Source organism: Virgibacillus sp. JSM 102003, assembly GCF_041949995.1.
In the GTDB taxonomy this organism is placed as follows: Bacteria; Bacillota; Bacilli; order Bacillales; family Amphibacillaceae; genus Lentibacillus.
The window spans coordinates 1-56435 of sequence record NZ_JBHFQH010000015.1; the positions used below are offsets into that span (position 1 = coordinate 1).

At 37.1% G+C, this 56435-nt stretch carries 73 protein-coding genes and 2 pseudogenes (1 of these 75 running past the window's edge); 14 read left to right on the forward strand and 61 right to left on the reverse strand.

From position 1 onward, the window contains the following. Window positions 1-573 precede the first annotated feature (573 nt). Entirely contained in the window at window positions 574-1392 is an 819-nt protein-coding gene (locus ACE1TG_RS15430; RefSeq protein ID WP_375053310.1) for a YitT family protein, read from the reverse strand. 188 nt (window positions 1393-1580) lie between these two features. On the opposite strand from ACE1TG_RS15430, the gene ACE1TG_RS15435 reads away from it, so the two are divergent. Then, entirely contained in the window at window positions 1581-2528 is a 948-nt protein-coding gene (locus ACE1TG_RS15435; protein WP_375053311.1) for a GGDEF domain-containing protein, read from the forward strand. Between the two features lie 242 nt (window positions 2529-2770). On the opposite strand, the gene ACE1TG_RS15440 is transcribed toward ACE1TG_RS15435, so the two are convergent. Beyond that, window positions 2771-3607, reverse strand: coding sequence for a protein-glutamine gamma-glutamyltransferase (locus ACE1TG_RS15440; protein WP_375053312.1), 837 nt, complete (start codon window positions 3605-3607; stop codon window positions 2771-2773). A 178-nt stretch (window positions 3608-3785) separates the two neighbouring features. Between ACE1TG_RS15440 and ACE1TG_RS15445 the strand changes: the two genes are divergently transcribed. Next, the gene (locus tag ACE1TG_RS15445; protein ID WP_375053313.1) at window positions 3786-5342 is read left to right on the forward strand and encodes an ABC-F family ATP-binding cassette domain-containing protein; all 1557 of its coding nucleotides are present in this window, start codon (window positions 3786-3788) and stop codon (window positions 5340-5342) included. A gap of 602 nt (window positions 5343-5944) precedes the next feature. Here ACE1TG_RS15445 and ACE1TG_RS15450 read toward each other — a convergent pair. The 22 genes and pseudogenes from ACE1TG_RS15450 to ACE1TG_RS15560 all read right to left on the reverse strand — a co-directional run bounded on the left by ACE1TG_RS15450 (window position 5945) and on the right by ACE1TG_RS15560 (window position 19018). Beyond that, the gene (locus ACE1TG_RS15450) at window positions 5945-6721 is read right to left on the reverse strand and encodes a DUF899 domain-containing protein (protein WP_375053314.1); all 777 of its coding nucleotides are present in this window, start codon (window positions 6719-6721) and stop codon (window positions 5945-5947) included. A gap of 147 nt (window positions 6722-6868) precedes the next feature. Continuing rightward, window positions 6869-7360 (reverse strand): GyrI-like domain-containing protein, encoded by a 492-nt coding sequence (locus ACE1TG_RS15455; RefSeq protein WP_375053315.1) that lies wholly within the window; start codon window positions 7358-7360, stop codon window positions 6869-6871. Between the two features lie 178 nt (window positions 7361-7538). Further along, the gene (locus tag ACE1TG_RS15460) at window positions 7539-8018 is read right to left on the reverse strand and encodes a GyrI-like domain-containing protein (RefSeq protein ID WP_375053316.1); all 480 of its coding nucleotides are present in this window, start codon (window positions 8016-8018) and stop codon (window positions 7539-7541) included. Window positions 8019-8180: 162 nt separating this feature from the next. Next, window positions 8181-8444 (reverse strand): hypothetical protein, encoded by a 264-nt coding sequence (locus ACE1TG_RS15465; protein WP_375053317.1) that lies wholly within the window; start codon window positions 8442-8444, stop codon window positions 8181-8183. A gap of 51 nt (window positions 8445-8495) precedes the next feature. Continuing rightward, complete coding sequence (locus tag ACE1TG_RS15470; RefSeq protein ID WP_375053318.1) at window positions 8496-9059, reverse strand: maltose acetyltransferase domain-containing protein; 564 nt, start codon at window positions 9057-9059, stop codon at window positions 8496-8498. Window positions 9060-9079: 20 nt separating this feature from the next. Further along, window positions 9080-9691 (reverse strand): DUF3267 domain-containing protein, encoded by a 612-nt coding sequence (locus ACE1TG_RS15475; protein ID WP_375053319.1) that lies wholly within the window; start codon window positions 9689-9691, stop codon window positions 9080-9082. A gap of 13 nt (window positions 9692-9704) precedes the next feature. Further along, on the reverse strand, window positions 9705-10244 hold the full coding sequence (locus ACE1TG_RS15480) for a GNAT family N-acetyltransferase (protein WP_375053320.1): 540 nt from the start codon (window positions 10242-10244) through the stop codon (window positions 9705-9707). A gap of 21 nt (window positions 10245-10265) precedes the next feature. Continuing rightward, window positions 10266-10784, reverse strand: coding sequence for a hypothetical protein (locus ACE1TG_RS15485; RefSeq protein WP_375053321.1), 519 nt, complete (start codon window positions 10782-10784; stop codon window positions 10266-10268). Between the two features lie 66 nt (window positions 10785-10850). Further along, a complete protein-coding gene (locus ACE1TG_RS15490; RefSeq protein ID WP_375053322.1) occupies window positions 10851-11231 on the reverse strand; it encodes a VOC family protein in 381 nt (126 codons plus the stop codon). Between the two features lie 39 nt (window positions 11232-11270). Then, on the reverse strand, window positions 11271-11393 hold the full coding sequence (locus tag ACE1TG_RS15495) for a DUF3149 domain-containing protein (protein ID WP_375053323.1): 123 nt from the start codon (window positions 11391-11393) through the stop codon (window positions 11271-11273). A gap of 140 nt (window positions 11394-11533) precedes the next feature. Then, window positions 11534-12265, reverse strand: a complete 732-nt coding sequence (locus ACE1TG_RS15500) for a nucleotidyltransferase domain-containing protein (RefSeq protein ID WP_375053324.1) — start codon at window positions 12263-12265, stop codon at window positions 11534-11536. Between the two features lie 60 nt (window positions 12266-12325). Next, entirely contained in the window at window positions 12326-12631 is a 306-nt protein-coding gene (locus ACE1TG_RS15505; RefSeq protein WP_375053325.1) for a hypothetical protein, read from the reverse strand. A gap of 251 nt (window positions 12632-12882) precedes the next feature. Continuing rightward, window positions 12883-13530 (reverse strand): Type 1 glutamine amidotransferase-like domain-containing protein, encoded by a 648-nt coding sequence (locus tag ACE1TG_RS15510; RefSeq protein WP_375053326.1) that lies wholly within the window; start codon window positions 13528-13530, stop codon window positions 12883-12885. Window positions 13531-13578: 48 nt separating this feature from the next. Beyond that, window positions 13579-13965 (reverse strand): VOC family protein, encoded by a 387-nt coding sequence (locus ACE1TG_RS15515; protein WP_375053327.1) that lies wholly within the window; start codon window positions 13963-13965, stop codon window positions 13579-13581. Continuing rightward, complete coding sequence (locus ACE1TG_RS15520; protein WP_375053328.1) at window positions 13958-14362, reverse strand: flavoprotein; 405 nt, start codon at window positions 14360-14362, stop codon at window positions 13958-13960. The genes ACE1TG_RS15515 and ACE1TG_RS15520 overlap by 8 nt, the downstream gene beginning before the upstream one ends. 18 nt (window positions 14363-14380) lie before the next feature. Continuing rightward, window positions 14381-14938: an AAA family ATPase gene (locus tag ACE1TG_RS15525; protein WP_375053330.1), complete on the reverse strand. Its 558-nt coding sequence runs from the start codon at window positions 14936-14938 to the stop codon at window positions 14381-14383. 21 nt (window positions 14939-14959) lie between these two features. Beyond that, window positions 14960-15454, reverse strand: a complete 495-nt coding sequence (locus ACE1TG_RS15530; RefSeq protein WP_375053332.1) for a GNAT family N-acetyltransferase — start codon at window positions 15452-15454, stop codon at window positions 14960-14962. Window positions 15455-15471: 17 nt separating this feature from the next. Next, window positions 15472-15882 carry an HIT family protein gene (locus ACE1TG_RS15535; RefSeq protein ID WP_375053334.1) on the reverse strand — a complete coding sequence of 137 codons (411 nt, stop codon included), beginning with the start codon at window positions 15880-15882 and terminating at the stop codon, window positions 15472-15474. A 35-nt stretch (window positions 15883-15917) separates the two neighbouring features. Then, window positions 15918-16265, reverse strand: coding sequence for a VOC family protein (locus ACE1TG_RS15540; RefSeq protein WP_375053335.1), 348 nt, complete (start codon window positions 16263-16265; stop codon window positions 15918-15920). 13 nt (window positions 16266-16278) lie between these two features. Beyond that, complete coding sequence (locus tag ACE1TG_RS15545) at window positions 16279-16737, reverse strand: helix-hairpin-helix domain-containing protein (protein ID WP_375053336.1); 459 nt, start codon at window positions 16735-16737, stop codon at window positions 16279-16281. A gap of 608 nt (window positions 16738-17345) precedes the next feature. Continuing rightward, on the reverse strand, window positions 17346-17903 hold the full coding sequence (locus tag ACE1TG_RS15555) for an isochorismatase family protein (RefSeq protein ID WP_375053339.1): 558 nt from the start codon (window positions 17901-17903) through the stop codon (window positions 17346-17348). A 202-nt stretch (window positions 17904-18105) separates the two neighbouring features. Then, a pseudogene (locus ACE1TG_RS15560) lies at window positions 18106-19018 on the reverse strand (aldo/keto reductase). Between the two features lie 198 nt (window positions 19019-19216). Here ACE1TG_RS15560 and ACE1TG_RS15565 point away from each other — a divergent pair. Beyond that, window positions 19217-20002 (forward strand): helix-turn-helix transcriptional regulator, encoded by a 786-nt coding sequence (locus ACE1TG_RS15565; RefSeq protein WP_375053340.1) that lies wholly within the window; start codon window positions 19217-19219, stop codon window positions 20000-20002. Window positions 20003-20340: 338 nt separating this feature from the next. Here the strand turns inward: ACE1TG_RS15565 and ACE1TG_RS15570 are convergent, their stop codons facing one another. Together ACE1TG_RS15570 and ACE1TG_RS15575 are read right to left on the reverse strand one after the other, a co-directional pair. Continuing rightward, entirely contained in the window at window positions 20341-20694 is a 354-nt protein-coding gene (locus tag ACE1TG_RS15570; RefSeq protein WP_375053341.1) for a VOC family protein, read from the reverse strand. 31 nt (window positions 20695-20725) lie between these two features. Beyond that, entirely contained in the window at window positions 20726-21487 is a 762-nt protein-coding gene (locus ACE1TG_RS15575) for a DUF6597 domain-containing transcriptional factor (protein ID WP_375053342.1), read from the reverse strand. Between the two features lie 429 nt (window positions 21488-21916). Here ACE1TG_RS15575 and ACE1TG_RS15580 point away from each other — a divergent pair. After that, window positions 21917-22034 (forward strand): annotated as a pseudogene (locus ACE1TG_RS15580) (PEP-utilizing enzyme); the annotation flags it as partial. A 278-nt stretch (window positions 22035-22312) separates the two neighbouring features. Here ACE1TG_RS15580 and ACE1TG_RS15585 read toward each other — a convergent pair. The 6 genes from ACE1TG_RS15585 to ACE1TG_RS15610 all read right to left on the reverse strand — a co-directional run bounded on the left by ACE1TG_RS15585 (window position 22313) and on the right by ACE1TG_RS15610 (window position 28425). Further along, complete coding sequence (locus tag ACE1TG_RS15585; RefSeq protein WP_375053343.1) at window positions 22313-23347, reverse strand: serine hydrolase domain-containing protein; 1035 nt, start codon at window positions 23345-23347, stop codon at window positions 22313-22315. Window positions 23348-23785: 438 nt separating this feature from the next. After that, complete coding sequence (locus ACE1TG_RS15590) at window positions 23786-24151, reverse strand: RDD family protein (protein WP_375053344.1); 366 nt, start codon at window positions 24149-24151, stop codon at window positions 23786-23788. A gap of 46 nt (window positions 24152-24197) precedes the next feature. After that, window positions 24198-24599: a hypothetical protein gene (locus tag ACE1TG_RS15595; protein ID WP_375053345.1), complete on the reverse strand. Its 402-nt coding sequence runs from the start codon at window positions 24597-24599 to the stop codon at window positions 24198-24200. Between the two features lie 77 nt (window positions 24600-24676). Then, the gene (locus ACE1TG_RS15600; protein WP_375053346.1) at window positions 24677-25174 is read right to left on the reverse strand and encodes a metallophosphoesterase family protein; all 498 of its coding nucleotides are present in this window, start codon (window positions 25172-25174) and stop codon (window positions 24677-24679) included. A gap of 23 nt (window positions 25175-25197) precedes the next feature. Continuing rightward, the gene (locus ACE1TG_RS15605; RefSeq protein ID WP_375053347.1) at window positions 25198-26604 is read right to left on the reverse strand and encodes a hypothetical protein; all 1407 of its coding nucleotides are present in this window, start codon (window positions 26602-26604) and stop codon (window positions 25198-25200) included. Between the two features lie 375 nt (window positions 26605-26979). Further along, a complete protein-coding gene (locus ACE1TG_RS15610) occupies window positions 26980-28425 on the reverse strand; it encodes a DEAD/DEAH box helicase (protein ID WP_375053348.1) in 1446 nt (481 codons plus the stop codon). Between the two features lie 163 nt (window positions 28426-28588). On the opposite strand from ACE1TG_RS15610, the gene ACE1TG_RS15615 reads away from it, so the two are divergent. After that, complete coding sequence (locus ACE1TG_RS15615; protein WP_375053349.1) at window positions 28589-29026, forward strand: S1 domain-containing RNA-binding protein; 438 nt, start codon at window positions 28589-28591, stop codon at window positions 29024-29026. Window positions 29027-29100: 74 nt separating this feature from the next. On the opposite strand, the gene ACE1TG_RS15620 is transcribed toward ACE1TG_RS15615, so the two are convergent. Together ACE1TG_RS15620 and ACE1TG_RS15625 are read right to left on the reverse strand one after the other, a co-directional pair. Beyond that, on the reverse strand, window positions 29101-29913 hold the full coding sequence (locus tag ACE1TG_RS15620) for an LCP family protein (protein WP_375053350.1): 813 nt from the start codon (window positions 29911-29913) through the stop codon (window positions 29101-29103). Then, window positions 29903-30430 carry a sigma-70 family RNA polymerase sigma factor gene (locus tag ACE1TG_RS15625; RefSeq protein ID WP_375053351.1) on the reverse strand — a complete coding sequence of 176 codons (528 nt, stop codon included), beginning with the start codon at window positions 30428-30430 and terminating at the stop codon, window positions 29903-29905. Before ACE1TG_RS15625 ends, ACE1TG_RS15620 begins: the two co-directional genes overlap by 11 nt. A 140-nt stretch (window positions 30431-30570) precedes the next feature. Here ACE1TG_RS15625 and ACE1TG_RS15630 point away from each other — a divergent pair, with 140 nt between their 5' ends. Next, on the forward strand, window positions 30571-30732 hold the full coding sequence (locus ACE1TG_RS15630; protein ID WP_375053352.1) for a hypothetical protein: 162 nt from the start codon (window positions 30571-30573) through the stop codon (window positions 30730-30732). A 174-nt stretch (window positions 30733-30906) separates the two neighbouring features. Continuing rightward, a complete protein-coding gene (locus ACE1TG_RS15635) occupies window positions 30907-31092 on the forward strand; it encodes an aspartyl-phosphate phosphatase Spo0E family protein (RefSeq protein ID WP_375053353.1) in 186 nt (61 codons plus the stop codon). A 65-nt stretch (window positions 31093-31157) separates the two neighbouring features. Here the strand turns inward: ACE1TG_RS15635 and ACE1TG_RS15640 are convergent, their stop codons facing one another. The 3 genes from ACE1TG_RS15640 to ACE1TG_RS15650 form a co-directional block, all read right to left on the reverse strand. Further along, window positions 31158-31712, reverse strand: a complete 555-nt coding sequence (locus ACE1TG_RS15640) for a DUF3231 family protein (protein WP_375053354.1) — start codon at window positions 31710-31712, stop codon at window positions 31158-31160. A gap of 69 nt (window positions 31713-31781) precedes the next feature. Further along, window positions 31782-32045, reverse strand: coding sequence for a hypothetical protein (locus tag ACE1TG_RS15645; RefSeq protein WP_375053355.1), 264 nt, complete (start codon window positions 32043-32045; stop codon window positions 31782-31784). Window positions 32046-32467: 422 nt separating this feature from the next. Further along, window positions 32468-33025, reverse strand: a complete 558-nt coding sequence (locus ACE1TG_RS15650) for a beta-class carbonic anhydrase (protein ID WP_375053356.1) — start codon at window positions 33023-33025, stop codon at window positions 32468-32470. A gap of 192 nt (window positions 33026-33217) precedes the next feature. On the opposite strand from ACE1TG_RS15650, the gene ACE1TG_RS15655 reads away from it, so the two are divergent. Next, the gene (locus ACE1TG_RS15655; protein ID WP_375053357.1) at window positions 33218-33403 is read left to right on the forward strand and encodes an aspartyl-phosphate phosphatase Spo0E family protein; all 186 of its coding nucleotides are present in this window, start codon (window positions 33218-33220) and stop codon (window positions 33401-33403) included. A gap of 2 nt (window positions 33404-33405) precedes the next feature. Here ACE1TG_RS15655 and ACE1TG_RS15660 read toward each other — a convergent pair whose 3' ends face one another. The 8 genes from ACE1TG_RS15660 to ACE1TG_RS15695 all read right to left on the reverse strand — a co-directional run bounded on the left by ACE1TG_RS15660 (window position 33406) and on the right by ACE1TG_RS15695 (window position 41188). Then, window positions 33406-34266 carry a DMT family transporter gene (locus ACE1TG_RS15660; RefSeq protein WP_375053358.1) on the reverse strand — a complete coding sequence of 287 codons (861 nt, stop codon included), beginning with the start codon at window positions 34264-34266 and terminating at the stop codon, window positions 33406-33408. Window positions 34267-34535: 269 nt separating this feature from the next. After that, a complete protein-coding gene (locus ACE1TG_RS15665) occupies window positions 34536-35702 on the reverse strand; it encodes a lactate 2-monooxygenase (RefSeq protein WP_375053359.1) in 1167 nt (388 codons plus the stop codon). A gap of 573 nt (window positions 35703-36275) precedes the next feature. After that, the gene (locus ACE1TG_RS15670) at window positions 36276-37634 is read right to left on the reverse strand and encodes an FAD-binding oxidoreductase (RefSeq protein ID WP_375053360.1); all 1359 of its coding nucleotides are present in this window, start codon (window positions 37632-37634) and stop codon (window positions 36276-36278) included. A gap of 28 nt (window positions 37635-37662) precedes the next feature. Beyond that, complete coding sequence (locus ACE1TG_RS15675; RefSeq protein WP_375053361.1) at window positions 37663-38049, reverse strand: VOC family protein; 387 nt, start codon at window positions 38047-38049, stop codon at window positions 37663-37665. A 61-nt stretch (window positions 38050-38110) separates the two neighbouring features. Beyond that, on the reverse strand, window positions 38111-38911 hold the full coding sequence (locus tag ACE1TG_RS15680; RefSeq protein WP_375053362.1) for an aminoglycoside phosphotransferase family protein: 801 nt from the start codon (window positions 38909-38911) through the stop codon (window positions 38111-38113). A gap of 174 nt (window positions 38912-39085) precedes the next feature. Continuing rightward, entirely contained in the window at window positions 39086-39991 is a 906-nt protein-coding gene (locus ACE1TG_RS15685; protein ID WP_375053363.1) for a DUF4349 domain-containing protein, read from the reverse strand. 88 nt (window positions 39992-40079) lie between these two features. Beyond that, complete coding sequence (locus tag ACE1TG_RS15690; RefSeq protein WP_375053364.1) at window positions 40080-40688, reverse strand: hypothetical protein; 609 nt, start codon at window positions 40686-40688, stop codon at window positions 40080-40082. Window positions 40689-40822: 134 nt separating this feature from the next. Next, a complete protein-coding gene (locus ACE1TG_RS15695; protein ID WP_375053365.1) occupies window positions 40823-41188 on the reverse strand; it encodes a cytochrome-c oxidase in 366 nt (121 codons plus the stop codon). Window positions 41189-41311: 123 nt separating this feature from the next. On the opposite strand from ACE1TG_RS15695, the gene ACE1TG_RS15700 reads away from it, so the two are divergent. The 3 genes from ACE1TG_RS15700 (at window position 41312) to ACE1TG_RS15710 (ending at window position 44066) form a co-directional block, all read left to right on the forward strand. Then, window positions 41312-41809 (forward strand): GNAT family N-acetyltransferase, encoded by a 498-nt coding sequence (locus ACE1TG_RS15700; protein ID WP_375053366.1) that lies wholly within the window; start codon window positions 41312-41314, stop codon window positions 41807-41809. A gap of 404 nt (window positions 41810-42213) precedes the next feature. Then, complete coding sequence (locus tag ACE1TG_RS15705; RefSeq protein ID WP_375053367.1) at window positions 42214-42798, forward strand: TetR/AcrR family transcriptional regulator; 585 nt, start codon at window positions 42214-42216, stop codon at window positions 42796-42798. Between the two features lie 11 nt (window positions 42799-42809). After that, window positions 42810-44066: an MFS transporter gene (locus tag ACE1TG_RS15710; protein ID WP_375053368.1), complete on the forward strand. Its 1257-nt coding sequence runs from the start codon at window positions 42810-42812 to the stop codon at window positions 44064-44066. A gap of 32 nt (window positions 44067-44098) precedes the next feature. Here the strand turns inward: ACE1TG_RS15710 and ACE1TG_RS15715 are convergent, their stop codons facing one another. The 7 genes from ACE1TG_RS15715 to ACE1TG_RS15745 form a co-directional block, all read right to left on the reverse strand. Then, window positions 44099-44689: a histidine phosphatase family protein gene (locus ACE1TG_RS15715; protein ID WP_375053447.1), complete on the reverse strand. Its 591-nt coding sequence runs from the start codon at window positions 44687-44689 to the stop codon at window positions 44099-44101. A gap of 21 nt (window positions 44690-44710) precedes the next feature. After that, complete coding sequence (locus ACE1TG_RS15720; protein ID WP_375053369.1) at window positions 44711-45250, reverse strand: GNAT family N-acetyltransferase; 540 nt, start codon at window positions 45248-45250, stop codon at window positions 44711-44713. A gap of 4 nt (window positions 45251-45254) precedes the next feature. Then, window positions 45255-46061 carry a GNAT family N-acetyltransferase gene (locus ACE1TG_RS15725; protein ID WP_375053370.1) on the reverse strand — a complete coding sequence of 269 codons (807 nt, stop codon included), beginning with the start codon at window positions 46059-46061 and terminating at the stop codon, window positions 45255-45257. Window positions 46062-46086: 25 nt separating this feature from the next. After that, window positions 46087-46947 carry a hypothetical protein gene (locus ACE1TG_RS15730; RefSeq protein ID WP_375053371.1) on the reverse strand — a complete coding sequence of 287 codons (861 nt, stop codon included), beginning with the start codon at window positions 46945-46947 and terminating at the stop codon, window positions 46087-46089. 93 nt (window positions 46948-47040) lie between these two features. Continuing rightward, a complete protein-coding gene (locus ACE1TG_RS15735) occupies window positions 47041-47217 on the reverse strand; it encodes a hypothetical protein (protein ID WP_375053372.1) in 177 nt (58 codons plus the stop codon). A 50-nt stretch (window positions 47218-47267) separates the two neighbouring features. Next, window positions 47268-47465, reverse strand: coding sequence for a DUF2197 domain-containing protein (locus tag ACE1TG_RS15740; RefSeq protein ID WP_375053373.1), 198 nt, complete (start codon window positions 47463-47465; stop codon window positions 47268-47270). Between the two features lie 100 nt (window positions 47466-47565). Further along, window positions 47566-48105 (reverse strand): hypothetical protein, encoded by a 540-nt coding sequence (locus ACE1TG_RS15745; RefSeq protein ID WP_375053374.1) that lies wholly within the window; start codon window positions 48103-48105, stop codon window positions 47566-47568. A gap of 194 nt (window positions 48106-48299) precedes the next feature. Here ACE1TG_RS15745 and ACE1TG_RS15750 point away from each other — a divergent pair, with 194 nt between their 5' ends. Beyond that, the gene (locus tag ACE1TG_RS15750) at window positions 48300-48845 is read left to right on the forward strand and encodes a sigma-70 family RNA polymerase sigma factor (protein WP_375053375.1); all 546 of its coding nucleotides are present in this window, start codon (window positions 48300-48302) and stop codon (window positions 48843-48845) included. Continuing rightward, window positions 48842-49510: a hypothetical protein gene (locus tag ACE1TG_RS15755; protein ID WP_375053376.1), complete on the forward strand. Its 669-nt coding sequence runs from the start codon at window positions 48842-48844 to the stop codon at window positions 49508-49510. Before ACE1TG_RS15750 ends, ACE1TG_RS15755 begins: the two co-directional genes overlap by 4 nt. Window positions 49511-49562: 52 nt before the next feature. Here the strand turns inward: ACE1TG_RS15755 and ACE1TG_RS15760 are convergent, their stop codons facing one another. From ACE1TG_RS15760 to ACE1TG_RS15770, 3 genes are all read right to left on the reverse strand, one after another. Further along, a complete protein-coding gene (locus ACE1TG_RS15760) occupies window positions 49563-50012 on the reverse strand; it encodes a hypothetical protein (RefSeq protein WP_375053377.1) in 450 nt (149 codons plus the stop codon). A 38-nt stretch (window positions 50013-50050) separates the two neighbouring features. Then, window positions 50051-50494, reverse strand: coding sequence for a DUF2243 domain-containing protein (locus tag ACE1TG_RS15765; RefSeq protein WP_375053378.1), 444 nt, complete (start codon window positions 50492-50494; stop codon window positions 50051-50053). A 167-nt stretch (window positions 50495-50661) separates the two neighbouring features. Further along, on the reverse strand, window positions 50662-52146 hold the full coding sequence (locus ACE1TG_RS15770; protein WP_375053379.1) for a flotillin family protein: 1485 nt from the start codon (window positions 52144-52146) through the stop codon (window positions 50662-50664). Window positions 52147-52716: 570 nt separating this feature from the next. Here ACE1TG_RS15770 and ACE1TG_RS15775 point away from each other — a divergent pair. Then, on the forward strand, window positions 52717-53151 hold the full coding sequence (locus ACE1TG_RS15775; protein WP_375053380.1) for a DUF5392 family protein: 435 nt from the start codon (window positions 52717-52719) through the stop codon (window positions 53149-53151). A 450-nt stretch (window positions 53152-53601) separates the two neighbouring features. Here ACE1TG_RS15775 and ACE1TG_RS15780 read toward each other — a convergent pair whose 3' ends face one another. The 6 genes from ACE1TG_RS15780 to ACE1TG_RS15805 all read right to left on the reverse strand — a co-directional run. Continuing rightward, complete coding sequence (locus ACE1TG_RS15780) at window positions 53602-54126, reverse strand: GrpB family protein (protein WP_375053381.1); 525 nt, start codon at window positions 54124-54126, stop codon at window positions 53602-53604. Beyond that, entirely contained in the window at window positions 54126-54455 is a 330-nt protein-coding gene (gene csaA / locus ACE1TG_RS15785) for a chaperone CsaA (protein ID WP_375053382.1), read from the reverse strand. Before csaA ends, ACE1TG_RS15780 begins: the two co-directional genes overlap by 1 nt. 277 nt (window positions 54456-54732) lie before the next feature. Then, window positions 54733-55251 (reverse strand): shikimate kinase, encoded by a 519-nt coding sequence (locus ACE1TG_RS15790; RefSeq protein ID WP_375053383.1) that lies wholly within the window; start codon window positions 55249-55251, stop codon window positions 54733-54735. 18 nt (window positions 55252-55269) lie between these two features. Continuing rightward, the gene (locus ACE1TG_RS15795) at window positions 55270-55779 is read right to left on the reverse strand and encodes a GNAT family N-acetyltransferase (protein ID WP_375053384.1); all 510 of its coding nucleotides are present in this window, start codon (window positions 55777-55779) and stop codon (window positions 55270-55272) included. A 24-nt stretch (window positions 55780-55803) separates the two neighbouring features. Then, entirely contained in the window at window positions 55804-55965 is a 162-nt protein-coding gene (locus ACE1TG_RS15800) for a hypothetical protein (RefSeq protein WP_375053385.1), read from the reverse strand. 57 nt (window positions 55966-56022) lie between these two features. Next, on the reverse strand, window positions 56023-56435 hold the 3' portion of the coding sequence (locus ACE1TG_RS15805; protein WP_375053386.1) for a hypothetical protein. The gene runs 1 nt beyond the window's last position; only the last 413 of its 414 coding nucleotides appear in the window; its start codon straddles the right edge of the window (only 2 of its three bases are visible, at window positions 56434-56435); the stop codon is at window positions 56023-56025.

Here is a 56435-nt window from a genome sequence, read left to right on the forward strand (position 1 = left end):
CCACAAAAGAGCTAACAGGGTCTCCCGAGTTGCCGCACAATCTACTGTTAACATGCCTGGCTCACTGACCCCGGGGAAGTTCCACCTAGCTCGCCATTTTCACGCTACATGGAATGTTGTTTTCCAGTTTCCGCACACCGTCAACCTTCCCGATGTATCCCATTTCGAGGCTCTATCACTTTCAGGCCTATTAACCTCCCTGTCTACGCTTAGCACCATGCATCTCTGCAGGTAGCCCAAGACTCGGTATTGACGACTTGGCTGAAGTCTTACCAAGCAGGAGTATCACCTGCCAAATTGTACGCCCTTGCTCGGACGCTCACGGAACGAGGATCCGCTTCACCCCTTTTTAAGCCACTTTTCTTCCATTTAGCGGAACGAGGATTCATGTCGATGGAGCTCCATCACTTCACGTATACTTTCTCAAAGTCTCTGTGTACATTTTAACACAAAATATTCAGAATTCCCCCATTCAATATTAAAAGTTGTTCATTATCCAACTTCTACTAAAAAATGACTACCAATACTAATTTGATAGTCATTTACATATACTTTTGGGTTTTTTTCTGAACTTTACGATTTCCTGAAGTTTCCTAACACTTCAGCAGTTTCACTGATACTAACAAACGCTTTTGGGTCAACTTTTTTAATTAGTGACTTTACTAATGCCAGTTCATAACGGGTAATAACTGTATAGAGTACTTTATTTTCATTATTAGAATAGGCACCATACCCGTTCATAATGGTAATACCCCGGATCAAATTTGCGATAAGCTCATTCTTAAGCGCATCTCCCTGATTGGTTACTACCATCAGATTTAACTTTATATGGCGAGTGTGAATGCGGTCGATAACGATTCCGGTAATATATATGGACGCCATTGTATATAATGCCAGATCCCAGGAAAAGAAAAACCCGGAGATAAACACAACAATACTATTTAAACCGAAAATTAACCCGCCCAAAGGAATATCGTGTTTTTGGGTGACAACTAGTCCAATGATATCAGCTCCTCCAGTTGATCCATAAAATCTTACAATGAAGCCAATACCTACACCTACAATGACACCACCAAAGACTGCAGAGAGTAATGCATCATCCGTTACCTTTACGACAGGGATATACTGCATCGAAACTGAAGTGATAAAAACAGAAAATACACTGTTCAGAATAAATTGCTTCCCTAATCTCATCCAGCCGATAATGAATACCGGAATGTTCAAAATGACAAGCCAAATACCAGAATTTATCGGAGACAGCAGTCCAAAGATCATTGCAAGACCTGTAACGCCACCTGATAGTACTTCATGAGGAAGCAGAAACATATTAAATGAAAAACCTAATATAATGGAAAATACAAAAAGCACGGCAAATTTATATAGTTGATACATTAGCAAGACACTCCAATCAGTACGAAAAATAAACACTTAATGAAGTTTAGTGGCCAGGGAAATAAAAGTCAACATCGTTTTCAAAATACTTTTCCAAGCTGTTCTGTCTCCATATGATTGAAGTATTATGCAATTTAGTATAGTATAATTAAATTACATACTTTTCCAGAAAAGGTAGTGAATAATATATGAATTATAGTGCGTTAAAAGCTGAATACTATCCTCTTTTAGTAGAGGTTATATCAGCAATACTCAAGGAACACCACGATGAAATGAAATCTATTGATGAATTTAACTTGTTTTTTCATAACTCCCCAAACTACCTGAATGAATTAGCTGATACATTTACCAGACATTGTGAGGCATTCTTTTTACCAGAAGATGAATATCAAAGCTTCATAAAGACGTCTAATAAAGAAGCTTTCGACTTAGGAATAACATTTGCAGAAACCAATTATTTTACTGTCGAGCTAATTTTACAACTGACACATAGCACTCGTATGTGTTCTATTCGTAACATGCTCGATGCTCTAAGTAAATATAGGATACAGCCAAGTACATCTATAATTATTGAACGGTTCTTTGAATTAACAAACACCAGACAAAATTCCTTCTCTGAAGGCTATGTACATAAACAAAATGAAATGCTTAAAAAGCAAAGTATTACAGATCCGCTTACAGGACTTTACAACCGCAGATATTTTTACAACTATATCATAAAGGAAATGACAAAAGCCTACCGAACCTGCCACCCTATTACATTAATGCTGATTGACTTAAACAACCTTAAAAAAATAAATGATGATTATGGACATCAAGAAGGAGACAGATTGTTGGAACACTTTTCTCAAAGCGTTACGAAAGTCAGATCTAATTTTGATAGCGTATTTCGTTTCGGTGGGGATGAATTTGTTATCATCTTCCCTAATTGCAGTGAGGAAAATGCTGAGGAAATTGGAGCGAGATTAAATAATGAAATAAGTAATTTCAATTCCAATGTGTCACTTTCATATGGAACGATAAACTTACCCTTAGTTGAACAACCTGAAAAGCTGAACATAGATCATTACTTAAAAATTGCCGATGATAGAATGTACAAGTATAAATCACAACATAAAAATTCCATAGCAAATTAATAAGGCAGAGCTGCTGAAGCTCTGCTTTATAATTGCACAGGAAGTTATAAATTTTAAGTGCTGTGGGTAACTGGACTTCCGAATCAGCGACGTCCAGCTCCAGCGCCTAGCGCCTAGTGGACTTCCCTCCCTGTGTCTACGATAAGTCAACATCGAATCGCTTACGCTCTTCGTGTATCCTTTATCTCACACGGGTCAGTCCAGTCCATACGGCGCTGAACAGGCGCTTGGGCTTTTGTTCGTTAGAATCTGCTCAACATATACCTGTAACGGTCAAATGGAATGGAACTTTCATTGTGCTGCATAATAACAGATTGAGGTTTACGAACTGAGTGATATCGTGATTGTAGTGCATATTTTGCCAAATCTTTAAAAGAAGGCCTTATGATTAAATTTGTTAAATAGGCCGATTGTTTAGCCCTTGGTTTTCTTCGACTGTTCAATTTCCGAATCATTTTTCTTTCTGTCAGGATTCCTGGTCCATGTCCAAAATAAAGTCCATTCCCAAGAACAACAGCATTTTCTCCTCTTGAATAAGAGGCTCTTGGATCAAAATCGGGATTGATAAAATAAACTACATCTCCAGGTATGAATTTTTCGGAATAGTAGTTTGTTAACCCAAGATCTGTATCAGAATGCCAGCTGTATATATAGATGTCTGGGAATAATTTATTAAAAGATAATTCGCCGATAACATTTAAGACCGCATGATAATAAATGATGAGCATTGCCCCTGCACATTCAAACGCATATAGAGAACTATTTCTGTAAATATCTCTAATTGCTTCAGATGGTTCTACTCCTTGCCTAAGCTGAAATCCTCCTACTGGTGTTAAATGCCAGTATTGAGGGTTACAGCGTGAGTCTTCAAATACTGCGAATCGTGCCTTGCTTTGATTCATTGCCCTTGCACCCAGCATAATGTTCTTTCGCAATTTGAGTTCAAATGCCAGTTCATCTCGGGATTGATACGAATAAACAACCGAGGATTCATTCATCATATGAATAATCATTTTTTCATCATTACCAATATGCCACATATCGCTTTGCAAAAAAGGTTTCCCTGCTATTTGAATCATACAACACACCCCCAACATTTACTTATAGCCTATTCAAACGTATAGAAATATTGATAAAGAAATGTATGGGTTAATTTTTTGACCATTCATTTCAGGAAATCCGCTATAACCCTATCACTTTTTGCCAAAGACCTTTATAATGAATAATCGGAACTTATAGAAGGAAAAGGTGTTTTACATGAGCTTACTCACAGTTAAAGATTTGACTCACGGTTTCGGAGACCGAGCTATATTTGAAGATGTTTCATTTCGTTTGTTAAAAGGAGAACATATCGGGCTCATTGGTGCCAATGGTGAAGGTAAGTCCTCCTTTATGAATATAATTACAGGTAAATTGGAGCCTGATGCGGGAACAATTACCTGGTCCAAGCACGCTCGAATTGGCTATTTAGACCAGAACGCAGATTTAAGTAAAGGAATGACAATGCGTGATGTGCTCAGGACAGCTTTTCAATATCTTTTTGATATGGAAGCAGAGATGAACGAACTTTTTGCCAAAATGGGCGAAGTTGGGCCTGATGAGCTAGAAGAGTTGCTTGAAGAAACAGGTCGACTTCAGGATTCTCTAACAAGCAACGATTTCTACATCATTGATGCCAAAGTTGAAGAGGTCGCGAATGGTCTTGGGTTAGACGAAATTGGTTTAGAACGCGATGTTGATGAATTGAGTGGCGGTCAGCGGACAAAGGTCTTGCTTGCCAAGCTGCTTTTAGAAAAACCAGATATATTATTGCTTGATGAGCCTACAAACTTTCTCGATGTTGAGCATATCGAATGGCTAAGGAAATATTTACTGGAATATGACCATGCTTTTATTCTGATTTCACATGACGTACCATTTTTAAATAGTGTCGTTAACTTGATCTATCACATGGAAAATCAGCAGCTAACGCGTTATCCGGGAGATTATAATGAATTTCTTCGTGTATATGAAATGAAAAAACAGCAGCTCGAATCTGCTTATAATAAGCAGCAAAAGGAAATTTCCAGTTTGAAAACTTTCGTAGCGAAAAACAAAGCAAATGCAGCAACAAGTAAACTGGCAACATCACGGCAAAAGAAACTCGATAAGATGGATGTTATTGAGTTGGATTCTGAAAAACCAAAACCTAAGTTCCATTTTAAAGAAGCACGGACAGCTGGAAGATACTTGTTCGAAACGAAGGATCTCGTTATAGGATATGATGAACCTCTTTCAAGACCTCTTGACTTAGTAATGGAACGTGGTCAGAAATTAGCATTGTCAGGAGCAAATGGAATCGGTAAAACAACCCTATTACGAAGTATTTTGGGTGAAATCACACCTGTTTCCGGCTCTGTCCAATTAGGAGACCATCTTCATATCGGCTATTTCGAACAGGAATTAAAAGAGACCACCGATAAAACGTGTATCGATGAAATATGGGATGAATTCCCTCATTTCACACAGCATGAAGTGCGCAGTTCTCTAGCCAGATGCGGACTTACCAAAAAGCATATCGAAAGTAAAGTGCGTGTATTAAGCGGAGGCGAAAAGGCAAAAGTTCGTCTATGTAAGTTAATTAATAAAGAAACCAACCTGCTTATACTCGACGAGCCCACAAATCACTTGGACGTTGACGCAAAGGCAGAGCTAAAACGCGCATTGAAAGATTATAAAGGCAGTGTACTACTGATCTCACACGAACCGGAATTTTACCAAGACATCGTTACTGACGTTTGGAATTGTGAAGACTGGACAACTAAAGTGTTCTAGATTAGAGAGCTTGGGGTATCGCTATGCCATAGTTTGTATGAAAACTACCTCTCTAACTTAATTTTAGTGGACACAGGGGACGCTATTTCTATCTAAAAGTAATCTTCTCGAAGTTATCCGGACACAGAAGCGCTTATTTCAAATAAAAAATGGTTATTTGACTGTATTTATGTGAATTAAGGTCCCTGGTGTCCGCAAACACCACTATTTTCGTGGATTTCTGCCAAATAAGGTCCCTGGTGTCCGCACAACCTCAAGTTTTCTATATGAAAAATGATTTTCATGATAGATGGGGGGTGCGCACTCAGCAGCCATGGTGGTTTTTTAACTGCATAAAAGAGGGACTACCAGCAAATTAGGGGTAGTCCTTTTTCATTAATTGCAGTTCAATGCTTCTATTAAACGTAAAAATAGAAGTTCCATAAAATTGGATGTTCTCTAATTTTTAATAAACGCGCCCCGATAATTGAATAAAAGAAAATTAAGGAGGTTGCTTATGACTTCAATCGTGTTATATAGCTTATTGTGCCTGAAACAACCATCTGGAGGACTTTTTTGTCACGCAATATTTTAATTTTCATTTATCCCAAAGGAATCCCCTATCACGGCTTGTCTTGGCAGCAGTGTCGATCGGTGGCGGTGGAACTGGTCTTGAGGTCGTCGGAGTGTCCGGCCTCAAGCCGAGACCATTGTGCGGTCGGGCGGCCGTCCAGCTGAAACTGACCACCTTTAGAGCCCCAATGCTGAGGCCAACCCTCGGGCGAATCTTCCCAGAACTCTTGCCGGCCGTAGACAGTCAGATCCAACAATCCGTACGACGGTGCCATCAATTCGTTGCCGCGGCCGGTAGTCCAGTAGGTCTCGTAAACCTTATCACCGTCCCGAAGATAACTGACCAGGATGCCGAAGTGCCGGTCTGCGATTAATTGGTCCACGGCGTTCTGGGGCACCGAATACCAGGGAATCGTCCAGCCCATGAAGTCGCGATACCGCGAGCTCTCCTCGTACGGCCCCTGACAGAAAGTCGCGTAGCTCACGTCTCGTGAATTCAGATAGGACAGCTCATTGATGTGGGTCGTGGAGAAGGTGCAGCCCTCGCACTGCTCCGCAGCGGGTCTGCCGGTGTGCCACATGTGGTAGTACACAACCAGCTGGCTGCGGCCCTCGAACGTCTCCAACAGCGTGACCGGGCCATCCGGGCCGATCAGCGGGATGGTCGAGTCCACCTCGACCATCGGCAGCCGTCGTCGGGCCGCTGCAATTGCGTCACCTTCTCGGGTGTGTGCCTTCTCCCGGATTCGTAATTCATCCAGTTTAGCCTGCCAGGTGGCCCGGTCGACCACCGTTGGCAGTGCAGAGGTATTGTCATTATGATTCATGCAAATATCTCCTTTCGCTATTGTTTCCCAACACACTTGATAGTTTATCAAACATAAATAAAAAGGACTTCTTCCCGATTGCTAATTCAACATAATGATCCTATTGTTGAACATAAATTAAACTTTGATCTTGCACCTGCCATGCAGTTAGTTGATTTTTTTAACAATTGGAATATAAATATCAAAATGTGGATCATTCGGATCACGATCAACTGGATAATGTTCATGTTTAATTGGCATATAAGGATCATAGTAATCAACATCAGCTTCTCTATATGCTGTATAGTCACTATTAAATAACCATTTATGCAAATCTGTATAAGTCTTAGATATTTCTTCCCCTTTGTTATGCGTCGTCTTCACGTAGGTACATTCAGGAACCTTGATTTCAATCATTCCATCAGGTATTTCCTGCTCCTCACTCACTTCATATGCCGCGTAATGCCGAAAACCATTTTCAATCACATGATAAGACAGACCTAACTGGACATTTGGATTAACCTTACCATCCACCTCACCTGCCCGGTCTTCCATTTGTTGAATAACATTTTTTAAATTAGGTACAATTTCAGAGAATGTACCCTCCCATTTTAATCCTACTGCCCGATACGCCGGGATTTTTGCAATTTCATAATTCATCTTATCGCTCCGCTTCGAATCAAATTAAGTTATAAGATTATATATTAATTTTCACTGCCAACAACATATACCCACCTGGATCTTTATAAGTTCCTATGCCATTACAAAAATTCTATCTGCACCTTCCGTTTACCGCTGTTCTCATAAGGTACCTAATAAAAACTCTAGGTAAAGCCTGTTAACCAATAGGATCACATAGATCCACATTATCCTCATTTTCAGTCCATTTAGAATAAATTTCTAATGTCCACTTATCAGGCACTCTTTTATATCCATTCTCCTCAATCCATTGGTGCAAATGAGTATATACTTGGAAAATTTCTGAAGCATGACCTTTAAAATGCAGGACTGCATATTTCTGTTCAGGAACAACTAGACTAACCATCCCGTCAGGAATAGCCTCAAAGTCATGTACCTCATAACAAACCCAGTACCCGTCGTCCTCTTCTGAAGTTTCGGAAGCTTTAAATGCACCAATAAGTTTAACTGGGTCAACTAGTTGCTTTATCTCATCTTTACGTCGATCTAATGACATAGATGCTTTAGGAATCTCTTGACCATAACCTGTCATATCCTCACAAACCACACGAAAGCCGACTAATTTCTTTTCACTTATTTCTCTCTTGCCAGTAAATGTGATGGGGTTAACTTTTTCCATCGCTTTACTCTCCTTTCTTTTCATAAATTGTTGATTTTTATTATATTCTTTTAAATATCTATTCTATATAAGAATATTTTTCCCTGCTTTTTATAATAATCGGTTATGACAATATCCTTTCAACCCTCACCTATTGTGCTATTCTTTTTATCTATTAAAAAACTAAAACAGTAATAAGAACGGTGCAATTAAAAATATTGCTACCAAGATTATTTTACTTAAATTCGATTCTCTTCTGGTAACCCCTGCCTTATCTTCTAAAAACCTCAGATAGATTAATACGAAGATTAAGCCAAACAAAACCAGTCCTTGTCCTAATGAGTCATGAAATTCCGATAAATACCGCAGCATAGCCAGTCCTAAAAGGAGCATTCCCAAGTTACCTATAGCCATTTGAAAATAAAGTCGCTTTTTTTCCAGATTCATTGTATTTACCACCTTTAATTGCTTTTAATAACTGCAATTAGATTAGTTACTTTAATTTTCATTTTCCTTTATTGCCTTCGCAGGATTTCCACCAACCACAACATTATCTGGAACATCTTTTGTAACTACTGCTCCTGAAGCGACAACAACATTATCGCCTATTTTAACTCCAGGGTTTATAATAGCTCCTCCGCCAATCCAGACATTGTGACCGATTTTTACTGGTATGCCATATTCTACACCTGATATTCTTTCATTGGCATTTAACGGATGGGTTGCTGTATAAATATGTACACCTGGCGCAATAAAGCAGTTGTCACCTATTCGAATTTCGCAGACATCCAAAAATACACAGTCAAAGTTAGCATAAAAATTCTCGCCAACATGAATATTGTAACCATAATCACAACGAAACGTTGGCTCTATAAATAAGCTGTTTCCGGTTGAACCGAATAGTTCTTTTATTAATTCGGTCCGTTTGTTTTCCTCCGTTTCATTTGATTCATTATATAATCTTACTAACCTTCTGGCCTTCAATTTTTCTCTTACCAATTCAGAATCATCAGGTTTGTAAAGTCCGCCACCCAACATCTTCTCTTTTTCTGTTTTATTCATAAATATACTCCTTCTATAAATTACGTCGTCCTTTTCCAATAAGTCTTTGTTCCGTTATTTGTTAAAATTGTCCTTCCTGGTACTTGTGTAACTAAAAGAACGACATTAAGTAGATCCACTGAAGATGCCATAGCATTTAGCAATATGAGAACCTTCAATGTAGTTGTAAAGATTCCAATTAGACCTAAAACAATTGGCAATATAATTGAAATAATAACGAATGGGGCAATAGTGACTACTATATACCTTGACTTTGAGATTTTTTCTTCCGTTAGTACATAACCGCCAAATAGAGTAAGTCCAATAAACGTATTCTTGGATTTAATAAAGTTGGGTATGAACATCAAATGAAGCATTTCATGTAAGATGATAAGTGAAAATATCCAGATAATTACACCTAAATTTATTGTTACTGATATGGAATCCGATGATATTCCAAATTCGTTGAAGGAAATAGTTGAAAAAATATGTATTATACCAAGACTAATTATGGTATTAAAAAGCATGAATGGAATAGACAATACTATAGTAGTCCAAACACTCTCAGGTTCTTTCATTGGAATCCAGTTGTTATTGACTAGGTTTAGATGTAATTGCTTATCTGTCTTTGGTATTTTATTTCGTATTTTCATAAAGTCAACCCCTCTAACAGTGCTCAATTTCCATCAGCCAGCAATCCTGATATACTCCCTCATGAAGCTCACGTTTAGGGAGAACTTTAACCTTTTTAAAGCCACATTTTTCATAACATTTTATAGCTCTAGCATTTCTTGTTTGGGGGTCCATAACTACTCGGTCTGCCTTTTTATTCTGGATTAAATAGCTAATCATTGACGATACAAGTAACGTTCCAATTCCTTTATTCCAATACGCTGCTTCGCCTATAAATTGGTCTGTTCCGTAAATGTTTTCCTCTTCATTATGATAGCCGTAGACCTTTTTCGTTTCACCATCCAGTTGATAAAATTGAATATATCCTATTCCAGTTCCTTCAAACTCTACAATACATTTAGTTACATCATCTTCTGAGGTATAAAACTCTTTCATAACTTTGTCTAAATCAAAAGGGTTGTCCCGTCCCTCATAGAACTCAAGAACTTGTGGATCGGAAAGCCATTTTGCTAATATATGTTTATCCTTTTCTTCTATTTCACGAACTATTAAATTATTATTCTGAAATAACATGTAAACACCGCCCTTAAACCTTTAACTTTCTCTGGCAACTACTTGTTCATCAGATATAGCTTTAAATTCATATGGAACACCATCTGTTTCCTGTTTCCTGATGAAGAAAAAGCGTTCTCCCTTTGATTTTATAAGTGAAACATTTTCGGGCATGCCGTTATCAACGGATAAAGTAATCTTATCAATTTCCCTGTTCGATATCATTCCGTAATAATAACGTTGCAGTGCGCCACCACCTTTTGACACACCAGAGACTCCCCAAACAATACCAGTTCTATTTTCGAGGTTAGGATTAAAAGCTACATTACCGACTGCACCCTCATTTCCAAAGTTATCTTCTAGATTCCATTGACCAAGCCAGTTTTGCTTTAATAAACCAACATACATTTGTTCATCATCTCTGAAAAAAGTAACCCATTCCCCGCCAATATTTTCTACAAACAGGACATCAATAGGCTTAGACCATTCATCCGTATTTTTCAACACATCTTGTGCTTCTGGGGATTGTTGAAAATTATAATAAATAATGGAAAATGCCACTACAATTAATGTTCCAAATAAAATCTTTTTGATAAAAAATCCCTCCCATTACCCATTAGTAACTATTTATTGGCAAACGCCTAATGGATTGCCATCTAAGTCATAAAAAGTAAAATATTTCGTGTTTCCTTCTCCGCCAATGGCATTAACGCTGACATTCTTTTCACACAACAATCGATAGGTTTCTTCAATATCTCCAGTAGAAATGAAATTATAATATTTACCTACACCAAACTTATTATCAGGAAAGTTCATTGGCTGATGATCTAATGTTCTTACAAGACATATTACTGTTTGAGACGCTTCCGCAAGCTTCATAACAGCTGCTTCTTCTTCAATGTAGTTAAGCGTAAGGCCTAGTTTTTCTTCATACCATTTAGCTGATAATTTCGGGTCTTTAACCGGAATGAATACTCCTTCCATGCCCCCCAATAGTGGTTTAGTCATACAATTAGCTCCTTTATATTCAAATTATTTTTAGCAAGTTTACTTTTCTTTTTCGGATAATAGCTTATCCAGTTTTTCTTCTACACTATCTAATCGCTTATTTCGTTTAAAAAACATAATAAATAATGAAACAATGCCTAGAACGATAGCAATAACAAACAATAGCAAAAGTAACTGAAAGATAATATCTCCTGTATTTAACCCGCCAATAATAAATCCCTCCTATATCCATATAAACGAACGTGTGGATCACGCTTGATAGTACTGATAAAACCATATCTGTATCTAACAGTAAAAATAATTTATGAACAAGAGTCATTCTTTCCTAATGAAAAGCCATCAAACAGACGTCCGCCATAAGGTAATAGCACAAAATCAGCCAACTGGATTATTTGCTTTTTATTACCATTCTTATAAAAATCATCAAATGCTCGAACAAAATGTTCTGCAAACTCCACATCATATTTTCTTAAGGAACGTACAATCCATTTGGACGCACCAACCCACCTGTGATTTGTCCTAAGCACAAATTCACTTAGCAATTCTGCAAGCGTATTGGCTATAAATATTCCTTCTGCTCTACTATCGCAACCGATGAAATCATCAAGTGCATCAGTTATAAAGTATCGTTTTGCCATTATTGTTTCTATTGACCATTGTTCGGGACCTTTAGCTAATAAATCTTCTGCCTCGTTTTTTATGACCTCGATTATACCATTATCTTTTAAAACGATACCTTCTGATACCATTCTGGGCATTGAAGGTCTTGCTCTTTCATAGTCACTTTTAAAAAACGCTTTATAAGAGATCAGGTTATGAGCAAATATTTCTATTTTCCAGCCTAGATCAATTAGCGATTCTCTATATGATGAACTGAAGTTCTTATCAAATATTACAATGTCAAGATCTGATGTTTCTGTTGCTTCACCACGAACCACACTGCCAGCCAATAAAGCGGCATCACAATGTGGGAATTGGCTATTTATAAACTTTTGTGCCGCTTTGATTGGAGGTAGTTTTTTATGTTCTTTCATTGTCCACACCTCTTACATATACTCTAATTCGAAAGTAACGATTTCCTAATTACGGCTAATTTAGTGAACGCCAATTGTAACGTCGTAATAGAATCCAAACCTATTTTTCTTCATACAAACACCAGGCACCGATTTTTCGGAACCGTTGCTCACTTCAGGATTATGGATAACGAAACAATCACCATATGTTTTATCTTGAGATTCAGGTTCATTTTGTATATCAGCAGTAATAGCACTAATTGGAAAACCATTAAAAAAGATAGTACGTCGAATGACTAACTGATTGGAAAAAGACATTGAATAATATAGAACAATAAATAAGATTATTAAGGAAAAAATGATGGTTAATTTTAACTTTTTGCCCAAGGGATAACCTTCCTTTACTGTTGCCTTGTGTTCAAGCTATTTTTCTTGCTGTTTAGCGTACTATAAAATATAAGTGCAGTGGATAACTGGACTCCCGCATCAGCCACGTCCAGCTCCAGCGCCTAGCGCCTAGTGGACTTCCCTCCCCGTGCCTACGATAAGTCAACATCGAATCGCTTACGCTCTTCGTGTATCCTTTATCTCCCACGGGTCAGTCCAGTCCATACGGCGCTGAACAGGCGCTTGCGCTTTTATTCCTTAAAAATATAGTAATTATCTCCTTCTGTTTCTGAGAGGATTTCATTTTTAAAATAAAGTCCTTCATCGTCATCAATACCATAACCAATCCGAACATTTACTTTTGCTAACGCCGCCTTTAGATTTTCTTCTTCTATCCATTTAGAGAAATGGACACTTATTACACAATCGCTTAAAAGTCCCAATCCGTTGAGGAAGAGATGCTCATTCTTGGAGTTATCAATAGGTGATATGACACAATTCGAAGGACTAATTAAAGCTCCTGCTGAGAACCCTGCAACAGGGGCCCCATTTTCATACAGTTCTTTAACGCACTTGCCTATTGGCGTATCAACTATATAGTTACGATAAAGCTCCGTTTCTCCACCAGAAATAATTACTCCTGCGCAAGAACTTAACTCCTGTAGAGCAGCATGATCGAGAGTTGGCGTGAGCGGTAAATAGAAGAATCTTTCTACATTATTTTCTTCCAGTTTACTAGTGTATAGTTTCATATACTCTTCCCAGCCATCCCTCTCAATGAATAGGATAGCAACCTTACCTTTACCTTTACTGTTAAGCGAGAGATCAGCAAACTTTTCACCAAACTTTTTACTGAACGGTGGACTCCCACCAAATAAAAACAGATGTCTATTCTTCAATATTTCACTCCTTAAAGCAGAATTAAAAGTCACCTAGATTTTCCAGTATTAGCAAGTACAAGCCATCAGTACATTACCGTCAGGATCTGCAAAGTTAAACCAGGCAAAATCTTCTCCAATCCTTTCTATTTCCCTTACAATTTCCACATTATTATTTTTCATAAAATGGTATGCTTCATCAATGTTTTCAACAAGAAGGTTGCAAATTGGATTTGGGCTTGGTTTATGTGTGAAATTTTCATCAAATTTATGGTCATCCAATGTTAATCCAGTTGCACCATCGATCGGAATGTTATAAACGGGGGATTCTACACTATTCCGATCGTAATCAAATCCAATAATATTACTGTACCACTCTACTGATTTTTGTAGGTCTTCAACATGAACAAATACTGTTCCAATCTGATTCTTTATAGGTTTAGATAAGTTATCCATCAATATTCTCCTTAATAACCCCGGCTTCTATATAGCTTCTAACCAGCTTCCAATTATTGTCCTCATCTCTCTTGAATGTTTCAAAAAATAAATTTACAGTTTCCAGACTTTTTCCTTCAATTACTAATGTTGCCGACATTATCGCCATCGTTTCATCATCACGTAAAGGCAGAATTGAAATCTCGTTTAGTTCCCATTCGGCATCGTTTTCCTTTACGAAATTAAAGCCCTGTTTCCACCCGTTTATTGCTTCTTCATAACCGAAATCAACTACTTCACCGCCTGATATTTCTCTGGCTTTATAATCAGTTGAAATTATGTATGTAAGGTCTTCTAAAGATGACCTTTTCCAAATATCTAAAAAGGTATCAAAAAACTCGCGAAATTGATTATCCATTAAATAGCCTCCTAAAGCCTATAATTGAAACGCTTTTTTTATCATTTGAGCTACCTCTTCAGCACTCAAATTTGTGTTATTAATTCTTATATAATTCTCCTTCTCGACTTCCCCTTCGTATGAATTTAATCGAAGCGTGTCCAAAGTGCTTAGTAAATTTTGTTCCGATTGTTCGACGTTTCTTTTCGTTGGTTTTTGTTCCAGCCTATTGGGTGTTTTATTTCGCTTAAGTCTTTCTTCTACATCGGCTTCTAATTCAACAAAATAATTTTCGCCACCTTCAGAACTAAAGATATTAGCCATCTTATCGACAGCATCCCAATCTTCCTTTTCATTAAAAGCCCATACAAAAGTAAATATCATGCCGTACTTATCACTTTTTGAAAATGACTTGAATATTTCTTCTCGGAATAAGTTTGATAGTCTCCACATTTCCGGTGTAAATCCATAAAATGGTTCAAGAAGATCAATCGTCATATGATTATGAAATAATTTTAACTCCGTTATTTTTGCCAGTTCTTGTCCAACAGTCATTTTACCAACTGCTTGCGCTCCAAAGATTAGAACAAATTTCATAAGGTACTCCCCCTCTTACTATTAGATTGACCAGTAAATTTCTTTATCTTCTGTTCTGATTTGTTCAAATCCTGTCTTTTCCAGAACGCGGATAGATGAAATGTTGCTTTCTGAGCAACTGGCTGTGATTTTGTTTACATTCTGTTGCTGCAATCCCCAGTTCACCATAGCTATTGTCATTTCTGTCGCATATCCTTTACCTTGATAACTGGGAACAATGCTATATCCTAAGTCCATCTCTCCTTCTTCATTTGGTCCACCTTTAAATCCCATGTCACCCATAATCGTATTGTCTTTCTTATGAATGATAATACCTTCCCATTTATTTTCTTCTGGGTGCTGTGTAAACCGATCTATTTTATAGGATAGCAATTGTTTATAATCCTCCATTGGATATTCATCAGCCGCTTTATAGCCTGTTATTTCTTTCAATTGATGTTGACCATTTAAAGTAGCCTTCATCATTTCAACTGTAAATGTAATTAGGGTTAGTCTGTCAGTATTTACGTACGGCAATTATTCACATTCCTTTTCTATTTTTTTATAATTTCCCTCTTATTTTCAGGCTGCTTTAACCAGTAACGGACACCTTTTCCAGCATGTGGTTCATTATTATACCTTGGTATCACGTGAAAATGACTATGAAATATAAACTGACCTGATACTTCGCCGACATTCCATCCGAGGGTATATCCATCAGGAGAATATTCTGATTCAAGATATTTCGTTGCAGCTTGTAAGAGTTCATATGTATCGTTCCATTCTGCTCTTGTTAATTCTAACGCATTTGCATGGTGCTTTTTTGGGACAATAAGACCGCATCCTTCTAATACATTTTGTTCCTTATTGTGCTGTAAAAAATAGCAGGTCTCATTTTCAAATACTATATTCTGCTCTGCATCATCCATTGGATTGCAAAACGGACAATTTTCATCGTAAGCCATAGCTGCCTCCCTAATTATTAATATCTGAATAACTATCAGTCTTGAACAAAACCCAATTCGTTACCATATAAGTCAGTAATTGTGAATTTTCTGCTGCCATAAGGTGTTGAAAACAGTTCTTCAATGACATTCACGTTATCCTTTAGTTCTATCCATAATGCTTCAACATCGTCTGTATTAAAATTGAGCCTGCCAAGCGATGGGTAGTCTTCATGTTCCATTATAGCAAAGGTAGCTCCATTACCCGCTTCAAAATGCGCGTAATTAGGTTTTTCAGGTGGCCAGGTTGCAGCTATTTTAAACCCAAGTGTAGACTCATACCAATCAATTGCTTCGTCTAAATTTTTAACATTGACTCTGACATGTGCCAGTTTTGTTTTCATTAATTTCCCTCCCCTATTCGTACCATGCTTTCTTTGGTCTATCTTCTGGATATCCAAGCTTTTCACGGTAATCTTTTCTATCATTTGTAAAATTAAACCATTTTTTACTACTTCTTGGATCATTCGCAAAGTTTACAACACAGCGAATTTGATCTTCGACACAAGGGTCCGTCCATACACCTAATCGTTTTTCCAATTCATCAACTAGCTCAGCACCACTTTTATCTTTTAATTCGTTTAAGGAATAAATGTCTAAGCGGTGTACTAGTTTATCGGCTAATTCATAGCCAATAGAAGGCACTACTTGAAATTCAGCCAATGCTTTAACAATCCGTGCCCTCTTTTCTGAGACACCTAAAATCCGAGCTAATTCTTCTACACTATGCGTATGTACTTCACTAATTTTTATTTTTTCTTTTCTAAGTTGGTTTTTTTCAGTTTGCGAAAGTTCCAATTTTGGGTTAGAGCTCAATTAATTTTCCCCTTTCTAAAAGATTCATCAAAATTAGATTTCGACAAAACCATGTAATACCCTTCCTTACTGAATAAAATTTCTAGGAAATCATTAAATAAACTTGCCATTCATTGAGTTTTATGGCGGTAGAAAAGTATTTTGCTTCTTATCTGCTAAAATCGACCTCTGCCGATATCGGGTTCAGTAACAGGAGAGGAATCAATAAATAACACACTAAAAAGGAGTACAAATCGCATAGCGTTCTCCTTTTTAGTGATATGACAACGTTTATCTGTTCTTAGAGTAAGTTAATTTAAGAATGATAATTTGAAAGTGGGGATTCTATGTCTATACCAAAGCATTCGCTTTCGGCTGGTGCAGTAGTTTTAAATAATGAAGGGGAAATATTGCTTATTAAGGGTCCGCGTAGAGGCTGGGAATTTCCAGGTGGGGTAATAAGTAAAAGTAGAGATGTTAGAGAATTTAGTATGCATAGCTTAAAGAGGTTATATAAGAGATTTAACATTTAGGATTTTAAAAATATAATAGGTGCTTTACTTCAAATAGCAATATCCCAATTTCTTAACAGACTTTAAGAAATTGGGATATTGCTTTAGTAATGATTTTTACCTATATATATTATGCGTTGGATAGAACAAATCTTCTTCTGCATTTCTTACAATTGAAAAGTTTTCGACATTGTCATGTCTATGAAGTGTTTCGTTATGATGCTTAATAATTTGTTCTGCACTTAATACAGCGCTGCCTATTGTTGAATGTCCATTTTCGACTAATGTGACATCCAATCCATTAATAGTGGCTGTTCTAACTGCACTATCTATACAATATTGAGTTGCGCAACCCATTACAATAATATGTTCAATCGCTTGAGATTTTAAGTAATTTAGAAGTCCTGTTCCATGAAACGAATTCATTGCAGTTTTATCAAAGAACGTTGTATCCTTAGGGACCGCAATTTTTTCATGAACTTGAAACCCTTTACCTTTGCCTTCTGCGACCGACAAGTCCCTTACAAAGACAATAGGAACATTAAATTCACTTGCTTTTTCTATCACTAAATTGATGTTTGTGATAAGTTGTTCTTTTTTAAAAACAGCAACTTGTTCTTGATTTCCTTCAATTAATTCTTGTTGGGCATCAATGATTAACAAAATTTGTTTCAAATTATTTTCCCCTCTCGTTTTTGGGGAAGTAATTTATTTAATTAGACGAATTCCCCATATTGTATTTAACGTCGATATCACTATCAAACTATAATATTAACGTAATGAACGAACTACCTATATTAGAGTATTGTCATTTTGGCACTCGATAGCAATAAATTAAGACTGAAAGTTCCGCTTTTATTTATGCAACGCTAGTCACTTAGAATCTACTCCCAGAAACTATCCCTTTCGGTGATATACGTTCAATTTCTGTCAGGTCTTCATTTGAAAGGGTAACTTGCAGGGCACCCGATTTGGTCTCCTTGTGCTAACACCCATGCCAGTGCGAGTTGGGCAGTAGTACAGCCTTTTTGCATAGCCATTTTTTCAATGAGTGAGACGATTTCCAGATTGTTAGTGAAATTTTCACCTTGGAATCGAGAATATTGACGACGATAGTCATCCTTTGGTAGATCTTCAAATTTTTTTATTTGACCAGTCAGAAAACCTCTTCCCAAGGGACTGTATGGCACCAAGCCAATCCCCAGTTCTTGAAGAAGTGGCAAGACTTCATCTTCCACTTCCCTACTCCACAAAGAAAATTCAGTTTCCACTGCGGTTATCGGATGTACTGCATGTGCACGACGAATAATTTCGGCTGGAGCTTCAGAGAGGCCGATATAACGAATTTTTCCTTGTTTCACTAGTTCAGCCAGCGTTCCGACGGTCTCCTCAATGGGAGTATTCGGATCGTAACGATGCTGATAGTATAGATCAATGTAGTCAATTCCGAGACTATACAAGCTGGCATCGACGGACTTTTTAATATAAGCAGAATCTCCTTTATAACCTTGGGTATGTGTCACCCCAAATTTGGTTGAAATTATAGCTTCGTCCCGTCTGCCTTTTAATGCCTTGCCTAAGAGTTTTTCATTATCTCCAAACCTTTTTTGAGAATATGCCTCTGTTCCAGACCCTGTCCCGTAAAGGTCCGCAGTGTCAAACAGGGTGACACCATAATCCAAAGCTCCTCGAATAGTATCGATAGAGGCTTTAGTATCCGGCATTGTCATCGTACCAAGGCCGATAGCAGAAACTTTTAACCCGTCATTACCTAGACTTCGTTTTGAAATTTGATTGCTACTCATTAGAATAACCTCCTTTGATTTATGAGTATGTTCATATTAACAGGCAGACACGGCTGTATCCATTTCACGTCAATACTAGTAATGCTATTAACAGGGTTAAAATCAGTTGATCGAAAATGTTAGTGCCTCCCAATAAAATGAACGTTATACTAGTAATAAACAATAGTGAAAGGATAGATTCTTATGCAAACAAGTATAAATTCCAAGATGTTTGGCCAATTTTTAAAATCTAGGCGAGAACGCATTCAACCTGAAGCAGCAGGTATTCAAATGACTTCGGGAAGACGAAGAACGCCGGGTCTACGCCGAGAGGAAGTTGCCTTTCTCAGTCATGTTAGTGTGACGTATTATACATGGTTAGAACAGGGAAAAGACATTCATCCTTCACGAGAGGTTTTACAAAATATTAGCAGGGCGTTACAGCTAAGTCCGGACGAACAAGAGCATCTTTTCAACTTAGCGTACAATGAAACATCTTCTCTGCCAATCGAAAAACAATATGATGATTCATTGCAAGACACATTAGACAAGTTGCCATTTCCATCCTTCATTACAGATCAGCGGTCTAAGGTTATTTTTTGGAATCTAGAGACGGAAAGAATGATTTTCCCGTTTTCCTCCTGCGTCCCTGAAGAACGGTTTTTTCTACAACTTCTTTTCTTAGAACCAAGTTTTCGGGATCGTATTCAAAACTGGAGCGAATTTTCTACCTACTCGGTTGCGGTCTGGCGGGGTAATTATGAGCGCTACCCAGAGGATCCGATTCTTAATCAACTTCTTATAAATCTAAAACAGCAAAGCAAGCTGTTTCAAAACTTATGGGACCAGCACAACATTCATCAGAAGAGGGTTGGTTTCATTTCGATAAATGACGAACAAAGCCAAATCAATAAATTCTGCATTCATTCTGCTTCCCATGTAGATGGAAACAAAGATCTTCATTGGTGTATGTATGTTCCTGTCACTTAAATCATTGATCTCAGTAAATCTAAGCGTTGTCTCCTGTAACGGGCCATTATGGTGAATAAAATAAAGATTGTCACCTTTTAACTAAAATAAAGTTGTACCGAAAAATGTACGTACACTAAAGAGTGCAAGAGTTTAAGATCGGAGCTGTCGTTTTGGCAGCTTTTCTTCTTTAACTAATGGGTGCAGTTATGTGGAAGAAGAAGACAGTAATTCCTATAATGCATAGTGGACTTATAATGTGCAACAGGAATCATTCTATAATTACAACAGACGAACTTTCATAATTAGAAAGTTCGTCTGTTTTGTAATTATCAATCGTACCAACATAAAGTTAATACCTATTCTAATTCTTGAAACAAGCCAACACGATTACCATCAGGATCCATAAAGGAACACCATGCGGCAGGTACACCTTCTCGAGTATTGACTTCCTCAATCTCTATATCAAATGCACTTCTCAAACGTTCACGCTCTGAACTGATGTCCTTAACACCTAAACGGATTGAACCATTATCCTTTGTGGGCTTTCCTTTTGCTACCTGCAACCATGCTCCATTTACAATCTCCCATTCGGCAAAATCCTCATGTGGAATGAAGTCAGGTTTACGATTGAATAGTATTTCGTACCACCTAATTCCCTTTTTATAGTCTGCCACTCGAACCTGAAATGTCACGCCTATATGTTTTGTCATTTTAATTCCTCCTAATTTAATTATGATCTCTTTAAATTTTATTGAAGGATTGAAAGGAAGTATTGTAAAAATCGGACATTTTAATGGAAGAAGGATTTTTTCCTATACGCTTCTTAAAATCTTTTATCAAATGTGATTGATCATAATATTCCGCAGCTATAATAGTTTCAGGGGAATAATATAACCAATCAGTAAGAACAGATTGGAAGCGAATTACTTGGCTGAATTTTTTGGGGCTTAAGCCAATACGTTCTTCAAAAAGTCGATTCATTCTTCTTTGTCCAATGACTTCTTTTTTACTTAGTTCTTCGACTGGAATTGTACCGTGTCCAGACACAATTTGATAAAGTATGTTATTAAGGAGTAGATCTTGATGTGAAATATTTCCCCCTTTTAAGGCATGTGATAGAATTTCATCACATGAAGCTATTAAATAACTTATCTCTGTATCTTGTTGCATCTTATCATAAAGCTTTTTTAAAACTGATGAATCTAATTGATTCAAATCTACTTGTTTTTTCGCTGTATCTTTTGCCTTTTCTCGTATAAAATAAGCAGAACTTCCAGGGTAAAAGCGAATTCCAAACGTCATTTTTCCTGGATTAAATTGTTCAGTTGTTCTAAAGTAACCCTCAAAAATTCCATAATATTTAATGGAACTTGTTTGTTTTTTGTTGTCGTATTCAAATATAATATCCGTGCACCCATCTGGAATAATCTCATATGAATATTCTGTAATTTGTTTTTTATAAGGCAACGCACTCCAGTAACAACAAATATATGGACGAAGCAACGGAGCAGGTTTTTATTCCTTATATATAGTAAATGGACTTGGCATAATTGTGGGACGAATTAAGTCAAAGCGTATAATTTGAGACACCTTCTAACTACTAATTTTCTCCTAATATACATTCAAGGAATTCAAGTGAAATCCCTTCTTTTCAGTGTATTACACAGTACAACGATACTGTGCATTAAAATGAAATCTATTTATGCAAAGTTTGTAAAAAATACACTTAAAGTAACGGGTGGGATAGTTGAAAAAATTAAATATTACGTTATAAAACGCTCAGATTATTTTCTGAACGTTTTAGTTTGTTATTTATACTGTTAAATACGGTTCGAATTGTATGCTAAATTATATGTTATATCTATTGTTATAGCATTTTTCTCTCCCAAAACTGAACCCGTTAGCCGATATTAGTGGTTTCAGCAGAGGGGCAAACAAGAAAATCTCCCAGCCAACGCTATTGCAGGTCTACCGGTTTCTTCCGGAGTTAGGAGGCAGGGCACGCGCCATCTTAAAAACGGAAGATGGAGATATCTTAATCACAGCCTTTAATATAACGGAAAGGGGATTCAGCAGGCTAAACAATGTGAATCCTCTTTCCGTTATATAGAGTAAAAGCTGTTTTATAAGGGATGAACCGGATCCTGGTTCCGCTAAATCAATAAATTCAATAGAATATGTGGCTAAAAAAGACAAATAGCGGAACGAGGATCCTAATCCGAGCTCAAATCGAATGATTTATAGACAATAACGGAATGAGGATCCGGGTTCTGAACCCCTTGAAGCTTTTTATCCTAATAATGGACCCTACTCACTTAGTTTCTGTATTTACAAGCTATTAATATTTTGTAATGCTTCTTCAATTCCACTCATTATATCAAATGCTCCGTCTGACTTATTAGAGCAAACAACAACTTTAACTGATGAGTCAGGATAATAAGCAGAATGAAAGCTGACACCAGGGTCATATCCCATTACATGGTACTTAAGGATATTGTCTTCTGATCGTTTTTTAATCCATGTTCCATAACCATAAAAGCCATTTTCATTGACTTGTGTATGAGTTGATAAAAGCTTGTTCGTATTCGATTCATTTAGTAGTTGATTATTCATAAGAGTTTCCCATAGATTAGTCATATCCCCTACAGTTACATATGCTCCACCATCTGAACCACCTTTTACAGGCAGGGAATAGATGTTTGTTTTCCAGGTCCCATCTGGGTTATCGATATAGCCTAAGGCAGTGTTTGATGGTAGAGAATCAAAGGAAAAATATCCTGAGCTCTCCATGTTAGCCTTACTGAAAATGTATTGCTGAACATATTCAGAGAACTCCAGTTTACTAACCTGTTCCACTATTAACCCTAATAAAATATAGCCCGCATTATTGTAATGAAATTTTTCTCCTGCTGGAAATTTCATTGGCTCATTTTGAAATAACGGCAAAAAATCGCTTAATTGCCGTATCTCGTACATGGGATTTTCAACCCACAACTCCTCAAAGTCGTCCATTAATTCCTCATCAAAATAATCTGGAACTTCCGAGGTATGGGTCAACAAATGGTGGACTGTCACTTTATCATCGAAATGCTTAAAATCTATTGCAAGACAATCGCTTAATTTAGAGTCAAATGAAAGTTTACCTACTTCAACTAGTTGACTGATTGCTATTGCAGTAAATAGTTTACATCCAGATGCTATACCAAAGCGAGTCATGGAATTATTCGCTAATTGATCAGAACGATTAGCGAACCCATAGCTTTCATGAACTAATACCTTATCCTCGTCCTTAACATATACTGCTCCCGAAAAATCAACCTTACTTTGAATATCTGAAACTACCTTATTTAAATTTATGTTCATAGCTATTCCTCCGAATATTTAGAAATTTATTGTTATTACTAGTTAAAGAATAGGAATCGCTTGAACATAATAAATAATATCAAACTATATTCCTATTTATATAAATATTATCATTGCTGAAACCCCCGATTTTTTATTGAATTAAAGCATAGCATAATTATCGAAATCTAACAATTCAAGCCAAAACCTGATGCACATCACTTAACCTTCACTACCTGTGTTCTTGCAATTATATCGTATAACGATTGTTTCTTTTTTGTGAAAATAGCAGTCAAAATATAAGTGAATATGAGAACGTAAATTAGTCCACCGATGAGATAGTAATTGAATGGTACTTCTCCATCACCTAGATCAACCAGCCGATAAATAAGATAATGTGATAACTCCTTAGAAAACTTGAAATTCGCCATGCCTTTTTGGCGAGCTTCATAGTTGCACTTATGCAGTAAGAAAGTATTTATACTTTCTTAACTGCCAGGGTAAAAACTTCAGGACCGTCCGAAAAGTTATGTGTATTATTGAAAGGGGCTCTCCGTTTTTATCAACCACTTGGATTCCTGTTTTCTTTTTCCCAACAGACTGCCTGCCAATCACCGAATCACTAATGATAAAATAGATCGATACAGGTAATGTCACCATTAAAAAACTTGTAAGCTGTGCCACCACTAATGAACCCGTGAACAATCCTTGTAAAGATGGAATAATAAATCCATTTAGGAGAGTGATTAAAACTATATAGACCAAAATGAGAATGTAATCAATTATGAAAGCTTTAAAACGGAGCAAAAACGTAGCATAACTCATAACATAACCTCTTCCATTGAATTTTGGATTACATAATGGATAAACATTAACCTTCAATCACACCTAGATATGGGATTTTTTCACCCTTAACCACCGCAATTAATATTGGTCTATTTTCCTTTGAGGGGGTATATATTTTTGTTCCTACCGGCAGCTTTGATGCTGTACCACTTTCAAATTCCTCTGGAGTTGTCGATTGCTTTGTAATTTCAAAGTATTCATCGCCTAAACTTAAGTCTAGTTCATTAACCCAGCTAACGTTTTCGGCGTTTTTGTATACAACATCAATTGTCGAAAAAATATCAGCATCCTTGTTAGCAGCTAATAACTGTTCAGCATCAGGATTCCCTATGTCATTTCCATCTGTACTTTTATCCGAATTACTATTACATCCGACCATTAAAATTGGGATGCTTAGTAGTAATAAAGCTAGCAACAATCTCATCATAAAATCCCTCTCTCAATAGGAATATCTTACAATCTATTAATACAGATTCTTTGCAAAAACAACATTTGCCCTCTCATCTAGCTTTTATCACTGAAAAAAATAATTTCCGTTCGTATCTCTTGATCAATTTCAAGGATTCCAAATGAATAATATGGGAGTGCCCGTTTATCCGTTGGTGATCCAGGATTGAATAATAACGTCTTCTTAAAGTACTTCAGCGTTGGGATATGTGAATGACCATAGATGATGACATCCATAGCCTCACCTTCAAAGGCTTCAATAGCCCGCTTCTCTGTTGTCTTTTTATCCCCGTGCCCGTGGGTTACTCCGATTTTATGACTGGCGACATCAACTATTTCCTTGCGAGCAAAGTTTTCTTTTATATCGTCATCATCGACATTTCCATAAACACCCTTCACCTCTGCATACTTAGAGAGCATGCTGTAAACTTCCATCGACTTCCAATCACCAGCATGAATAATCAACTCAGCACTTTCTAACTCTTTAACAAGCCGGGATGGCAGCTGTTTACATTTTCCGGGCATATGCGTATCCGCTACTACAATTATTTTCATTTATGGGTCTCCATTTCTATAGCTTAAAGATTATATACAACAAATTGTACATAAAGCTGCACCATTACATATAATGCAATTGCATACTTAAGATTGAACTTTATTCCATTTTTATAGCCGCTTAATCCATTCGTGCCACTCAATATAATAACTGGCATAATTAACGGTGAAATAAGTATCGAAATGGCACTTCCGGAAGTAATTGAAAGGACAACCAATTCTGGCGGATAAGGAAGTGAGATACTCTCCAATATCCCTGCAACTAAAACCATGACGGTCAATGGACCAAGCGCCATAAAACCAAGGATTATAACGATAAATGGAAGGAAATATAACATATTAAAGAATGGTATAATTTCCTGCAGGTTATAGATCATTTCTATAAAATCCGCCCCAAGACCGGTTTGATTTATCCCCAATATCATTACGCCAGCAGCCAGCATTATACTGAATTGATACCCTTGGCTAATAAGCCCCTCTCTATAATAGTCAGCTGTTTGCCTGAACAGTTTTGCCGGGCTTTTTTTAATCGTAAAATAAATACTGGTCCACACGATAATAACAAGTGGAATAAGTACCATCAGCGGAATTGAAAGAAGCTCATATAATAGAAAAATTGAGCCGAATAATGTGATGAACAGAAAAACGAATTCCAATGAATGACGAATTTGCTGTTTCCTATTAGAAGAATGGCTGACTATCTTATTAATTTCTGTTTTTATCTCTGAAGTTAAATCTACTCCATAACGTTTCTCATCAAAATATGAAAAAATCACAGCCACCGCAATGGCGCAAACAGTCACTACGAACCCTTGCAAAATAGTTACCCATAACGAAGCATTCAACGCTTCTACAGCAAACGTGAAACTTGGGATGCTTATAACCCATAACGTTGACAGTGCAAAAGCGCGCAAAAGTGCTGTTCCTTTAAAATTTTCCCATGCTTCACCACGCTGATTTTTCAGAATGTCATCTACGAATCGATACATAAGCGGGATTGCTCCAAATAACAAAAAGTATGAAATAATATGAGTAAAGATGATCGTTCCCGAGTAAAACTTACGACTTGTATCAAGCATTCTGTGTGCCAAACCTATGATCTCTTCAATATATGGCTTTTCACGCAATACCCAGCCAATCATTGGCACAACAATTAATAGTCCAATAATACTGCTCATTTGAAGGAGACCATCCTGTAAATTTTCAAAGAACGAATCACTGGCAAGCGTAATGGTGATTAAGCCTGTCAGAAAAAGAAAGAGTGGCAATTTAAATTGTTTTAATGTCAGATTTATCCCTGCAAACAACAGAATTAACAGTCCGCTAAACGCCTGTAAGCGAGCCAATAATTCGCTGTCCATAAAAAACGTGACAAAGTGTAATAATCCATACAAAAAAATGGATAGCCTTAGTATTCTCGACAAATACATGTTGATTAACTCCTTAGTTTGTTCCTGACTTTAATAATGACAGACAACAAAATGTTTGTATAGATTAGCTTTTTAATAATAATTGTTATTTAGGAAACCTGGCATTCATCAAGCTTTGTGGTTATTGTCATTGTTACACTTATCCAGTATGAAAGTCGTTTTAACTCCCTAATTGAGTGAAAAGCTATACTGTGAAACAATCGGTTCTCATAACCAGATGAAGACACTTTTCACGCTATTCATGTCAGATTCGCGTTCTCATAATCCCGATGAAGTCACGGTTCAGCTATTTGAGCATTTTTCCTTGGGACAGGCGTAATTAAAAAAGTAATTGCCCTCATTTAATGATAAGCAATTACTTCTTTGTTTAGCACATTATTTGATTGCCTTGCTAACTTTTAACTTCTTCCCTTTAATGGTCGTATTCTCCATGGCTTGCAGAACAACTGAACCTTTACCATTCAGAATATCAACATATGATAAGCTATCCTTAATCGTTATAATTCCGATGTCGTCCGCTGATACGCCAGGAATCTTTGCGATTGTCCCAACAAAGTCCACCGCTCGTATCTTCTTCTTTTTGCCACCGTTGAAATGAAGCTTCATAATATCTTTATTAATTCGTTCCGTTTTATTATTTTTAACAATCCGGCGACCACTAAGTTTTTCCTCAAAAGCCTCTCGATTGTTTGCTACTTCCTGACGGCTTGGTGCTTCGATTACAGGGATCTCAAATCCAATGTATTTTTCAATCGCGTGAAAATATTTTCCTTCAACTCGCGTCATAAAGGTAATCGCTTTTCCTTTATTACCGACACGTCCCGTTCTTCCCGTTCGATGGACGTAGCTCTCTTTTTCCTTTGGAACATCATAGTTAATCACAAGTGTCACATTATCGACATCGATTCCTCTAGCAGCTACATCAGTTGCCACAAGATAACGAAATTCACCCGTTTTGAAGCCTTCCATCACTGCAAACCGTTCATCTTGTTCTAATCCACCGTGAAGCCTTTTGCACGGATAATTGAACTGAGCCAATTCATTAAAAACAGTATCAACGTGTTCTTTTGTCCCACAAAAAATAATACAGCTATCAGGGTTTTCAGCAACCGTTATATCCTTTAACAGTGAGTCCTTTTCCTCTTTTTCCACTTTGATTAGCTCATGCTGGATAGTACTCGTTGTTATTCCGGCATCCTCAATATCAATATGAGTAGGATTTTTCATATATTTATGGCAAAGATTCTCAACGTCTTTAGGCAATGTAGCCGAAAAAACCATCGTCACTCTTTTTACAGGAAGTTCTTTTATGATCGCTTCCACTTCATTAATGAAGCCCATATTAAGCATTTCATCTGTTTCATCTATTATAAGATACTTTATCTGATCTAAAACAAGTGTACCTCTTTCAATATGATCCATTACTCGACCTGGTGTACCGACAACAACATGTGTCTTTTGTTTTAATTCTTCTTTTTGTCTGGCAAAAGGTTCTTTCCCGTAAACGGCTGCAGCCTTAATCCGTTTAAATCTTCCAATGTTCGTTACATCTTCGCGAACCTGTACAGCAAGTTCCCTGGTTGGTGTAAGTATGATGGCTTGTGGATTTTTTTCTTCCCATTCAATCATTTCGCAAACGGGGATACCAAAGGATGCCGTTTTACCAGTTCCTGTTTGTGATTTTACGACAAGATCTTCATTTTCCAATGCTCTTGGAATTACTTCACGCTGGACTTCTGTAGGATTTTCATATTTAAGAACACCAAGCGCTCGTTTGATTGTGTCACTTAAATTATAATCGTCAAAACTTCTTTTACTCATAAATAAACCCTCGTTTTTTCATATTATCCGACTTATATATATAATTCTCTCGGGAGAGTTATCATATTCAAAATCTGACTAGATTCATTATACACGCTAATTGCTATTATTTCTTGAATTTGTTATAATAAGTTGGTTTTAATAATATTTAGGGGGAACTTTTTTGTCAATTGAAGTAGGCAGCAAGGTACAAGGTAAAGTAACAGGCATCACCAATTTTGGAGCATTTGTAGAAATTCCTGGAGGAACAACAGGGCTCGTTCATATTAGTGAGGTAGCAGACAGCTATGTAAAAGATGTTCATGACCATCTCACAGTAGGCGACCAAATTGAAGTAAAAGTGATTAGTGAGAAGGAAGGAAAAACTGCCTTGTCCATCAAAAAAGCAATCGATAAACCCGAAGGACAAACCTCATCCTATTCTAAACGCCCATCACGCCAGGGAAACAACAGAAATTCCGGTCCAAAAGGTAATTTCAAATCAAAAGACAGCTTTGAAGATAAAATGGCTCGTTTCTTAAAGAGCAGTGAAGAAAATTTATATACACTAAAACGCAGCACCGAGTCCAAACGTGGCGGCAGAGGCGGAAGACGCGGGTAATCTGCTTGATATTTATAGTAAGGTAAGTTTGTTTTAACAGGCTTACCTTCTTTGTATACTTAATGACCCTTCAGCTAGTCCAAATGTTCTTGTAACACGTTGGATGTTTCGGCTAACATGTCCTCCTCAATTTCCACATAATAAATCCCTTCGATCATTTTTTCGTTTATACCTTCTCTCATGTCAATAATTTCAACTGAAATGGATTTACTGTCGAGATTGTTGAACTGACCTTTTGTCATGTTTGTTTTGCTTTGTTTCACAAGGCTTTTCATTTTGGAAATTGATAAATTGTTCTTTATTTCTTTCACTAAGTTATTCCTTTTTATATCATTTTTAGTAAGGCTTAATGATTTGGCAAGCCTTTCTGCTGGAATAGTCACATAATAGTCAATAGGAATATCAAATAACTGGGAAACTGTTGCCATCACTGTTTTAGGTCCTGCTCCATAAGCCCCGGCATGTAGCAGTTTATCCTTAATAGTTTCGCCATTCCCATTCTGTATCGGGACATACGTATCACGAGGGACAGGTACAACCTTCATAGTCTTATCCTCACTATTGTAAGCAAGCAGTAAATTTAAACTAGTTCTATTTCTTGGTTCTTCTCCCATCAGTAAAACAGAGAAAGAGTTATTATCATGGGATGCTAGTTGATTATCATCATTAGAATAAATAACCGGCAATAGAACACCTAGGGATAAAATAATAACTAGAAAAGTTGCCGTTACTGGGCCAATCGATTGAAAAAGGCCTTTGAAATCACTTCTACTATTACGTTTCTTTTTGATTTTGGTTATAGTTTCCTTTCGATCATATTCTGTAAAGTTCAATTCTTCATCATCCAAGTAGGAAAACAGCTCTTTACCGAACTTCTTATTCTTCATAAATACCTGCCTCCTCCATCATTATTTTTAGTTTTTGCTTTCCTCTTCTTAGCCTTGTCTTTACAGTATTTAAGTTAACGCCAGTAACTTCGGCTATTTCGTCCATAATTAAGGACTTATAGTAATAAAGAAAAATGACTTCACGATAACTTTTGGGAAGAGAAAATATAAGTTGTCTGATTTGATGATTATCAGATTCCTTGATGACTTTATCCTCAGCTGACGGCAAAATTGATTTTGCAGCTTCCTGCACAAAGCTTTTTGCTTGAACCTTTCGATGATGCCAACTTCGTAAATAATCCTTCGATTCATTTATCGTAATCCGGTATAGCCATGTTTTTACCGATGATTCATTGCGGAAATCACCCAGATTTTTATAACACTTTATGAAGCTGTTCTGAACTACATCCTTAGCGTTTTCTTTGTCTTTTACATAGTTGAACGCCAGCCGGACCAATTCATTTCCATACGCGACCATAATTTCCTCTAGTATGATTTCTTTTTTGTTTTCTTCCATAATTCCCCGCTTCTCCAATCTGCCCCTGTAATTCGAACATTTGACGGATGCCAATTTAAAATAGTTTCAGGATGGTGGTTAATGTTATAAATTTCGTACATATTAAGGATAAAGGAAAAACTGATTGGAGGGTATAGACAATGGAAAAGAAATACCGTGAGTATCGAACTGGTCAAGGTGTACCAGAAAAAGGAGAATATATTTGTCAATCCGGGGAAAAAGCAAAATTAAATAAAGACGAGAACTTCCCGGCATGTCCTGTCAGTGGTAACGAAACAACCTGGAAGCATGATAATCAGTAACTGCCGAGTAGAAAGCAGATACTCGGCAGTTTTTTATTATTGTCGTATCATGTAATGTTTTGACTTCATTTGTAGAAACTATTGAATTTTTTTATAAAAGTAGCATAATAGATTTCGTTGTGTGTTGTGACTATCGACCCAAATACTTTAAATCATTAGAAAGGAAGAAAATAAATGTTTGCAGTAATTGAACCAACTCGAACTGATTTGAGTAAGGAAATTTCGATGAAAAAGGAAGAGATGATTGAATTAGGGATGAAATATGGATTGGCAAATAAACGCACTATTGAATGCAGCCAACAACTTGATGATCTTTTAAATGAACATTTTGATTTGACACGTTCTTACTATACTGCATGATGTATACCTGTTGAATTCAAGCAGTTTTTTTCTGCTGAAAAACTATTCGAGTTGGTTTTTGAGCCCTATTGTTTTGGAGAACCTGGTGGATAATAATAGGGTGGTACTTTAAGCCACCCACGTTTCCGCATTAGTGTTTTTAAAGTCGATCCAAAGGTTGCCCATTCTGAATAAAAGCCAAGCCAAATCATACCAATGTCACCGCGAACAGCATCCGCTTGTCCCTTGGCACATGCTTGCATACAGGTAACTAGCTTAAAGGCAATGCCATTGGTTATTTCATCATCTGTCAGCTTTACCCCTAAAGGAATCTCGTTTGGTTCAGACTTTGGCTTTGATGACGTAACATCAGGTAAGGGTATCCCTTCATCCTTCATAAACTTGCTTAATTTTTTTACTTGAGTTTCACATAATTGAATGACATCCTTGAGCATCTCCTTTACTTCGTCATCTGTGGTTGTATTTAAACCAGATTCCTCGTAACGAATATACTCTTCCATCATCGTTAGATACGTCCAGCAATCACCTGCTTCAACTATATGCAGCGGGGACTTTGGTTCATCTAGATTATCCATTGATGTTTTCAACGTGTTCCATACTGCTTCGAATGGATTAGGCATAGTTCAGACCTCCTCTTTAAATATTTTCTCCATCATTTGCAAATTAATGTAATGAATTTATCTAAAAATTTAATGATACAAGGCTCTTACTTCATCCAGGTCCTCCAGAAAGGAAATTATCTCCTCCCGATTCAATGGGACAAGCATTTGGTCGTACATAGTAAGAATCTGTCCATTAGTTTCATGTTTATGTTTACTTAGATATTCAGAAAGGTCGTTTAATTGATTTTCTTTAATAGTTGATCGCGTTGAAAAATGTTTAACTTTTTGCAGAACAAACTCATTCGTTAAATCGTCAAACTCACCCGAAATTATATTTCCATTTAAGATCATGATTTCACTCCCTGTTAAAAAGTCCTGCTATTATAGATTACCCAGAATAACTCAAAATAACAAAAGCGCAAGCGCCTGTTCAGCGCCGTATGGACTGCGCTCAGCACTGCGGGTGGGTCGACGTTGCCGCGCAAAGCGGCGGTGTTAGTCGATCTTTCTTTTCCCGTGTGAGATAAAGGATACACGAAGAGCGTAAGCTGCCCCACAGGACGTGGGGTAGTTCGACGTTGCCACAGGATGTGGTGGTTTTAGTCGAACATCCTTTATTTCTTATCGTAGACACGGGGGAGGGAATTCCACTAGGCGCTTGCGCTGGACGTCACTGATTCGGAAGTCCAGTTATCCACTGTACATAGATTTTATAATTTACAATAAAAAAATGTGGCATACCAAAACGGTATACCACATTTTTTATTTCAGATTTAATAACCTTTAGAAACAACATCCAATTTCCCTGTATCAGGATTAATTACTAATCCGTGGACAGGTACATCCTGTGGAATCAGCGGGTGGTTTTGAATAGTTGATACGCTTTGTCTTACACTATCTTCTACGCTATCAAAGCCTTTTAAAAATTGTTCAAGATCCACTCCTGCATTTTTCAATGTATCCAGTCTTTCCTCACTTATACCACGTTCCGTCATCTTATCCATGATACTGTCTGATTTCAAACTGGACATGCCGCAATCATGGTGACCAACAACACACACTTCATCAGCCTGAAGCTCATAAACCCCAACAAGAATACTCCTCATGATACTCCCAAAAGGATGTGATATAAGTGCACCAGCATTTTTAACAATCTTCACATCACCGTTACCTACGTTCATCGACTTCGGAAGCAATTCAACTAAACGCGTATCCATACAGGAGAGAATAACGAGCCTTTTGTTCGGTAGCTTTCCTTTTTGGTATTTTTCATATTCCTTATTCTCTACAAACTTTTCGTTATGTGTCAAAATTTCATCTAGTAATGTCATAAAAAAATTCCTCCCTACTGTAATTATTATCTTTATTTTACTATAAATCAATTATTATGTCGTATTTTGTAAGGTTATGTCTTCTTTTGTTGAACCTATTGATATCTCCTATGAAAATTGGCATAATAAATTTTGTCTCTATATGACTAATTTACTAGATAGTTCTACTATAAATGAAAGGAAGTACATAGAATGATTCAGGTAAAAGAAGCAGTCCGATATAATTTAATCAAAGCAATATCAATGAAGAAGAATGAAATGGTTAAGTTAGGCATGAAATATGGCTTGGCACATTATAAAACAATAAAATGCAGCCAGCAGCTAGACAAGCTTTTAAACCTCCAACGATATGGTAAAAAGTACTTCGTTAATTATTGAGATCACTTACTTTTTGTTGTTAGGATCACACCACATATAACTGCGACAACTCCAATAATTTTCATTACTGTAATGGACTCGCCTAGCCAAAAATAGGCACCAATCATGGTAACTATCGGCAAAAAGTTTAAAAATACGGATGCCTGTGAAGCACCAAGGATCCTAACAGCACGATTATAGCATACTAATGCGATGAAAGATGGAAATATACCAAGATATGCTAAACTGCTTAGATTCCTTGGTGTCAACAAGGATGAAGGTACCCCTGACACAACCCACTCTGTAACAACAAAAGGGAACAAAACGATAATTGATATCGCACTCATCACCAGAAGTGCAGCATTTTGCGGAAACTGATGCATGTATTCTTTTACAATAATTGAATAGACAGCCCAGCATCCAATTGCTCCAATCATGATGCCGTCACCAGCGTTCCAGCTCATATTAGCCAATTGAAATACGTTACCATCCATTACTACCCATACAGCACCGACAAAGGATAAAAAAACACCAGCCTTTTGTTTATGCAGCAGCTTTTCTTTTAAAAGTATAGCGCTTAACACGACCGTCACAACTGGTATAACCGTTTCAAGCACCGATACATTTGTAGACGTGGTAAATTGTAAAGCGCCATAGATAAATGTATTGAAGAACGTTATTCCTGTTAAAGTCATAATTACAAACGGCTTTTTATATTCCCACATTTTAAAACGATACTTCCAAGCTTTCTTTATACCAAAGGGTAAAATGATCATAAAAGCTACTACCAGCCGAAAAAACGCAATTGTGAACGGTGGAAGTTCATTTATAGCCTTCCCCAGAAGAATATTTCCCGCATAGAAAATAACCACGAAACCCATCATTATGTAAGGATAAATCATCGAATCACTCGCTAATTTCTTAGAAAACTTGGCATTCGTTAAAGGGATTCTTATGAAAGCGTATGTTGCTTTCTTAGAACCCCTTATACTCTGGAGTGCAAGCCTTTAGGCGAATTGCCTTAGTTGCACTTATGCAGAAAGAAGTATTTATACTTTCTTATCTGCCAATATAGCATTAGCTTATCAAAAATTTCTTCCACTTAAAAAGAATTCGTACATGTAAAATACATTACATGTACCTGATTCATAACTTATTCAGATTCTCTAAGCAGTGATCTATCTAACTCTTCCACTGATCTTTTTCCGGATAGCGCCAAGGTTAAATCCAAATCTGCAATCATATTCTTCATGACTTCCTTAACTCCATCTCCACCCGCAACTGCCAAACCATTCATAAATGGCCTTCCAACAAGAACGGCTTTAGCACCAAGAGATAACGCTTTAATGATATCGGAACCACGGCGAATCCCACTATCCATTAATACAGGGATTTTATTCTGTACAACATTACATACTTGCGGTAAAGCTTCAAGTGCACTTATTGCTCCATCCACTTGTCGCCCTCCATGATTAGAAACGATGATTCCATCAGCACCATAATCAAGCGCCAATTTTGCATCCTCAGGATCTAGTATTCCTTTTAATAAGATGGGAAGGTTTGTATGTTTGCGTAAAAAGGCAATATCTTCCCACGTCAGCCCAGCATTTCCAAATACTTGGGTCCAATGCATTATTGCTGCAGTTGGGTCCTCTTCTGGTGGCTTTTCAAGTTTTGAGCGAAAGGCAGGATCTGTTAAGTAGTTTCCAACTCCTTCACCGAGCAGGAAAGGTAAATAAACATTTTTCAAATCATATTCACGCCACGCCAGCATTGGTGTATCTAAGGTAACCACAATAGCAGAATAACCAGATGCTTCAGCACGTTTTAAAAAACTAGCCGTTACATCAGGATCCTTTCCCCAGTACAACTGAAACCAGCGAGGTGCATCTCCCATAGTCTCAGCTATTTTCTCCATCGGAACAGTTGAAGCAGAACTGGCGATAAATGGAACTCCCATCTCAGCACAGGCCCGTGCAGAACCAAGATCTCCTTCTTCATGAATGATAGACTGTACACCAATCGGCGCGTGTAACAGCGGAAAATTATATGTATGTCCAAATAGATTTACGCTTAAATCCCGATCATCCACGTTTCGGAGCATCCGAGGTACAATGTTCCAGCGGTCAAAAGCACGAAGGTTTGACTTCATTGTTTTCCCCCCACCTGCTCCACCCGCAACATAGTGGTAGGGTCCATCCTCCAGAACATCACGTGCTTGCTTTTCCCAATCCTCATAAACCACCGGCAAACGCTCCGGATCAGGGCTTGTCATCGTTTGATACACATTGAATTGAACTTGATTACCGAAATTAGACATTGAAACTCTCCTCCTGCATTCGTTTATCTCTGTTTATTATATTGTAAATTGTCAGTTTTTTCAAACATTTATTTGAGGGTGTGTTTGCTGCTCGCTCGAGTTTGGGGCGTGCTCGCTCGAGTTTGAGGCGTGCTCGCTCGAGTTGGGGGCGCTGTCGCTCGAGTTTGGGGCCTGCTCGCTCGAGTTTGGGGCGTGCTGTCGCTCGAGTTTGGAGACGTGCTCGCTCGAGTTTAAGGCGTGCTCGCTCGAGTTGGGGACGTGCTCGCTCGAGTTTGAGGCGTGCTCGCTCGAGTTGGGGGCGCGCTCGCTCGAGTTTGGGGCGCGCTCGCTCGAGTCGGGTGCGCTGTCGCGATTCAACTGACCACCCTGGATCCGCTATGTCGGCAATCCGGGCAGTTTTTGAAATAACTGAGAACTAAAATATTATTGAAATCTGGGTGATTAGCGCTAAAAGTAAAAACCGCTTCGACTTAACATAAGTCGAAGCGGTTTTTTTGGGTTAATATCATTTACGGTGCTGTTTGATATCCCCCGTTTTCGGTTGATATACCTCATTTCAGGTTGATAAACTAGCTATACTATTTTACCAGGATTCAACACACCATCAGGATCAAGAGCTTGTTTGATTTTTTGCATGACAACGAGTGATTCGCCGTGTTCTCTTGCCTGGTATTTTTGTTTACCTGTTCCAACACCGTGCTCACCGGTACATGTCCCGCCTCTTGCAAGTGCATAATCAACAATACGTTCATTTACAACATTAGCTTTCTCAATTTCCGCCGGATCATCGACATCGATCATTAATAAAATGTGGTAATTACCGTCCCCAACATGACCGACTATACCGCCAGAAAGACCGGATTCATCGACAGCTTCTCTTGCATCTTTAACGGCTCCGGCAAGTTCAGAAATTGGCACACATACGTCCGTTACCATCTGCTTTCTACCAGGATGACCATGAATATATGCGTATGCAGCGTTATGGCGGGCTTCCCAGAGGCGATTTCTGGCAGCAGTGTCTGATTCAAACTCTATTTTTTGACAGTTTATATCCTCAACAATTTCCTTCATAAATTCAACATCTTGCTGTAAGCCTGCTTCGTTACCGTGAAACTCCAGGAATAAAGTAGGTACTTCACTGTAATTGGTGTCACTAAAATGATTCATCTGTTTAATCGACTGCTCATCAACTAGTTCAACCCTTGCAACAGGAATTCCTGCCTGTAATATAGCAATCACTCCGTTTACAGCATCATCAACACTACCAAATTCAGCTCTGGCAGCCATAATATGTTCAGGAATACCAATAACTTTTAACGTTAATTCGGTAAAACATCCTAGTGTACCTTCCGAACCAACAAATAGACCATTCAAATGGTAACCTGACGATGATTTTGCAGCCATGTTTCCTGTATGAATCACTGTTCCGTCTGCAAGGACTACTTCCATATCGCGAACCTGATCGCGCATGATACCATATCTAACTGCAGTTGTACCGCTGGCATTCGTTGCTGCCATTCCACCTAAAGTAGCATCTGCACCAGGGTCAACTGAGAAAAACAGTCCATACTTTTTTAGCTCTTTATCAAGCTGGGACCGTGTAACACCAGGCTGTACCTTTACCAGAAAGTCATCTTGCCGTACTTCAAGAACTTTGTTCATTAATGAAAAGTCAACGCTTATTCCACCCTGATATGGAATTGCATTACCTTCCAGGCTCGAGCCCAGTCCAAATGGAGTGACTGGCTTACCATACTTGTTTGCTAGTTTCATAATATTACTCATTTCATCGGCACTTTCCGGAAAAACGACTAGCTCTGGTGAATGTGGTTTGTGATAAGATTCATCTGAACTATGTTGTTCCAGAATAGTATCATTCATGGTAACGCGGTCAGCCGCCAGCACCTGCTGTAGTTCTTCAAAAAGCTTCATAATAAAATCTCCTCGCATCCGTTTTGTATTATTTTTCTTGAGAAATCTGAATTAGGTTTCCGCATGTATCATCAAAAATTGCAAAAGTAACAGGTCCCACTTCTGTGGGTTCTGCTGTGAATTCTACACCTCGTTTTTTCAACCGTTCGTATTCTTGCTGAATATCATCTACCGTAAAGGATATCGTGGGTATTCCATCACTATAAATCGCTTTCTGATATGTTTCTGCAGCTGGATTATCATTTGGTTCTAAAAGCAATTCAACTGAGTCAGGTTCTTCTGGAGAAACAACTGTAATCCATTTAAAATCTCCGGCTGGCATATCTGTTTTTTTAACGAAACCCAAAACATTCGTATAAAATCTCAATGCTTTCTCCTGATCGTCTACAAAAACACTTGTTACTTTTATTTTCATTGTTACCCTCCAGTAGTAAACTATTATTTCAATTGTACCATTTATTTTTCAAAATTTTAATTCACTTATACCAATCTGGAATACATTGTCTGAAACAATCATGATCTTCTATTACATCCAATGAATCGTCCAGCATTCGTTCAAAGTTTTCACTACCCAGTTTCTTTCCCCATACAAGTGCTGAAACAATATGCATTGCACTATACAAAGCATATAACTGCCAGAATGATTCATTAATGCCAGTATTGGTACGATATCCGTCAATAATACCTCTGGTAAATGGAACGCTTATTCGTTTGGAAAAGAAACCTAGCTTATGTAAGTCATGAATTGGATCTCCCCAATCCATCCGTTGAAAGTCGATGATTCCGGAAAAAGTTTTATCCTGTAGTAAGAGATTTGCAGGATGGAAATCATCATGCTGAAATGTATTCGGCCTGTCTTTCATCAGGTGTTCATTCTTCTTTATAAATATTGCAAGCATTTCCTTGATATTTTTATCTATATTAATTTCTTTTAGCTGCGCGAGGTATCTATTGTTCTTTTCCCTTTTAACAGAATACCAGGACGGATAATTTACAGGCGCTGAAAACTGATGCAATTCAGATAATTCTTTACCTGCCTGAAATCCTGCAGCATATTGCTCCTGCTCCGTTAAGTAGTGCAGGGTCACTTCAGCATCTGCGCCTGACAGGTATTCAAGAACCATGTATGCTATTCCTTCATCGATAAGGGGGCCAAATTCAAAGACTTTTGGTACATAATCAGAAAATCCGGCCAGTTTATTTAATATATCAAATTCTTTCTTTCTATCTTCATGGTCCTGAATTGGAAAAAATCCTGATAAGGTATTTATTATCAACTACATACTTTTTGTCATGCGAGAACCCTTTATTCAGTTCCACAATAGCTTTTGCTTTTTTCAAATATGAGATTTTGTCTTCTAAATTAGCCAATTGACCACCACCCTTATAGAATAACAATACGACTAAAAAAGGTACAATTCAATTAGAATTGCACCTTGGTAAATAACTGGTTATTCACGACTGCTTCTCTTACTTCTCTTAATAATAAAAAATATTGCCAGCCCAACAGCACCAAGGATGATGAGTACTGGTAAATTTCCGATAAAGAAGACGAACAAACTTGAGAAGGCTGATATAAGTACGTTAATACTTCTCATGAATTGTTGTTTTGTTTTTTCCCATGTATTTAAATCTTCCTTATTTATACTTGAAATGGTCACATTTTTTTCTTGAATATGGATCGTTACCGTTGCTAAGTCGGCTTTATTTTCCAGGTAATTCATTCGACCTGTTATTTCTTCAATCTCTCCTTGAACTTTTGCCAGATCATCTGAAATAGTTAACAGGTCTTCTGTCTTTTTTGCTTGTTCCATAAATGAAAGTAACCGTTTCTCGACAACACGTTTAGATTTCAATCGTGACTCCAAGTCGATATATTCCTCGGTAACGTCCTGTCCGGAAATCGAACTTTCTAAAACCTCACTGCTGCCATCTTCCACTAACTGTACAAATTCACGAAACTGCTCCTGGGGGATTCGTGCTGTTAGTTGCCCATTAGTTGAACCATCTTCAGACCCACCGTGCATGTTCGACTCCACTATATAGCCACCGCGGTCTTCTACCTGGGACTGAATATCATTTACTGCTTTTTGATAACGCTTGACTTCGATACGGAGATTAGCTGTGTAAATTATTTTTCGATTCACATCGATTGCTTCCCTGTTTTTGGGTGAAGCATCTTCCTCTTGTGAGCCGCTACCCTCACCTACAGCATCATCACCTGCGCCACTTGAAACACTGCTGTTTTCCTGGGAAGATTTCTCCTCCGTATTGCCATTTGCTTGGTCACTACTCGATTCACTGTCCCCCGCCTCATTGCTGCAGGCTGTAATTAGGGTACAAACACTGATAATCACGATAACACGGAATATATATCTAATATTGACCACCCCTTTTCTCTTTAAAACACAGACGGTATTTAATTGAAAAAGGTTACATCTTAAATCAGTTTAATCTTGCCGAAATTAAATAGACCTGCTCGTAGTCTGTAGCTCTTTTTAAATCCTCTTTCGTTTCAATATTCTCATAAATAGTTAATTCATTTTCTGCTGTATGTACAATAGTGGCAATGATTTTCTCTTCCCCTATTTCTATATTCGTTGGCGAGCTTATGCCTCCCCATCCCGAACTATCAAGCTTCTCCCTATCTTTTATCTCATTTGTAGCCTTTGCAGTTGTATATCCATTTTTTGTTATAACAGAAGTAATCCATTGCTCCTGATTTTCATCCTTTGGCCTTCGTAAAAATAACGTTCTTACAACGCCTTTTTGTTCTTTATCTGATATACGGGTAATAGATTTGGTTACCTGACTTTTATGCTTGCCATTTTCATAATAATCCACTTTTGTTTGAAGTTCTTTTACATCTTTATTATGTATATCAATATCAAATGCAATTGTCTTATAATCCGTTATATCTACAAATTGCCGTTCAAATTTTGTAAGTTCCGCCTCTTTAATTACAGCATCGGATTTTTCACCTGCTTCGTCTTCCTGTGAGCAAGAAGTAAGCAATAAAAGCATAAAAATGATTGCGATTGTAAAATATCTCATTTAATTCCCCTAACTACTATATTTATCTATGTCTATTATTTTAACTTTAAAACAATGAAAATTCCAAGTTAGAAAAAAGTAACCCGGGACAAATTTCTTGTCCGTGGTTACTTTGAATGGTTATTGGTATTTAGTTAGCCTATATTTTTAAATACATTAATTAAAAACAGAATCGCACCGACTACGACCATAATAGATCCAATAATCGTTAAAACGACGATTGAATGATTGGACGTTAATAGCATAATAAAAAGTGTACCTTGCATAAGCGGCAAACCAAGGTTGTGCAACCAGAAATGAATTGTTGCTAATTTCGTCTCACCAGCCTTTGGAAAACAATAATAAATAATTCCAAATAATGCCAAGGATACCCAACCCAATAAATTTAAATGTGCGTGAACAGAAGTGAAACTAAAATTTTCCGTAATGCCCATTGTAAGCCCTAAACAAACTCCTAAAACAAAGTATACTGCTGCAATTTTAAGAAACCGCGCGGCCATATGAATCCCCCTCCTTCACAGAATTATAGATAAATATATGTTTAAAAAATCGAATAATTCTTCGATAAATTAAGTGTGGGCTATGTTACAGTAATTCTATATTAAATATTGGGGTGTGAAATATTGAATCTATCAATCGTAAAAGCAAACACAACGTATACAGAAGCAATTGCTGATATATGTGCCGCAGGCTGGAAACAGACAGTAGCAGGAAAGTTAAGCGATGAATACCAAAAGAAAAATGTTGATTTTTGGTACAACCATGAAAAAGTTTATCATGACATAAACGCAGGGCTTTACTCACACGTAGCACTAGTCGACTCACAAGTTGCCGGTGTAATTGGTGGCGCTATGACTGGACCGAATGCTGGTGAGATATTTGTCCTTTATGTAGATGAGACGTATCGATATAACGGAATAGGTAGACGTCTTCTGGAAGCATTCACGGAACAGCAAATTGAAAGTGGCGCAACTGAGCAATGGGTATCGGTGCAGGAAGGAAATCAGCACGGCATCCCCTTTTATGAGGCAAGAGGCTTTGTTTATCAAAAGGAAAAAAATACAGTTACCGATACTGGTGAGAGACAAGTTTCTTTACGCTATTCGAGACAACTGTCCTAGTATATTACAGGAAGAAACACGAAACGGAACCAGGACACACTTTGCTGGCCAGACGGATCCTCGTTCCGTTATTTGTGACAAATCCCTTGTTTCAAGCTTAGCTTCGGATCCTCGTTCCGTTATTTGCCTTTTTTAACCTCATATTCCATTGATTTTGTACATTTAGCGGAACCAGGATCCGCTTCACCCCGATTAGACCAGCTTTTCTGCCAATTAGCGGAATGAGGATTCACTTCGCCCCTTGCCGAAGTGATCTGCATTTCAGAAGTTTCATTTTTTCACTCAAAATTTTTATAAATGTATAGTGGTAGTTTTATCCTTGAGAATTTTTACTTGCTATCTCACCAAAATCATTATACAATTATAAATAATTGATTGATCAATCATTTAAAGGAGGCATTACCTTGGCTAAACCAAGATCTAGTGAAAAGCGTAATATGATTTTTCAGGCTGGACTTCGCCTATTTGCTCAAAATGGTTACTCTAAAACAACTATCAAAGACATTTCCACAGAAGCTAATGTGAGCTTTGGCACCGTATTTACCTACTTTACGAACAAGGAAGAGCTTTTCCATCTTTGTGTAACAGAACCAATTGATGAGTTTAGAAATTACTTAATTGAACCTGAAACCTTAGAAAACTTTAACTTAGGTACGTTAAAGGAAATGGTAACTAAGCACCTTAACTTCTTTTTAGAGAAAGAAGATTACTTACGTGTGATTCAATATGTTATTGGGCAGCCGGAAAGATTCTCTGAGACGATGGAAGAATTGGACCAGTTTTCCGATGAATTCATGTCATTCATTCAGAATGTAGTTCAAACAGGCATGGAACAAGGTGTTCTACCGGAAAGTAATCCTGAAGAAGTTGGATATGGTTACCTCGCTTTTCTTATGGGGGCTCGGCTGACATTCACCGATTATCCAGGTGTACAATTAACCAATGCTTTAGGAAAACAGGCCTATCGATTGTTCGGAATTGGTATCTAGGAGGAAGTTAAATGAAACGATTCAGCTCTTTGCATAAATCTATTAAAATTCGCTTGTATTTGCAATTTGCTACTGTCCTGGCAAGTGCCACCATCATGCCTTACATCGCGGTTTATTTCACCGGATTAGTTGGCCCCAAAATAACCGGACTGCTTGTCGTACTTGTCATTTGCTCCGGTATCTTAGGTGGATTACTCGGTGGTTATTGGTCGGATCAGATTGGACGAAAAAAGCTTCTTGTCTTTGCTGAACTGGGTCTTGGTATTTCCTTTTTAGCAATTGCTTTCGTTAATTCTCCATGGACGGTAATGCCTTATGTCAGTTTTGCGTTCTTTTTAATAAACATGTTCTGTAATGGGATATATATTCCAGTTTCAACTTCCATGATTTACGATTTGGTACAAAAAGAAGATCGTACATTTGTTTTTACTGCCATATACTGGATTGCAAACTTGGGAACAGCACTCGGAACTATTACGGGGGCATTCCTATTTGAGGAATATCATTTTTATTTATTTATTTTTGTCGCTTCCATAGCACTTCTTTCTTCAATCATAACTTACTTTTATATCAGAGAGACATTCACCAAGAAGGTTGGAGCATCTGACAAGGCAGTAAAATCACCATCCATATGGTCCAATTATCAACATGTCTTAAAAGACCGGATTTATATTATTTTTCTGATTGGAACATTGTGTGTTGTCTCACTTGAAAGTCATCTGACTAATTATATAGCAGTTCATTTACAAAATACAGTTGAGGAAACTTCCCTGTTTGGGTTCATTACCATCGATGGGATAAATATGATAGGAATTTTGCACGCAGAAAACACATTACTTATCGTATTAGCAGTTGGTCTGGTAAGCTGGTTAATTAAAAAAACATCTGATTACAAGCGGCTTATCTATGGAATGGCACTCTACGTGTGCAGCTACGCTATTTTAAGTTACACTTCTGCTCCATTACTTTTGATTGGATTGATGGTATTCATTTCAATTGGTGAACTAATGTACGCTCCTGTTCGCCAAAGTTTGCTTGCTGATTTAGCAGACGAATCCCATCGAAGCTCCTACCTTGCGCTAAATAGTTTCATGGATCAAGGGACACTGATTATAGCAGGTGCTGTCATCACAATAGGAGGGATCTTGCCTGGATATATTATAAGCAGCGGCTTCCTGCTAGCAGGTATGACGGGTGTGTTTTTGATGGTTTATGTCGTGAATCAGCTAAAAAGAAATGAGCATGATCAGCAAAAGCAAACTGGATAACTCACTTCTTTTATGGATTCTTGTAGTGAACTTTAACGTGAAAGATGTGAAGCCTGATTAAAATCTTTTACATTCCACTTTTCTTCTTGGAAATAAATATTGCTTATACAGGCGTTTACCAGTTTGGTCTTTCCTGAACCTATCTCACCATCTGAAACAGTACCGAGAATAGAATTTATAACTGCGCCATGTGCTACAAGCAGAACCATACTACCATGGTACGATTGGTTTATTTCATGAATGCCTGTCATAATTCGTTCTTTAAATGACTGCTCGTCCTCCTGATTTGGAAATATTTTATCCGGAAATTTTTCTAGTCTCTCTTGTGGTGTCATCCCTTCAGCATCACCAAAAGATTTTTCCTTAAAAGCAGCCATTTCAGCAAAAGGGATATTCAATTTTTCATTTATAATTTCAGCCGTTTGCTTCGCTCTTGTCAATGGACTGGTAATAAGCACATCCCATTGCGAGGACTCTAAAAATGCAGCGCATTCCTCAGCCTGCAAAATACCTTTCCTATTCAAAGGTATATCCGTTGCTCCCTGCAGCTTTTGGGATGCGTTCCAATCTGTTTCTCCATGTCTAATTAAGCATATAGTAGTAATGTTAACTTCCTCCTTTATTTCCTGGTATGATTAAATGCCTCATTGATAAATCCTCTTTCCCATTATAACCTGAACATCATCCGTTGATATAACTGCAGCATTTTCCTTAATAACTTCCCACCCTTTGCTTATGTACAAATTTATAGCAGGATTGTTTTCTATCGGAGTTGTTAAAACGGATGTATTATGATCAATCTCGCTTAGTAATCTATCATGCAATTTCCGACCGACCCCCATGCGTCTTACATTGGCGTCTACTGCTAATTCAACAAACTCGAAACAATCAATTAACCATTCGATTTGTTGGTCTGACAATTGTGCTGCCAGCTTCTCACGGTAAAATTGACCTGGCAAGCTTGTATAGCCATATGTAAATCCAAGTAACGTTCCATTTTCATCTTTCGCCTTTAACCCCTTGAAACCTTCATAACTAGTATGTTTATTGATATTATTAGCAGCACTTTCAAAGTCCTGGGATGTATAGGTACCTCCTATAAACGTTTTACAGTAAAGGGCTGCAATTCTATGTAAATCTTCATCCTTTTTACCAAACTGCTTAATCATTATGTTATTAATCATTGAATCATTTCTCCCATATCGCCTTTGTATATGCAATGTTCATTCCTAATCGTTGCATATTAGTTTGGCTTGTACTACCAAATTCAGCCTGGCCTGCAACTAAACCCAACTTCATTGATTGTGCCTCATTGATTCGTTTTATAAGTAATGCAGTGTGAACGCCTTTATTTCTATAACCAGGTAAGGTCGCTGAAGCAGCTAGTGTAGCAGTTCCATTTTTAACAAAAAGCACTCCTATTCCTACTGGTTCACTCTTAACACTCGCTAAATAAAACTTCCAATTCTCATCATCATAAAGAACTCTGTTATTTTCTGCCACCCCACTCTTTACAAAGTTCGGCATTTGAAATCCTTTAACATATATTTCAGCAAAAATATCAAACTCATTTTTCTCTATTTTTCTAATAGAAATCTCCGAATTAAGTAAATCGTTATTATCTAAAGAAGGTGTTGAATATAGCGCTGTATGGAAACTTGTTTGGTAAAATCCCCTATGAGCTAATTTAAAAAATAATTCAGATGAAGCATGGGCAGGGGTTACTTCAAAACGACAAGGGATATTCTCTTTATCGTAAAAAGCAATTATTTCATCTAGCAAGTTAACATCCGTATAATGTAATCCTTTAACCGTATTAAAAGATGGCCCAGGAATATTTTTTACAGTAAATGCAGTTGCCATTCCAAAATTTTTAACTTCCACCTTCATCGGATTATTTTTTATATTTTTTATTGCTGTTAAACGTGAACTCATCGTATCGACTTCTGACTGCTCTATTGTTTTAGCGATATCTATATTCATAATTGGATTCAAATGTATCCCCCCTGCCTTCTGCCCTCTAATAAGTGATATCCGCTTTTGTTTCATATTTCAGCCCCAGCCCATCTTCAACAGTGACACGGAGTTCAACATTAGCTTCATCGCCTATCTTATCATTGAGATTGTAGGAGTTATGGTAGTTGATATTTTCCGTTAAAGAGTCGGAATGCATACCTTGATTTTTCTCTAATATATCAATTTCCTTAATCGGTTCTCCATTGACGTACAGATATGCTTTGGCACTTTTAACTTTTAAATCCTCTTTATTTTCTGCTGGCATAAGCTCCTGCTTCAAGCGGTTATGAATGTTGATATTCACGTCAAATTGTCCATCACCTCTTGGATGTAAAAAAGCATCAATCATGATCCGGTTGTCTAACTGTTCTTTAAATTCTAAGTTTAGCAAATCCTCGCTTCTTTTACCATCCGCTGAAGTCGCAATTACTTGTGTTTCATAATTTCCGTTCAATGGGAAAGTATGCTCTAGAGAATAGTTTAGCCCACCTTTATTTTTAACTTCAAGCTCCGTCCATTCTTGAGTACCTTCTTCTCGATATAAGAAAGCTAATTTCTCTTCATCGAGCAAGTCTCGAAAACTCCATTCTAAAATTACGTCAATTTTATTTTCCTCTAAGTCAACATTGCTAATCTTATATTCTTTTTCTGGTATCCATAATTGTTCTTGTAAAAATTTATCCATCTGTGAATTTACTTGCGAAGTTATGTTTCGCACCGAATTGTTTACATTCTGAATCTGACCTTGCATATTATCTAACGTCTGCAATCGATCCTCTACATTACTAATTTTAACGTAGTTTAATAGACTAATGATAACGAGAATTCCAATTGCTGCACTATAAATTATGTTTTGCTTTGACAAATCGCTACCTCCATATAAACCATTTCTTCAACGAGTTCCTTATTTGTGAATTGAATCTGCATCAACAATTCAATTAAGACCCTCCAAAAACATTTAATCCCCTCGAATATTCTCACCCATTGAATAAATGTTTCTCTCACCTGTATCTGTATTAGAAGTTTTGTATTGGCCGTAATTTGTGTTGGTTCGCTTTTTGCGTTTCAAATCAACTACAATACCAAAAATCAAAACCGGAAATATAAATACACCTAAGAAAATCACCCAGAACATATTTACTAACCCCTCCTATGATCAAGCAATTTTATTGAATAATCATAACGTCACTGTAAAAATTTACCGTATTTATCAATTACATCCGGATCTAACCCAGTAGTAGACTGAGCTTCCATTTGCATTGATTCGTTACACTTTTTACAGACATAGTGTGCTTTTGGATTCTTTTTAATTTTTTGGTACTGAGTATCTGAATAATCAATTGTATAATTCTTTTTGCAGAAAAAGCACTTTGTTTTTATCATTCTTACCCGCTCCCTATCCTGATTTTGCGATGTGCATTTATAAATATAAACACTTGGGTTTCAAGAGTCTTCATCCCCTTGAATACACACATATTTTTTATTAGTGTACTACTTGTTTAATAAGCTGTTCTGCAATATTAAGTGAATCCTGCTTATTTATTTCATCATTAAATACTACATTTAATTTGTACGAACTTTCTTCAATATTAATTGCAAATATTGCATGCTTATCGTCAGTTAAAGTTTGAACTTTTTCTCCTGAAATAGTTGTAACTTCAGAGTTAACTACTTGAGTTTCAGAGTTACTTACCTCAATATAAAAGTCATTCCTGCTGTCAGGGTTACCAAATAAAATATTCATGTTGTGCCCTTTTCTTAAAAGCTCTTTTTCTTCCTTAGTCAGCTCAGGTAAATTGTCTTTTTCAGTGGTATATCCTAATCGAACTCTCTTGTTCTCACCTACAGGAGGATATTCAATACTCACAAAGTTCATAACAAAGCCTTGAAATTTTGGAATTTCGACATTATATTTGACTTCATCATTAACCTGGCCCTGTATAGTTTGGGGTGAAGTCTGCTGGCTGCAGCCTGAAATTATAAGAATCACCATCATCGAAAATACAATTACTCTCAGCATCATCACTCCCTAAAGTTGAAGAACTCCTTACTATATATTTCGCTAATTATGTCCAAATTCCTTTAATCAAGTGAGTTGTTTCAATAGATGGGCACCCTAAAAAATAAATAACTTTTTTATTTTTAAAATGAATGTTTTATTCTTTTAATTCGTCTTATATATAGAAAAAAATTATGAAATGGGAGGACGGTGCCTCGTTGGATAAGTTTGTCGAACAATACCGGAACAACGAAATCGATAAAGAACAATTAATTCAAGAATTGATGACACATTACGGGTCACAGGTCACAAGATTGGCCTACTCCTATGTCAAAGATGTACAGACTGCTGAAAATATTGCACAGGATGTATTCATTAAATGTTTTAAAAAGATACATCATCTTAAGAAAGGTGCAGCTATTAAACCATGGATTAACAGCATCACGATTAACAAGTGCAAGGATCACTTTCGAAGCGGATGGTCAAAACATTTGCGTCTGAATGTAGACTTTTCTCAATTTATTAAAAGCACGGCTCCATCACCAGAAACTGAAATGGCAAAAAAGGATCAGCATGACGAACTTACTAAAGAAGTCCTTTCTCTTCCCGTTAAATACCGGGAAGTAATCATCTGTTATCACTTTCAAGAGCTTTCGATCAATGAAACCAGTGAACTGCTGAATGTTAAAGTGCCAACAGTCTCTTCAAGATTAAGAAGAGCTCGTCTAATGCTGAAAGAAAAACTGGAGGGGGACCATAAATGAAGGAAAGATTAAACGAATTCTCAAAAAAATCCAGCTTAAACAACATTGAGTTTTCTGAAGAGAGCCGTGAACAGGTGATGCAACATATCTCTAAGAAAAATAAAGTAAATGTATTTTCAATGTGGAACAAAAGAATCTTGAGCGCAGCAACACTCTTACTTTTATTAATGGTTCCGGCATATATCACATTTAATTCATTACAGGATAATGCAACAGATTCAAATGAAGATCTTTCTGGGCCAAGTGAAGATCCAAAGGTGCAGACAGTTGAACCAGAAAAACCACCACTCGAGGACTTGGAGAATCAGTATGAAAGCATGATCAAGCAAGAGTACAATGAACAACTAGAGGTAGTAAAGTATGACACGAAACAGGAACTGATTGATGCCTTCACCAAAATAATGAGTCAGGACTTAGCCGTACAAAGTGCAGATCAATTTTTCCGTGTCAACAATGGAGAACTATTTGTAAATGAGTCAGGAGGTCCAGCACTTATTGATTTTGATACCGAATATAACTTAACCAAAATTAGTGATAAGGAATACGAATTAACACAAACACAGGAAAGCCAACTCAGAGGGAATATCCGCCTGACCGTTACCTATCAATATCAGGAAGGCGGCTGGATTATCGCGGATAGGAACGTGGAATCCTTGGACAATTAATGATAATAATTTTAAAGCACCGCATTTGCGGTGCTTTTATAACTTACCAAGTCTATGATGAAACTTCCACAATTTCACTATTTTCAATTGGCTTTCCTTTATAAACTAAAGCCCCATGATTATTAGAATGAAGTGAAACTCTTATTTTATTTTTTCCTGGCTCCAGATAACCTAAATTAAAGTAATTTCCATATATGCGGTTTATCTTTTCACCATTTATGTATAGATGAACATGACCTTCATTATAGCTTGGAATTGCAGAGCCTACCTTTTCAGGTGCAAACGCAAAATGTTTTGTTTTGAGGTGCAAAAGCCATGTATTCGAACGATCTTGTGAAACTTTCAACTCTACAGAAGGTACTTTATATCCTTCTGGTATTTCAACCGGATTATGGGTTATATGTCCTTCACTATTGATTAAGTGCGAGTTCTGGTTTACAAAATAAAGAAATAATACTAAAAAGATTACTAAAAAGCCAGTAATACTCTTTATCTTTTTCACTCTTTTTCCTCTTTGATTAGATAATTCATACATACTAGTCACCTACTTTGATACTTGTGCTTTATAAGAAAACCAATAATTACAAGTAATGCTCCTATTGCTAAAAAACCTAAGTCGTATAGCAGAGGATTTTCAGCTACTGGTCTAACACGATGAACTTGTAATATATGGTGATCAATTATTCCTTCAACAATATTGAATACTCCACCTCCTATAAAGATGCCACTGCTAAAAATCACCCAACTATGGCCAAGTTTATTCTGTCTTGCATCCTGAAAAATTTTAACTCCACCCCAAATAAGCAAAGCCGAAAATGCAGCAGTAAATAAGCCGTCAGTAATAATTTCAAGCTTAATGTTAGGATTAAGTACCATATGATGCCATTGCAATAACTGATGAAAAACAATTCCATCTACAGCTCCCAGTAATCCCAATCCAAGAATTACAGCTGCTATGAATAAGTTTTTATCTTCTTTAGTCAAATAAATCATCCTTTAAATGGTGATTTGCTACTCCGATTAATGCCCAAAATGAAGAGGAATATACCATTTTACTGTAACTTTTAAAGGATGGGGTCAAACTTCATCGTGAATAACGATCCAAATAAAGAGCGCAATTCTCTCTTTAAGAATTGCGCCGAAATCTATATTTATTGATTACCAGCAGCTTCTTCAGCAGTTGACGTTGTTTCCTCATTTGAACCTTTAGCTGCTGAAGCTTCATGATAATACTTTTCTCTTTGTGAACCAAAGTGGTCGGCATTTCCACGGGATACATAGCTCTCAAGCATTGCCTTCAAATCCATTCCCGTTGTTTCTTTTAATGATTCCTGAATTCCGAGCATTGTTGACGTCACACTGTTAGTTATTTTTGACGTACCACCTTGTGAATTTTCACCGCCCATATCAATCACTTTCATATCCTGAATCTGTGATAGTGGAGCGGCAACTTTTTCAGCGTAGTCAGGCAATACATTGATAAGCATTTCTACAATTGCTGCTTCCCCATACTGCTCCATCGCTTTTGCCATGCGTTCTTTCGATTCAGCTTCTGCGATACCGCGCTGACGAATAACTTCTGCTTCTGACTCACCTTTAATCCGGCCTTTTTCTGCTTCTGCTTCAGCTGCTTTCGTCGTTTTATATGCTTCGGCATCAGCTATTGAGCGGCGGCGTTTGTTTTCTTCTTCCTCAAGTTCAACGGCACGCTGTTTTTCAATATATTGTACTTTAAGTTCTTCATCTTTTACCTGCTGGGCTAATTTTTGACGTTCCAGCTCACCAGCTTGCTCTGCATTTGCTCTTGCACGATTGGTTTCTTTTTCAAATTCAGCTTCCTTAATATCTTTGTCGTTCTTGGATTGGGCAATCGCTGTTAAACGGCGATTTTCTTCATCTTGTGCTTCCTGGTCATTTTGTGCCTGATAAATACGTGTTTCTTTCTCCGCATCAGATTCTGCTTGATCTGCAAGCTTCTGTACTTCCGCTATATGCGGGCGTCCTAATGCATCAATATAACCATTCTCAACATCAACATCTTCAACATCATTTAAGGCAAAAGATGTAATTTCAAAACCCATACCTTTAAGGTCTGCTTCGGCAATTTTCTTCACTTGCGTATTTACTTCTTTAAAATCGTTGTAAATCTTTTCGATCGAAAGTGAAGCAATAATCGCACGTAAATGCCCATTTAATACATCTCTTAGTTCAGCCTCACGTTCATTTTGCTTTTTACCGAGGAATTTTTCAGCAAAGTTAGCCATAATTGCTAACTCACTTCCAATACTGATGACAGCCGTGCTGACTACTCGAACTGGAATACCTTCCTTGGTGTATGCTTTCTCTGAATCAACTTTCAGCTGGAAGGATGTCAAATCAATTGGTGTAGCAGTTTGGAACATACGCAGACGATAGCCACCACCACGTATAATCTTAACCGAACGTCCATTTTCATCTTGGAACACATTTGTATCCTGCTCAGGGTCTCCAAGCTTTGGCCCTGTTACGATAAGTGCCTCATTAGAACTTGCCGTTTTATAGCGCAGTCTAAAAATAAAAAATGCTATTGCTCCTGCAATAATAGCAACAACACCAATAATTGCTAAAATCATTAAAAATAATGCATCTTGAAACATGTAAAAAATCCGCTCCCTTATAAATATTTATGATTCAATCCACTATGGATATATTACAGTACGATTACATTTATATAAAGTTTCAATATTTTAATAATTTGTTCTTTTAGTAAGAATACAACTTGCATAACACTTCTTTCTCCAACTCGCTCCAAACGTGTAATTTAAGTTATTTCTGATTCTTTCTTCAGAGATGTAAATAGATGTATTGCTTCTTTGGAATATCCTTGGTTTAAAATGGTGAAACCTTTGACATAGCGATCCGTAACAATTATTTAACAAAATTTATGAGCAAAATTTATGACAATATAAGAATAAAATTATATAATGCTTTTATAATATAATTCTCTTGGGAATAATTTTAACAGCAAAGTTGTCATTATAGAGTTCGAGATTAACACGAGTTATGAGTACACAATCTCTATTCAAAATTCGTGAAATGGTCGCTCTTTGCTGCCAACGTTTCGTTGTTAGCAAGACCTTACCAGATAAGTTGGTTGGGTCTATTTTTAGCAGTTAATAAGTTATAAACCAAAATGTAAGGAGAGATGTTTGGTTATGAATAGTTTCATGATGAATAATATGCCTGCCTTTATTGAAAAGGAAATACAGACAATTACCGATATAGTTAAGCCACAGTTGAAAAAGACTTCAAGATACCTTTTAATTGCGATACCGTTACTGGCAATTTCATTTACGAATCTGATTTTGTTATTAATCGTAGGCGGATGGAATATGGACAATATGTTTTATCTAGGGTTATACGCTTTGATGGGTGCAGTTGGTATTGCATTATATAAAGAATCGAAACATGTTAAAAAAGAAATGCAACAGATTAGCATGGAGCATATCATTGAAAGAATCAATAAAAGTGAGCATATGAATGATTATGCCAAGAATGAATACGTTCAGAACATTAAGGCTAAACCCAAATTCGGGTTCCACACCTTTTTAACCTTCTTAACGGAAGAAGATCAGCGTAGACAACGAATAATGGAAAATTAATTTTTCGAGAACCTTTAATTGTTAAAGGTTCTTTTTTTCGGCAGATAGGAAACCACCATGGCTGCTATCATGATAATTATTTTCATATAGAAAGTTTGAGGTTAGCGGACACCAGGGACCTTATTTGGCAAAAATCCACGAAAATGGTGCTGTTTGCGGACACCAAGGACCTTATTTCACACAAATACAGTCAAACAACAATGATATTTGTATAATAAGGGCTTCTGTGTCCGATAACTTCGAGAAAGTCACTTTTTTATTGAAATAGCGTCTCCTGTGTCCGCCAAATTAAGTTATAGAGGCATTTTCAAACAAAAGTATAAATACATTCTTACTGCATAAGTGCAACTAAGGCTTATCTATATTAAAGATTGCACTCCAGAGTATAAGGAGTTCTAAGAAAGCCAAATACGCTTTCATAAGAACCCCTTTAACGATAAGCCAAGTTTTCTAATGAAAAGATTGCATGTTATACCATGCCAAAGCACTTCTTTCTGTTTTTATGACAAATTCTGCTTTTCCATTTATGTAGGACTCCATATCATATGGGTGCTGATCCATAAGATTACGCTTTAAGGTACCGTACTCTTTTGCCACGTCTTGGTGAGCACGTAGGTAATCCCTAAATGCCAGATGTCGGTCAATGTGTGGGCTCCCTAATTCAAATACATGAATATGGTGTGTTCGATTATCTCCACCCTTCTGAAAATAACGGCGACCTGCTATTCCATACTCTCCTTTTGCTTCATATCCGATGCTTTCCATTGATCTGTTACAGGAATCAACCTCACTGATGTTATTAACAACTGGCATGATGTCAATCACTGGTTTTGCTTCAAGTCCCTGTATTGACGTACTGCCAATATGATGGATTTCTAAAACCTCTTGGCCAAGAATTGTCCTTAATTTTTCCGCTTCTTCTTTAAACATCAATGGCCACTGATCATTATATGGCGTGACTTCTACCTTTCTCATTAAGATACACGTGTGCCATTCTCGACAGGTTCGTCTGGCCTCAGAAGTACCACATCATCTTTACCCGGAATACCACCTATCACCAAGACCTCAGACTTAAAGCCCGCCACCCGCATTGGGGGAAAGTTCACTACTCCTGCTACCTGACGTCCAACTAGCTGTTCAGGTTCATAACGATGTGTGATTTGTGCAGAAGATTGCTTTATGCCTATTTCGCCAAAATCAACCTCCAACTTAATTGCCGGTTTTCTTGCTTCAAGGAAAGGGGATGCTCTCACTACAGTCCCAATGCGTATATCCAGTTCCATAAAATCTTCAATTGTTGCCAAAGTTAATACCTCCAGTTATTTTTTATCTAACTACTATTTATTTTATCCATAATTAAGCGAATAGAAGCAGATTAATTATCTTTGTCATCGGAACTCCGATTATCATCTGTTTTCCCCAGAAAGTATTAGCAAACTTGGCTTATCGCCAAGCCTTAATGGCGAAAGCCTTAGTTGCACTTATGCAGTAAGAAAGGATTTATACTTTCTTAACTGCGAGAAAACCTGCTGATGAAAGAATAGCTAAAACTGCTATTATAAAGCCCATTACCACTTCCTCCTATAAAAATATATCTTCGAGCTGTTTTTTATTTGTAACAACAATTGTCTTATTACAATACATTCCATACTTTTCAAAGAAGTTGGGCTTTCCGTTTTCTTCAAATCGTCTGTTCCATTTAAACATTTTGAAAAATATTTTAAGCGTTGGCGTATAATTTGATGTTTCTAAGCCAAGTTTTTGTAAGATAAACCGCTTCATAATTCGATAACTCCTGGTCGCATAACTTGTATCTAAAAAAATAATCATGTCTGCATTTTGAAAACTTTTCGATACCCACTCTTCGTTATGAACACCTTCAATTATCCAAGCATCCGAATTGACTAGAGTATTTAAATATTCTTCTCTTTCTTTTTCAGATCGTATTATATCTCCAGCTTTGTGTCTTTTCCATACAACATTATCCAATTCGTAAAAAGGAACTTCTAATTTAGCTGCTAATTTTTTGGCTAATGTCGTCTTTCCACTTCCAACTGAGCCTATAATGTGTATTTTATTAGAGAGGTTTTTGGTTTCCATATTTTTTTGCACCTGCTTTTATTGTTTTAGGTACAATACCCGATACTCTTCATCATAATAATTATCATTGATAATGAGTGCGCGTTTTTCCGTGCCGAAGACTTTGAAGCCTAGTTTACTATATAGCCTCTTTGCACTTTCGTTCGATGTTACAACCGTTAAATTAAGATTTTCTATTGTTTTCATTGATTTTGCCTGGTTGATTGCTTCTAATAAAATTTCATTACCAACACCTAATCCGCGCATTCTGGGGCTCACATACATTGCTAATATGTTTGCTTTATGTTTTAGTTTTAACGGCGTTTCCTGAAGTAATGTAACCACACCAATTAGTTCATTATTATGGAATGCTCCAAATGTAAAGCTTCCCTCTTTTGATAGGTTTTTTGCTACACCTTCGACTGGATTTTCTCTGAGTATTGCCTCTTCATAGCTTGTAGCAAACGCCTCTGGATTTTGTTCTAATGCTTCTAATCTTAAATCCCAATACTTTTTTGCATCTGATGCATCTAATAATCTAATATCCATAAGTTCTCCTTAGACGATTTTTAGTTACATAGCCCCTCCACCACCGAATGGGCGTCTCCCTCTTTCTTTTTCAACTGCAATTTCCGTTTCTTTTTCCTGTTTTGTCTTTTCACGATGCGGATTATTACGACGTCTTTTCTTTTTACGTTTGTCGAGAAAAATCATGAAAAAAATAAATATAACCAAGAATATTCCCCATAGGACATTTGAAAGCACTCTATCACCCCATAACTTTTACTGAAACTACCCCTCTACCATTGCTTGATATACTAATTCTTCATTATTTATTTCTACTATTACTAATGAAGGGGGGTACTCACCATACTCCTTACCATTTGACATAAAAATTTTGGTGCCTTTTGGAAGTTTGGTTGCAAAAAAGTTCCTAAACCACCAAGTAGCTGTAGTCTGCTTTTTGATTTCACCAATTTTTTCACCCTTAGTATAACGATTATCATCTAGCCATTCTCTATCCGAGACATTCGAATAGATTAACCCATCTAACTTAAGGATATCCGCATCAGGGTTACCTTTTAAAATATCCTTTGCGGTGGGGTTGCCTATACCACCAGAATTGAATGGAAAGGTATTCGTTAAGGCAAGGGCTGCCATAATGCCTAACAAGAGGCAAAGGGCTATGTAGATGATTACTTTCA

Bases quoted from the DNA above. Each gene is read 5' to 3' on its own strand.
- ACE1TG_RS15500 (WP_375053324.1), bottom strand. From the start codon at position 12,265: ATGAAAGAACATAAAAAACTACCTCCAATCAAAGCGGCACAAAAGTTT.
- ACE1TG_RS15720 (WP_375053369.1), bottom strand. From the start codon at position 45,250: ATGATTAATAACATAATGATTAAGCAGTTTGGTAAAAAGGATGAAGAT.
- ACE1TG_RS15430 (WP_375053310.1), bottom strand. From the start codon at position 1,392: ATGTATCAACTATATAAATTTGCCGTGCTTTTTGTATTTTCCATTATA.
- ACE1TG_RS15740 (WP_375053373.1), bottom strand. From the start codon at position 47,465: ATGATAAAAACAAAGTGCTTTTTCTGCAAAAAGAATTATACAATTGAT.
- ACE1TG_RS15735 (WP_375053372.1), bottom strand. From the start codon at position 47,217: ATGTTCTGGGTGATTTTCTTAGGTGTATTTATATTTCCGGTTTTGATT.
- ACE1TG_RS15565 (WP_375053340.1), top strand. From the start codon at position 19,217: ATGCAAACAAGTATAAATTCCAAGATGTTTGGCCAATTTTTAAAATCT.
- ACE1TG_RS15460 (WP_375053316.1), bottom strand. From the start codon at position 8,018: ATGGAAAAAGTTAACCCCATCACATTTACTGGCAAGAGAGAAATAAGT.
- ACE1TG_RS15540 (WP_375053335.1), bottom strand. From the start codon at position 16,265: ATGAAAACAAAACTGGCACATGTCAGAGTCAATGTTAAAAATTTAGAC.
- ACE1TG_RS15570 (WP_375053341.1), bottom strand. From the start codon at position 20,694: ATGACAAAACATATAGGCGTGACATTTCAGGTTCGAGTGGCAGACTAT.
- ACE1TG_RS15655 (WP_375053357.1), top strand. From the start codon at position 33,218: ATGATTCAGGTAAAAGAAGCAGTCCGATATAATTTAATCAAAGCAATA.
- ACE1TG_RS15445 (WP_375053313.1), top strand. From the start codon at position 3,786: ATGAGCTTACTCACAGTTAAAGATTTGACTCACGGTTTCGGAGACCGA.
- ACE1TG_RS15595 (WP_375053345.1), bottom strand. From the start codon at position 24,599: ATGATGAGATTGTTGCTAGCTTTATTACTACTAAGCATCCCAATTTTA.
- ACE1TG_RS15745 (WP_375053374.1), bottom strand. From the start codon at position 48,105: ATGATGCTGAGAGTAATTGTATTTTCGATGATGGTGATTCTTATAATT.
- ACE1TG_RS15775 (WP_375053380.1), top strand. From the start codon at position 52,717: ATGATGAATAATATGCCTGCCTTTATTGAAAAGGAAATACAGACAATT.
- ACE1TG_RS15630 (WP_375053352.1), top strand. From the start codon at position 30,571: ATGGAAAAGAAATACCGTGAGTATCGAACTGGTCAAGGTGTACCAGAA.
- ACE1TG_RS15790 (WP_375053383.1), bottom strand. From the start codon at position 55,251: ATGGAAACCAAAAACCTCTCTAATAAAATACACATTATAGGCTCAGTT.
- ACE1TG_RS15440 (WP_375053312.1), bottom strand. From the start codon at position 3,607: ATGATTCAAATAGCAGGGAAACCTTTTTTGCAAAGCGATATGTGGCAT.
- ACE1TG_RS15795 (WP_375053384.1), bottom strand. From the start codon at position 55,779: ATGGATATTAGATTATTAGATGCATCAGATGCAAAAAAGTATTGGGAT.
- ACE1TG_RS15675 (WP_375053361.1), bottom strand. From the start codon at position 38,049: ATGAAAATAAAAGTAACAAGTGTTTTTGTAGACGATCAGGAGAAAGCA.
- ACE1TG_RS15455 (WP_375053315.1), bottom strand. From the start codon at position 7,360: ATGAATTATGAAATTGCAAAAATCCCGGCGTATCGGGCAGTAGGATTA.
- ACE1TG_RS15490 (WP_375053322.1), bottom strand. From the start codon at position 11,231: ATGACTAAACCACTATTGGGGGGCATGGAAGGAGTATTCATTCCGGTT.
- ACE1TG_RS15780 (WP_375053381.1), bottom strand. From the start codon at position 54,126: ATGAGAAAGGTAGAAGTCACGCCATATAATGATCAGTGGCCATTGATG.
- ACE1TG_RS15640 (WP_375053354.1), bottom strand. From the start codon at position 31,712: ATGCCTAATCCATTCGAAGCAGTATGGAACACGTTGAAAACATCAATG.
- ACE1TG_RS15535 (WP_375053334.1), bottom strand. From the start codon at position 15,882: ATGGCTTACGATGAAAATTGTCCGTTTTGCAATCCAATGGATGATGCA.
- ACE1TG_RS15690 (WP_375053364.1), bottom strand. From the start codon at position 40,688: ATGAGATATTTTACAATCGCAATCATTTTTATGCTTTTATTGCTTACT.
- ACE1TG_RS15635 (WP_375053353.1), top strand. From the start codon at position 30,907: ATGTTTGCAGTAATTGAACCAACTCGAACTGATTTGAGTAAGGAAATT.
- ACE1TG_RS15435 (WP_375053311.1), top strand. From the start codon at position 1,581: ATGAATTATAGTGCGTTAAAAGCTGAATACTATCCTCTTTTAGTAGAG.
- ACE1TG_RS15585 (WP_375053343.1), bottom strand. From the start codon at position 23,347: ATGAACATAAATTTAAATAAGGTAGTTTCAGATATTCAAAGTAAGGTT.
- ACE1TG_RS15450 (WP_375053314.1), bottom strand. From the start codon at position 6,721: ATGAATCATAATGACAATACCTCTGCACTGCCAACGGTGGTCGACCGG.
- ACE1TG_RS15610 (WP_375053348.1), bottom strand. From the start codon at position 28,425: ATGAGTAAAAGAAGTTTTGACGATTATAATTTAAGTGACACAATCAAA.
- ACE1TG_RS15465 (WP_375053317.1), bottom strand. From the start codon at position 8,444: ATGAATCTGGAAAAAAAGCGACTTTATTTTCAAATGGCTATAGGTAAC.
- ACE1TG_RS15650 (WP_375053356.1), bottom strand. From the start codon at position 33,025: ATGACATTACTAGATGAAATTTTGACACATAACGAAAAGTTTGTAGAG.
- ACE1TG_RS15620 (WP_375053350.1), bottom strand. From the start codon at position 29,913: ATGAAGAATAAGAAGTTCGGTAAAGAGCTGTTTTCCTACTTGGATGAT.
- ACE1TG_RS15665 (WP_375053359.1), bottom strand. From the start codon at position 35,702: ATGTCTAATTTCGGTAATCAAGTTCAATTCAATGTGTATCAAACGATG.
- ACE1TG_RS15770 (WP_375053379.1), bottom strand. From the start codon at position 52,146: ATGTTTCAAGATGCATTATTTTTAATGATTTTAGCAATTATTGGTGTT.
- ACE1TG_RS15660 (WP_375053358.1), bottom strand. From the start codon at position 34,266: ATGATGGGTTTCGTGGTTATTTTCTATGCGGGAAATATTCTTCTGGGG.
- ACE1TG_RS15590 (WP_375053344.1), bottom strand. From the start codon at position 24,151: ATGAGTTATGCTACGTTTTTGCTCCGTTTTAAAGCTTTCATAATTGAT.
- ACE1TG_RS15645 (WP_375053355.1), bottom strand. From the start codon at position 32,045: ATGATCTTAAATGGAAATATAATTTCGGGTGAGTTTGACGATTTAACG.
- ACE1TG_RS15525 (WP_375053330.1), bottom strand. From the start codon at position 14,938: ATGAAATTTGTTCTAATCTTTGGAGCGCAAGCAGTTGGTAAAATGACT.
- ACE1TG_RS15515 (WP_375053327.1), bottom strand. From the start codon at position 13,965: ATGGATAACTTATCTAAACCTATAAAGAATCAGATTGGAACAGTATTT.
- ACE1TG_RS15605 (WP_375053347.1), bottom strand. From the start codon at position 26,604: ATGTATTTGTCGAGAATACTAAGGCTATCCATTTTTTTGTATGGATTA.
- ACE1TG_RS15480 (WP_375053320.1), bottom strand. From the start codon at position 10,244: ATGTTATTTCAGAATAATAATTTAATAGTTCGTGAAATAGAAGAAAAG.
- ACE1TG_RS15475 (WP_375053319.1), bottom strand. From the start codon at position 9,691: ATGAAAATACGAAATAAAATACCAAAGACAGATAAGCAATTACATCTA.
- ACE1TG_RS15600 (WP_375053346.1), bottom strand. From the start codon at position 25,174: ATGAAAATAATTGTAGTAGCGGATACGCATATGCCCGGAAAATGTAAA.
- ACE1TG_RS15670 (WP_375053360.1), bottom strand. From the start codon at position 37,634: ATGAAGCTTTTTGAAGAACTACAGCAGGTGCTGGCGGCTGACCGCGTT.
- ACE1TG_RS15710 (WP_375053368.1), top strand. From the start codon at position 42,810: ATGAAACGATTCAGCTCTTTGCATAAATCTATTAAAATTCGCTTGTAT.
- ACE1TG_RS15625 (WP_375053351.1), bottom strand. From the start codon at position 30,430: ATGGAAGAAAACAAAAAAGAAATCATACTAGAGGAAATTATGGTCGCG.
- ACE1TG_RS15520 (WP_375053328.1), bottom strand. From the start codon at position 14,362: ATGGATAATCAATTTCGCGAGTTTTTTGATACCTTTTTAGATATTTGG.
- ACE1TG_RS15755 (WP_375053376.1), top strand. From the start codon at position 48,842: ATGAAGGAAAGATTAAACGAATTCTCAAAAAAATCCAGCTTAAACAAC.
- ACE1TG_RS15470 (WP_375053318.1), bottom strand. From the start codon at position 9,059: ATGAATAAAACAGAAAAAGAGAAGATGTTGGGTGGCGGACTTTACAAA.
- ACE1TG_RS15695 (WP_375053365.1), bottom strand. From the start codon at position 41,188: ATGGCCGCGCGGTTTCTTAAAATTGCAGCAGTATACTTTGTTTTAGGA.